At 48.2% G+C, this 57,671-nt stretch carries 53 protein-coding genes, 1 pseudogene, 1 riboswitch and 1 other annotated feature (2 of these 56 only partly in view); of the genes and pseudogenes, 29 read left to right on the top strand and 25 right to left on the bottom strand.

Going from position 1 to position 57,671, the window contains the following annotated elements; translation table 11 throughout:
- A protein-coding gene (locus SHEWANA3_RS15865) for an Mpo1-like protein (protein WP_011717868.1) crosses the window boundary here: on the top strand, positions 1-57 show its end. 480 nt of this gene lie to the left of the window's left edge; 57 of the gene's 537 nt are visible here — the last part of the coding sequence; the start codon falls outside the window, past its left edge; its stop codon occupies positions 55-57.
- A 65-nt stretch (positions 58-122) separates the two neighbouring features.
- Here SHEWANA3_RS15865 and SHEWANA3_RS15860 read toward each other — a convergent pair whose 3' ends face one another.
- Together SHEWANA3_RS15860 and ccsA are read right to left on the bottom strand one after the other, a co-directional pair.
- A complete protein-coding gene (locus tag SHEWANA3_RS15860; protein WP_011717867.1) occupies positions 123-1,394 on the bottom strand; it encodes a CNNM domain-containing protein in 1,272 nt (423 codons plus the stop codon).
- Between the two features lie 101 nt (positions 1,395-1,495).
- Positions 1,496-2,284 carry a cytochrome c biogenesis protein CcsA gene (gene ccsA / locus SHEWANA3_RS15855; RefSeq protein ID WP_011717866.1) on the bottom strand — a complete coding sequence of 263 codons (789 nt, stop codon included), beginning with the start codon at positions 2,282-2,284 and terminating at the stop codon, positions 1,496-1,498.
- A 288-nt stretch (positions 2,285-2,572) separates the two neighbouring features.
- Here ccsA and ffh point away from each other — a divergent pair, with 288 nt between their 5' ends.
- The 11 genes and pseudogenes from ffh (at position 2,573) to SHEWANA3_RS15800 (ending at position 13,630) form a co-directional block, all read left to right on the top strand.
- Positions 2,573-3,946 carry a signal recognition particle protein gene (gene ffh, locus SHEWANA3_RS15850; protein ID WP_011623589.1) on the top strand — a complete coding sequence of 458 codons (1,374 nt, stop codon included), beginning with the start codon at positions 2,573-2,575 and terminating at the stop codon, positions 3,944-3,946.
- A gap of 218 nt (positions 3,947-4,164) precedes the next feature.
- On the top strand, positions 4,165-4,413 hold the full coding sequence (gene rpsP, locus SHEWANA3_RS15845; protein ID WP_011071566.1) for a 30S ribosomal protein S16: 249 nt from the start codon (positions 4,165-4,167) through the stop codon (positions 4,411-4,413).
- Between the two features lie 20 nt (positions 4,414-4,433).
- Positions 4,434-4,964, top strand: coding sequence for a ribosome maturation factor RimM (gene rimM / locus SHEWANA3_RS15840; RefSeq protein ID WP_011717865.1), 531 nt, complete (start codon positions 4,434-4,436; stop codon positions 4,962-4,964).
- 15 nt (positions 4,965-4,979) lie between these two features.
- Entirely contained in the window at positions 4,980-5,726 is a 747-nt protein-coding gene (gene trmD, locus SHEWANA3_RS15835; protein WP_011623586.1) for a tRNA (guanosine(37)-N1)-methyltransferase TrmD, read from the top strand.
- Between the two features lie 34 nt (positions 5,727-5,760).
- Entirely contained in the window at positions 5,761-6,114 is a 354-nt protein-coding gene (gene rplS, locus SHEWANA3_RS15830; protein WP_006080791.1) for a 50S ribosomal protein L19, read from the top strand.
- Positions 6,115-6,411: 297 nt separating this feature from the next.
- Positions 6,412-7,503, top strand: a complete 1,092-nt coding sequence (locus tag SHEWANA3_RS15825; protein WP_011717864.1) for a 3-deoxy-7-phosphoheptulonate synthase — start codon at positions 6,412-6,414, stop codon at positions 7,501-7,503.
- 62 nt (positions 7,504-7,565) lie between these two features.
- Complete coding sequence (tyrA, locus tag SHEWANA3_RS15820; protein WP_011717863.1) at positions 7,566-8,705, top strand: bifunctional chorismate mutase/prephenate dehydrogenase; 1,140 nt, start codon at positions 7,566-7,568, stop codon at positions 8,703-8,705.
- A gap of 216 nt (positions 8,706-8,921) precedes the next feature.
- Positions 8,922-10,586 (top strand): hydroxylamine reductase, encoded by a 1,665-nt coding sequence (gene hcp, locus SHEWANA3_RS15815; RefSeq protein WP_011717862.1) that lies wholly within the window; start codon positions 8,922-8,924, stop codon positions 10,584-10,586.
- Between the two features lie 66 nt (positions 10,587-10,652).
- Positions 10,653-11,780: a hybrid-cluster NAD(P)-dependent oxidoreductase gene (locus tag SHEWANA3_RS15810; RefSeq protein WP_041412720.1), complete on the top strand. Its 1,128-nt coding sequence runs from the start codon at positions 10,653-10,655 to the stop codon at positions 11,778-11,780.
- A gap of 163 nt (positions 11,781-11,943) precedes the next feature.
- Positions 11,944-12,279 (top strand): hypothetical protein, encoded by a 336-nt coding sequence (locus SHEWANA3_RS15805; RefSeq protein WP_011623581.1) that lies wholly within the window; start codon positions 11,944-11,946, stop codon positions 12,277-12,279.
- 45 nt (positions 12,280-12,324) lie between these two features.
- Positions 12,325-13,630 (top strand): annotated as a pseudogene (locus tag SHEWANA3_RS15800) (sodium:proton antiporter).
- A gap of 148 nt (positions 13,631-13,778) precedes the next feature.
- Here SHEWANA3_RS15800 and SHEWANA3_RS15795 read toward each other — a convergent pair.
- Both SHEWANA3_RS15795 and pepA read right to left on the bottom strand, forming a co-directional pair.
- Positions 13,779-15,782, bottom strand: coding sequence for a chorismate mutase (locus tag SHEWANA3_RS15795; protein ID WP_011717859.1), 2,004 nt, complete (start codon positions 15,780-15,782; stop codon positions 13,779-13,781).
- 37 nt (positions 15,783-15,819) lie between these two features.
- Positions 15,820-15,938: a sequence feature (Phe leader region), on the bottom strand.
- A gap of 176 nt (positions 15,939-16,114) precedes the next feature.
- Positions 16,115-17,623, bottom strand: coding sequence for a leucyl aminopeptidase (pepA, locus tag SHEWANA3_RS15790; protein WP_011717858.1), 1,509 nt, complete (start codon positions 17,621-17,623; stop codon positions 16,115-16,117).
- 255 nt (positions 17,624-17,878) lie between these two features.
- Between pepA and lptF the strand changes: the two genes are divergently transcribed.
- Positions 17,879-18,991, top strand: coding sequence for an LPS export ABC transporter permease LptF (gene lptF, locus SHEWANA3_RS15785; protein WP_011623577.1), 1,113 nt, complete (start codon positions 17,879-17,881; stop codon positions 18,989-18,991).
- Positions 18,988-20,046, top strand: coding sequence for an LPS export ABC transporter permease LptG (gene lptG, locus SHEWANA3_RS15780; protein WP_011717857.1), 1,059 nt, complete (start codon positions 18,988-18,990; stop codon positions 20,044-20,046). Before lptF ends, lptG begins: the two co-directional genes overlap by 4 nt.
- Before the next feature lie 106 nt (positions 20,047-20,152).
- Here lptG and SHEWANA3_RS15775 read toward each other — a convergent pair whose 3' ends face one another.
- The 5 genes from SHEWANA3_RS15775 to SHEWANA3_RS15755 all read right to left on the bottom strand — a co-directional run bounded on the left by SHEWANA3_RS15775 (position 20,153) and on the right by SHEWANA3_RS15755 (position 23,454).
- Positions 20,153-20,662, bottom strand: a complete 510-nt coding sequence (locus SHEWANA3_RS15775; protein WP_011717856.1) for an RDD family protein — start codon at positions 20,660-20,662, stop codon at positions 20,153-20,155.
- A gap of 39 nt (positions 20,663-20,701) precedes the next feature.
- Positions 20,702-20,959 carry a DUF2960 domain-containing protein gene (locus SHEWANA3_RS15770; RefSeq protein WP_011626864.1) on the bottom strand — a complete coding sequence of 86 codons (258 nt, stop codon included), beginning with the start codon at positions 20,957-20,959 and terminating at the stop codon, positions 20,702-20,704.
- A 37-nt stretch (positions 20,960-20,996) separates the two neighbouring features.
- Positions 20,997-21,347 carry a DMT family protein gene (locus SHEWANA3_RS15765; protein WP_037415674.1) on the bottom strand — a complete coding sequence of 117 codons (351 nt, stop codon included), beginning with the start codon at positions 21,345-21,347 and terminating at the stop codon, positions 20,997-20,999.
- A complete protein-coding gene (locus SHEWANA3_RS15760; protein ID WP_011717855.1) occupies positions 21,347-21,841 on the bottom strand; it encodes a GNAT family N-acetyltransferase in 495 nt (164 codons plus the stop codon). Before SHEWANA3_RS15760 ends, SHEWANA3_RS15765 begins: the two co-directional genes overlap by 1 nt.
- 119 nt (positions 21,842-21,960) lie before the next feature.
- The gene (locus SHEWANA3_RS15755; RefSeq protein WP_086017267.1) at positions 21,961-23,454 is read right to left on the bottom strand and encodes a carboxypeptidase M32; all 1,494 of its coding nucleotides are present in this window, start codon (positions 23,452-23,454) and stop codon (positions 21,961-21,963) included.
- 81 nt (positions 23,455-23,535) lie between these two features.
- On the opposite strand from SHEWANA3_RS15755, the gene SHEWANA3_RS15750 reads away from it, so the two are divergent.
- The 5 genes from SHEWANA3_RS15750 (at position 23,536) to SHEWANA3_RS15730 (ending at position 28,088) form a co-directional block, all read left to right on the top strand.
- The gene (locus SHEWANA3_RS15750; RefSeq protein ID WP_011717853.1) at positions 23,536-24,102 is read left to right on the top strand and encodes a DsrE family protein; all 567 of its coding nucleotides are present in this window, start codon (positions 23,536-23,538) and stop codon (positions 24,100-24,102) included.
- 122 nt (positions 24,103-24,224) lie between these two features.
- Positions 24,225-24,860, top strand: coding sequence for a YqiJ family protein (locus tag SHEWANA3_RS15745; protein ID WP_011717852.1), 636 nt, complete (start codon positions 24,225-24,227; stop codon positions 24,858-24,860).
- A gap of 33 nt (positions 24,861-24,893) precedes the next feature.
- On the top strand, positions 24,894-26,672 hold the full coding sequence (locus SHEWANA3_RS15740) for a flotillin domain-containing protein (protein ID WP_011717851.1): 1,779 nt from the start codon (positions 24,894-24,896) through the stop codon (positions 26,670-26,672).
- Between the two features lie 156 nt (positions 26,673-26,828).
- Positions 26,829-27,389 carry a DJ-1/PfpI family protein gene (locus tag SHEWANA3_RS15735; protein WP_011717850.1) on the top strand — a complete coding sequence of 187 codons (561 nt, stop codon included), beginning with the start codon at positions 26,829-26,831 and terminating at the stop codon, positions 27,387-27,389.
- A gap of 390 nt (positions 27,390-27,779) precedes the next feature.
- Complete coding sequence (locus SHEWANA3_RS15730) at positions 27,780-28,088, top strand: ribbon-helix-helix domain-containing protein (protein ID WP_011717849.1); 309 nt, start codon at positions 27,780-27,782, stop codon at positions 28,086-28,088.
- Positions 28,089-28,187: 99 nt separating this feature from the next.
- On the opposite strand, the gene SHEWANA3_RS15725 is transcribed toward SHEWANA3_RS15730, so the two are convergent.
- From SHEWANA3_RS15725 to SHEWANA3_RS15715, 3 genes are all read right to left on the bottom strand, one after another.
- Positions 28,188-28,937 carry a transporter substrate-binding domain-containing protein gene (locus SHEWANA3_RS15725; protein WP_011717848.1) on the bottom strand — a complete coding sequence of 250 codons (750 nt, stop codon included), beginning with the start codon at positions 28,935-28,937 and terminating at the stop codon, positions 28,188-28,190.
- 118 nt (positions 28,938-29,055) lie between these two features.
- The gene (locus SHEWANA3_RS15720; protein ID WP_011717847.1) at positions 29,056-29,691 is read right to left on the bottom strand and encodes a DUF2913 family protein; all 636 of its coding nucleotides are present in this window, start codon (positions 29,689-29,691) and stop codon (positions 29,056-29,058) included.
- Between the two features lie 128 nt (positions 29,692-29,819).
- Complete coding sequence (locus tag SHEWANA3_RS15715; RefSeq protein WP_011717846.1) at positions 29,820-30,467, bottom strand: peroxiredoxin-like family protein; 648 nt, start codon at positions 30,465-30,467, stop codon at positions 29,820-29,822.
- A gap of 289 nt (positions 30,468-30,756) precedes the next feature.
- Between SHEWANA3_RS15715 and SHEWANA3_RS15710 the strand changes: the two genes are divergently transcribed.
- Complete coding sequence (locus SHEWANA3_RS15710) at positions 30,757-31,644, top strand: hypothetical protein (RefSeq protein ID WP_011717845.1); 888 nt, start codon at positions 30,757-30,759, stop codon at positions 31,642-31,644.
- A gap of 312 nt (positions 31,645-31,956) precedes the next feature.
- Positions 31,957-33,252: a DUF1254 domain-containing protein gene (locus SHEWANA3_RS15705; RefSeq protein ID WP_011717844.1), complete on the top strand. Its 1,296-nt coding sequence runs from the start codon at positions 31,957-31,959 to the stop codon at positions 33,250-33,252.
- A gap of 80 nt (positions 33,253-33,332) precedes the next feature.
- Here SHEWANA3_RS15705 and SHEWANA3_RS15700 read toward each other — a convergent pair whose 3' ends face one another.
- From SHEWANA3_RS15700 to SHEWANA3_RS15690, 3 genes are all read right to left on the bottom strand, one after another.
- Complete coding sequence (locus SHEWANA3_RS15700) at positions 33,333-34,634, bottom strand: DEAD/DEAH box helicase (RefSeq protein ID WP_011717843.1); 1,302 nt, start codon at positions 34,632-34,634, stop codon at positions 33,333-33,335.
- A 348-nt stretch (positions 34,635-34,982) separates the two neighbouring features.
- Positions 34,983-36,551, bottom strand: coding sequence for a methyl-accepting chemotaxis protein (locus SHEWANA3_RS15695; RefSeq protein ID WP_011717842.1), 1,569 nt, complete (start codon positions 36,549-36,551; stop codon positions 34,983-34,985).
- A 473-nt stretch (positions 36,552-37,024) separates the two neighbouring features.
- Positions 37,025-38,839 carry an aminopeptidase P family protein gene (locus SHEWANA3_RS15690; RefSeq protein ID WP_011717841.1) on the bottom strand — a complete coding sequence of 605 codons (1,815 nt, stop codon included), beginning with the start codon at positions 38,837-38,839 and terminating at the stop codon, positions 37,025-37,027.
- A 361-nt stretch (positions 38,840-39,200) separates the two neighbouring features.
- Between SHEWANA3_RS15690 and SHEWANA3_RS15685 the strand changes: the two genes are divergently transcribed.
- On the top strand, positions 39,201-39,992 hold the full coding sequence (locus tag SHEWANA3_RS15685; protein WP_011717840.1) for an ROK family protein: 792 nt from the start codon (positions 39,201-39,203) through the stop codon (positions 39,990-39,992).
- Between the two features lie 491 nt (positions 39,993-40,483).
- A riboswitch (cyclic di-GMP riboswitch) is annotated at positions 40,484-40,572 on the top strand.
- 108 nt (positions 40,573-40,680) lie between these two features.
- Positions 40,681-43,287: a glycosyl hydrolase family 18 protein gene (locus SHEWANA3_RS15680; RefSeq protein ID WP_011717839.1), complete on the top strand. Its 2,607-nt coding sequence runs from the start codon at positions 40,681-40,683 to the stop codon at positions 43,285-43,287.
- Between the two features lie 70 nt (positions 43,288-43,357).
- Here the strand turns inward: SHEWANA3_RS15680 and SHEWANA3_RS15675 are convergent, their stop codons facing one another.
- Entirely contained in the window at positions 43,358-43,828 is a 471-nt protein-coding gene (locus SHEWANA3_RS15675) for an FKBP-type peptidyl-prolyl cis-trans isomerase (RefSeq protein ID WP_011717838.1), read from the bottom strand.
- A 220-nt stretch (positions 43,829-44,048) separates the two neighbouring features.
- Here SHEWANA3_RS15675 and SHEWANA3_RS15670 point away from each other — a divergent pair, with 220 nt between their 5' ends.
- The gene (locus SHEWANA3_RS15670) at positions 44,049-45,377 is read left to right on the top strand and encodes a short-chain fatty acid transporter (RefSeq protein WP_011717837.1); all 1,329 of its coding nucleotides are present in this window, start codon (positions 44,049-44,051) and stop codon (positions 45,375-45,377) included.
- 130 nt (positions 45,378-45,507) lie between these two features.
- Here the strand turns inward: SHEWANA3_RS15670 and SHEWANA3_RS15665 are convergent, their stop codons facing one another.
- Complete coding sequence (locus SHEWANA3_RS15665) at positions 45,508-45,987, bottom strand: HPP family protein (RefSeq protein WP_011717836.1); 480 nt, start codon at positions 45,985-45,987, stop codon at positions 45,508-45,510.
- 251 nt (positions 45,988-46,238) lie between these two features.
- On the opposite strand from SHEWANA3_RS15665, the gene SHEWANA3_RS15660 reads away from it, so the two are divergent.
- Positions 46,239-46,847, top strand: a complete 609-nt coding sequence (locus tag SHEWANA3_RS15660; protein ID WP_011717835.1) for a TetR family transcriptional regulator — start codon at positions 46,239-46,241, stop codon at positions 46,845-46,847.
- Between the two features lie 8 nt (positions 46,848-46,855).
- Here SHEWANA3_RS15660 and SHEWANA3_RS15655 read toward each other — a convergent pair whose 3' ends face one another.
- The 5 genes from SHEWANA3_RS15655 to SHEWANA3_RS15635 form a co-directional block, all read right to left on the bottom strand.
- Complete coding sequence (locus SHEWANA3_RS15655) at positions 46,856-47,245, bottom strand: DUF1294 domain-containing protein (protein ID WP_244096572.1); 390 nt, start codon at positions 47,243-47,245, stop codon at positions 46,856-46,858.
- Between the two features lie 106 nt (positions 47,246-47,351).
- Entirely contained in the window at positions 47,352-48,596 is a 1,245-nt protein-coding gene (locus SHEWANA3_RS15650; RefSeq protein WP_011717833.1) for a DUF418 domain-containing protein, read from the bottom strand.
- A 150-nt stretch (positions 48,597-48,746) separates the two neighbouring features.
- A complete protein-coding gene (locus SHEWANA3_RS15645; protein ID WP_041412716.1) occupies positions 48,747-49,049 on the bottom strand; it encodes a hypothetical protein in 303 nt (100 codons plus the stop codon).
- A 38-nt stretch (positions 49,050-49,087) separates the two neighbouring features.
- Positions 49,088-49,525, bottom strand: coding sequence for a nucleoside deaminase (locus SHEWANA3_RS15640; protein WP_011717832.1), 438 nt, complete (start codon positions 49,523-49,525; stop codon positions 49,088-49,090).
- 114 nt (positions 49,526-49,639) lie between these two features.
- On the bottom strand, positions 49,640-50,134 hold the full coding sequence (locus tag SHEWANA3_RS15635) for a hotdog fold domain-containing protein (RefSeq protein ID WP_011717831.1): 495 nt from the start codon (positions 50,132-50,134) through the stop codon (positions 49,640-49,642).
- A 237-nt stretch (positions 50,135-50,371) separates the two neighbouring features.
- Between SHEWANA3_RS15635 and SHEWANA3_RS15630 the strand changes: the two genes are divergently transcribed.
- Together SHEWANA3_RS15630 and SHEWANA3_RS15625 are read left to right on the top strand one after the other, a co-directional pair.
- Complete coding sequence (locus tag SHEWANA3_RS15630) at positions 50,372-51,286, top strand: DUF368 domain-containing protein (protein ID WP_011717830.1); 915 nt, start codon at positions 50,372-50,374, stop codon at positions 51,284-51,286.
- A 200-nt stretch (positions 51,287-51,486) separates the two neighbouring features.
- On the top strand, positions 51,487-53,085 hold the full coding sequence (locus tag SHEWANA3_RS15625; RefSeq protein ID WP_041412714.1) for a hypothetical protein: 1,599 nt from the start codon (positions 51,487-51,489) through the stop codon (positions 53,083-53,085).
- A 77-nt stretch (positions 53,086-53,162) separates the two neighbouring features.
- On the opposite strand, the gene SHEWANA3_RS15620 is transcribed toward SHEWANA3_RS15625, so the two are convergent.
- The 3 genes from SHEWANA3_RS15620 to SHEWANA3_RS15610 are packed head-to-tail and all read right to left on the bottom strand — an operon-like array spanning position 53,163 to position 55,563.
- Positions 53,163-53,843, bottom strand: coding sequence for a PAS domain-containing protein (locus SHEWANA3_RS15620; protein WP_011717828.1), 681 nt, complete (start codon positions 53,841-53,843; stop codon positions 53,163-53,165).
- Positions 53,844-53,884: 41 nt separating this feature from the next.
- On the bottom strand, positions 53,885-55,159 hold the full coding sequence (locus tag SHEWANA3_RS15615; RefSeq protein ID WP_011717827.1) for an L-serine ammonia-lyase, iron-sulfur-dependent, subunit alpha: 1,275 nt from the start codon (positions 55,157-55,159) through the stop codon (positions 53,885-53,887).
- A gap of 20 nt (positions 55,160-55,179) precedes the next feature.
- Positions 55,180-55,563, bottom strand: a complete 384-nt coding sequence (locus SHEWANA3_RS15610; RefSeq protein ID WP_011717826.1) for a RidA family protein — start codon at positions 55,561-55,563, stop codon at positions 55,180-55,182.
- A gap of 255 nt (positions 55,564-55,818) precedes the next feature.
- On the opposite strand from SHEWANA3_RS15610, the gene SHEWANA3_RS15605 reads away from it, so the two are divergent.
- On the top strand, positions 55,819-57,090 hold the full coding sequence (locus SHEWANA3_RS15605; protein WP_011717825.1) for an amino acid permease: 1,272 nt from the start codon (positions 55,819-55,821) through the stop codon (positions 57,088-57,090).
- 246 nt (positions 57,091-57,336) lie between these two features.
- Positions 57,337-57,671, top strand: partial view of a transglutaminase domain-containing protein gene (locus SHEWANA3_RS15600; RefSeq protein ID WP_011717824.1) — the beginning only. 805 nt of this gene lie beyond the right edge of the window; the window shows 335 of its 1,140 coding nt (coding positions 1-335); the start codon lies at positions 57,337-57,339; its stop codon lies off the right edge, out of view.

The following is a 57,671-nucleotide window of genomic DNA, read 5'->3' as shown; positions in this document are numbered from 1 at the left end:
GCTATCGAAAAGCGCCGAGTACTCGAAGCACGTCTAAAGACGCAAAGCGTTAAATAATTTCTTGGGGGAGAAGGAAATCGGCTGATTCCATTTGGAACCAGCCGATTTTTTATCTACAAAAATTAGCGTGGCGACTGATAATGCTGCGGAATGATGCGTACTGTTTTGACCATATTATCCGCGACTTCAATCACTTCTAATGGGTAACCCGCTAGGCGAAGGCTAGTGTTCTCGGCGGGGATATCCTCTAAATACTCTAAGATCAAGCCATTGAGGGTTTTAGGGCCATCGGTTGGGAAATCCCATTTCATTTCTTTATTCAAATCACGGATAGTGATACTGGCATCGACTAAGTAGCTTCCATCCTGCTGGGCAGTAATATCTTCACTCGGTGTGGCCAACATAGAGGTAGTGAAGTCGCCGACAATTTCTTCGAGAATATCTTCGAGTGTCACCAATCCTTGAATATCACCATATTCATCGACCACTAGGCCGATGCGCTCTTTATTGTGCTGAAAGTTGGCTAATTGCACATTGAGCGGTGTTCCTTCGGGAATAAAGTAGAGTTCTTTTACCGCACGTAGCAATGAGGATTTACTGAACTGCTCCTTTGATTGCAGGCGCAGTGCGTCACGCAGATGAATAAAGCCGACGGCATCGTCAATGGTATCGCGGTATACCAACACTCGAGTATGTGGGCTTTGGATCACTTGGCGATTGATAAATTTAAAGTCATCGTTGACGTTAATCGCGTAGATATCCGAGCGCGGCACCATGATGTCTTCAACGGTCACTTTTTCTAAATCGAGAATCGATAACAGCATTTCCTGGTGGCGTTGGGGGATCAAGGCGCCAGCCTCATGTACAACCGTCCTTAACTCTTCTTGGCTCAGTGCATCGCTACTGCTGATGGTCTTGATGCCAAAGAGGCGCAGTATGCCTGTGGTTATCCAGTTCACGCTGGTGACGACATAGGCAAAAATCGTTGATAGACCAATGAGTAAAATACTCGATGGGAAGGCAATGCGTTCAGGGTTCAAGGCGGCGATAGTTTTGGGGGTGACTTCGGCAAAGACTAATACGACTAAGGTCAGCACACCTGTGGCGACCGCGACGCCTAAATCGCCCCAAAGGCGCATTCCAATAATGGTCGCTATGGCGGAGGCGAGAATATTAACGAGGTTATTACCTATCAGAATCAAGCCAATTAAGCGGTCAGGACGTTCGAGTAACTTGAGGGCGCGTATCGCACCTTTATGGCCGTTTGAGGCGAGATGCCTTAACCGATAGCGGTTAAGGGTCATCATGGCGGTTTCAGAACCTGAAAAGTAGGCAGAACAAAGGATAAGCACTAGTAAGAAAATGAGGAGTGCGCTTGTCGATATAGCGTCCAAAAATAGGCTCCAATCAGGCCGATAAGGTTAAGTTGATACCGAGAAATAAACAGGGTGTCAAGTCAGCTCAGGGAATTAGCGCCTAAGCTGACTTGAAATTATTAACTAAGAATTAACTCTTTGACAATCCGAGCGCCAAAATAGGCTAAGGATAACAAGGTCGCGCCGGTTAAGGTGTAAATGACCGCGGTGCGAATTTTACAGCCAACCCAATACTGCTGCCATAACATGGCGATGTACACAAACCACGCGATGATAGACAGAATCGCCTTATGGCCTTTGCCATCGGCAAACATATCATCGAGGAAGATAAAGCCAGTGGCGAGGGATAAACTCAGTAAAATCACCCCAATAATCACAAGATGATAGAGCTGTTTTTCTACCGTCATCAGCGGCGGAATGCCTGGGCTTAGCATTAATTGTTTCTTCTTGAGTTTATTTTGGATCATCGCTAGCTGAATCGCGTACAGGGCGGCGATCATCAGGGCGCTGTATGCCATAAGAGAGAGCACTACGTGGGCTAAGACCTCAGGGTACAGCTCAAAGTGAGTAATAAACTTAGGCGGCAATAACCAGAGTAGGGCTACAGAGAGCACAGAACAGGCGTAAACCACGGGCACAACCACAATCACTTTTAGCCTAAACATCATCACGGTAAAGGTGAAGGCGATGATCCAGTTCACTAAGGAGATCACATTAGTGAGGCTGAAGTTTTGTCCATCGGTCGTAAAAATCGCTTGAGAAAGGGCGGCAGCGTGCAAAATCACGGCGATGGCGGCGACACCGGCAACGGCCTTACGATTAGGACCTTCAGGATGGAACAGTCGACTTGTCACTAATACCAATGCGATGCAATAAAAAAACATGGCTGAGGCAGAAAAAATGACCATGGGTAATTAACCTATTCGTGTTGTTAATGGTGCCTTGAAAACGGGGCATACAGATCAATATTTTGTCTAGAATAACATGAGCCGTCGGCAAATGGGCAGTGACATAAGTTGCAAAATTTAGCAGATTCTTATTGTTAGACGTAAATAGTCGTAGGCGAATCGCAAAATATGACCTAAAGCAGGTTAGTTGCCGAAGTTTACGCAAGTAGGGCATAGCAGTAGCATAATGCGCCCGCATCGTTATAATACAGCCCATTAATCAAGATCCTAAAGGTATAGAGCAGGACGATGTTTGAGAATCTAACCGACAGACTGTCACGCACGCTGAAAAATATCAGTGGCCGTGGTCGCTTAACCGAAGAAAACGTTAAGGAAACCCTGCGCGAAGTGCGTATGGCGCTGCTGGAGGCCGATGTTGCCCTGCCTGTGGTGCGTGAATTCGTTAACAATGTAAAAGAACGTGCCGTTGGTCAGGAAGTGGCGAAGAGCTTAAGTCCTGGTCAAGCCTTTATTAAGATTGTTCAAAGTGAACTTGAAAAATCCATGGGTGAGGCCAACCAAGCTCTGGATTTAGCCACTCAGCCGCCAGCCGTGGTGATGATGGCGGGTCTTCAAGGTGCGGGTAAAACGACCAGCGTTGCCAAATTAGGTAAGCTCCTGCGTACGCGCCATAAGAAATCGGTTCTGGTCGTCAGTGCCGACGTTTACCGCCCTGCAGCGATTAAGCAGCTAGAAACCTTAGCGACCGAAGTCGATGTGGAGTTTTTCCCATCGGATGTGAGCCAAAAGCCAATCGATATCGCCAAGGCGGCCATTGCCCACGCTAAGCTTAAATTTATCGATGTGGTGATCCTCGACACTGCGGGCCGTCTGCACGTCGATGAAGCCATGATGGATGAAATCAAGGCGTTGCACGCGGCGGTTAAGCCGATTGAGACACTGTTCGTGGTCGATGCCATGACGGGTCAAGACGCGGCAAACACGGCTAAAGCCTTTAACGAAGCGCTGCCGCTCACCGGTGTGATTTTAACTAAGGTCGACGGTGATGCGCGCGGCGGTGCGGCATTATCGATTCGTCATATTACCGGCAAGCCGATTAAATTCCTCGGTGTTGGCGAGAAGACCGATGCCCTAGAGCCTTTCCATCCAGACCGTATCGCTTCACGTATTCTCGGCATGGGCGATGTATTATCGCTTATCGAAGAAGTTGAGCGCGGTGTCGATAAAGACAAAGCGATGAAGCTGGCTTCCAAAGTGAAGCAGGGCGGAAGTTTTGATCTCGAAGATTTCCGCGAGCAGCTACAGCAGATGAAAAACATGGGCGGCATGATGAGCATGATTGAAAAGCTGCCCGGTGTGGGTCAATTGCCACCCGATGCCTTAGCGCAAATCCAAGACGGTAAAATGACCCGTCAAATGGAAGCCATCATTAACTCAATGACGGCCAAAGAGCGCAAAAACCCCGATTTAATCAAGGGCTCACGTAAGCGCCGTATCGCTGCGGGTTCTGGCACACAAATTCAAGACGTGAACCGTTTATTGAAACAGTTTACCCAAATGCAAAAGATGATGAAAAAGATGTCGGCCAAGGGCGGCATCCAGAAGATGATGCGCGGAATGCGTGGCATGATGCCTGGCGGCATGAAATTTCCTGGCCGTTAATGCCAGCGATTTTCATCAAAGTTGATGCTTTATCAGTTGGTTGATTCTATTTGAAATGAGGCGGGCAATCCTAAGGCAGGTTTAATAATCGCCAGATTTGGTTGCATTCGTTGAAAAGTCAGGTAAAATCTTCCGGCTTTCTATCTGGGACTCTTCGCGAACACGGGGTTCCAGTTTTTATTTTTGCTTCAAGCAAATCATTAGAGGATTGAAAACGCATGGTTACCATTCGTTTAGCTCGTGGTGGCGCTAAAAAGCGTCCATTTTACAACATCGTTGTTGCTGACAGCCGTAACGCTCGTGACGGTCGTTTCATTGAGCGTGTTGGTTTCTTCAACCCATTGGCTCGTGGCCAAGAAGAAACTTTACGTTTAGACCTAGCTCGCGTTGAGCACTGGGTTGCGAACGGCGCTGCGACAACTGATCGCGTAGCAAAATTGATCAAAGACGCTAAAGCAGCTGCTTAATAGCGTTAAGGTATAGATTGATGAGCAGTAACCAACAGCCAGTCGTACTGGGGAAATTAGGCTCCTGTCATGGCATTAAAGGTTGGCTGAAAATCACCGCCTATACCGATTCTGTTGAAGGTATCTTTGACTATTCACCTTGGCTTATTAAAGAAAATGGTGAATGGCGCGAAGTAAAAGTCATTCAGTGGCGTTACCAAGGTAAGGCGGTTGTCGCCGAGCTTGAAGGTGTCACCACGCGGGAGCGAGCACAAATGCTCACCAATTGCGAAATTGGGATCCTGCCAGAGCAGATGAACGATTTGCCAGAAGACGAGTTCTATTGGCGTGACCTCATCGGTTGTGAAGTGATTAATACCAATGGCTATAACATGGGTGTTGTCGATCAAATCGTGGAAACCGGTTCGAACGATGTGCTCTTAGTGAAAGCCAACGCGAAAGATAGCTTCGGCAAAGTGGAACGTATGCTTCCCTTTGTCCCAGGGCAATTCATCTTAAAGGTGGATGTCCAAGGTAAACAGATTTTAGTGGATTGGGATCCTGACTTTTAAGTCGAGGTACAACATATGTGGTTAGGGGTAATTACCCTGTTCCCAGAAATGTTTCGTGCCGTAACAGACTTTGGGGTTACGGGTCGTGCCGTGAAGAACGGTCTGCTTGAGTTGCACACGTGGAATCCTCGCGATTTCACCCATGATAGACACAGTACGGTAGATGACAGGCCTTACGGCGGTGGTCCCGGAATGTTGATGATGGTGCAACCCTTACGCGATGCCATCCATGCTGCGAAAGCGGCGGCAGGCGAAGAGGCAAAGGTGATTTACTTGTCACCTCAAGGACGCAAGCTGGATCAGCAAGGCGTTACTGAGTTGGCTGAATCATCCCGGTTGATTCTGGTGTGTGGTCGATACGAAGGTATTGATGAACGCATCATTCAAACGGAAGTGGATGAAGAATGGTCGGTTGGGGATTACGTGCTTTCGGGCGGTGAATTACCCGCAATGACCTTGATAGATGCAGTATCGAGATTGGTTCCTGGCGTGCTAGGAAAACAAGCTTCGGCGGAGCAAGATTCTTTCTCCGACGGTTTACTGGACTGTCCTCATTACACGCGCCCTGAAAGTCTGGATGGACTCGATGTACCCGCAGTACTGCTAAGTGGCAACCACGAACAAATTAGACTCTGGCGTTTGCAGCAAAGCCTTGGTAGGACTTTTCTAAGACGGCCAGAATTATTTGAAAATCTAGCTCTGACTGACGAACAATCGACTCTTTTAGCGCAGTTCGTTGAAGCAATGGACAAGAATGCTTAGTCGTAGCTCAGTTAATTCTAGAACGGAGTAAGTTATGAACAACATCATTAAAATGCTCAACGATGAGCAAATGAAACAAGACGTACCTGCGTTTGGTGCTGGTGATACAGTAGTAGTTCAGGTTCGTGTTAAAGAAGGTGATAAAGAGCGTTTACAGGCTTTCGAAGGCGTTGTAATTGCTAAACGTAACCGTGGTCTGCACTCTGCATTCACAGTACGTAAAATCTCTAATGGCGAAGGTGTTGAGCGTGCATTCCAAACGCACAGCCCTCTGATCGCTAGCATTGAAGTTAAGCGTCGTGGCCGCGTTCGTCGCGCCAAACTGTACTACTTACGTGATCGTTCAGGTAAATCTGCACGTATCCGTGAAAAGCTGGCTACTAAGTAATAGTACCCGCTACAGAAAACAAGACGTAGTGTTCGCACAGAAAACCGCCCTCGTGGCGGTTTTTTGTTGCCTGCAGTTTGTCTTTTTAGCCATTTCGAGTGCGTTTCGGGTTAAGTGCCGATTTTATTAAATTCTTCCTTGATCTTCTGCCAATTAATAGGCATATTGGTCGCTCATTGTAATGGTGTATCATTACAATGTTACGTGGTGGCCTCGGCTATTTATTCTTCCCCGCAGCGGTTTGAGATCCAGACTCCTGAGCAAATGGGGATATGACTTCAGTTTTCGGTGGTAAGCATGCAACAGGATACGATCAATAACGTACACATCAGTTCAGAGAAAGTTCTTATTACACCGCAGGAGCTAAAAGCGACTCTGCCACTCTCTGAGCACGCGTATCGTTATATCCTCAATGCACGCAAAACCGTGGCGGATATTGTCCATAAGCGTGATAACCGCGTGCTTATTGTCACCGGACCTTGCTCTATCCATGATATCGATGCCGCCAAGGAATACGCCTTAAAGCTTAAACAACTCCACGATGAACTCAGCGATGAGTTTTACATCTTGATGCGAGTCTACTTTGAGAAGCCACGTACCACAGTGGGTTGGAAGGGGATGATTAACGATCCTGATATGGATGAATCCTTCGATGTCGAGAAGGGCTTGAAGATGGCCCGTGAGCTGATGATTTGGTTGGCCGAACTCGAACTGCCTGTGGCAACCGAAGCGCTCGACCCTATCAGCCCGCAGTACATCTCAGAATTAGTGACTTGGTCAGCCATTGGTGCCCGCACGACTGAGTCGCAAACCCACAGGGAAATGGCGTCGGGTTTATCTATGCCCGTCGGTTTTAAAAATGGTACAGACGGAAAGCTCGATGTAGCCATTAACGCGCTGAAATCGGCGGCTAGTAGCCACAGATTTATGGGGATTAACCAACAGGGCCAAGTCGCGTTATTGCAAACTGCGGGTAACCCAGATGGGCATGTGATCCTCCGCGGTGGCGCAACGCCAAACTACGATGCTCAGAGCGTCGCCGAATGTGAGGCGCAGTTACATAAGGCCAAACTCAATGCGCGCCTTATCATCGATTGCAGCCACGGTAATTCCTCTAAGGATTACACCAGGCAAATTCCGGTGTGTGAAGATGTATTTAACCAAATCTACAACGGCAATAAGTCCATCATTGGCGTGATGTTAGAAAGCCATTTAAATGAAGGTAATCAAAGTTGTGATAAACCATTGAGCGAACTGGCCTATGGGGTTTCTGTGACAGACTCCTGTATTAATTGGGAAAAAACCGAAAGCGTTTTACGTGCGGGCGCATCGAAGTTATCTTCGGTATTAGCAACCCGTTTCGATATGCTCAAAGTGGCCAATGCTTAAGAGTTAATCTTAAGAGCCGAATGTTTAAACACCTGACTTTAGGTGTGTAGTGGACTGATAAGATGAACGAAAAAACCACAACTGAATTAGAACACCTTCGCGGACTCATCGATGGTGTCGACCAGCAATTGCTGCATTTACTGCGTAAACGCTTAGATTTAGTCGCGCAGGTGGGCACGGTTAAACACGCCGCAGGCCTGCCGATTTATGCGCCGCAACGTGAAGCGGCAATGTTGGCAAAACGCCGCGAAGAAGCCAAAACCATGGGCATTGCGCCGCAACTGATTGAAGATATTTTGCGCCGTTTGATGCGTGAGTCCTACCTCAATGAGAAGGATGTTGGCTTTAAGCAAGTGAAAAACGATCTCGGTTCGGTCGTGATTGTTGGTGGTAAGGGCCAGCTTGGTGGATTGTTTCAACAAATGCTGTCGCTCTCGGGTTACCAGGTCAAAGTGCTGGATAAAGACGACTGGCAGCAAGCTGAAACCTTATTTGCCGACGCCGGATTGGTATTGGTGACTGTGCCTATCGCCATCACCTGCGACATTATCCGTGAGAAACTGACCCAATTACCGCAGGAATGTATCTTAGCCGACTTAACCTCGATCAAGACTGAACCCATGAATGCCATGTTGGCCGCTCACAAAGGGCCCGTTGTCGGGTTTCATCCCATGTTTGGCCCAGATGTCGGCAGTTTGGCTAAGCAGGTTGTAGTGGTGTGCCATGGGCGTGGAGCCGATAAATACCAATGGCTGCTGGAACAAATTGGGATTTGGGGCGCGCGGATTGTCGAAGCAGAACCTGAACGTCACGACAATGCGATGCAGCTGGTACAGGCGATGCGTCACTTCTCGACCTTTGTGTATGGCTTGAATCTTTGCAAAGAAGAAGCGGATATTGAAACCCTGCTGCAATTTAGCTCACCTATCTATCGCTTAGAGCTCGCCATGGTAGGGCGTTTGTTTGCCCAAAGCCCCGAACTCTATGCCGATATTATTTTTGCCCAGCAGGATAGCCAGCATGCAATTGGCGATTATTTGGATAACTACCGTGAGGCATTAGAGCTATTAAAGCGGGGCGATAGGGACGCGTTTATCAGCCAGTTCCAAACGGTTGCAAAATGGTTTGGTGATTTTGCACCGCAGTTTCAGCGTGAAAGTCGCATGATGCTGCAATCGGTCAGTGATATGAAAACAAACTGATAATGAATGAGTTAGCCAAAAAAATGCCCATCTTTGATGGGCTTTTTTTTAGGTTTTTTAGGCTGATTTTACCGTGTTAATTAGCAATTACTGAAGGTGATCTCTCTCTAAGATTTCGCATTCGAACCAAGAAAAGGCTATCGCTTATTCATGGTTTCGGTAGACTTATTTTAAACATGCAAAAATAAAGCATGAATTTAAATTAGGAGTCTATCCATGTTTTGTATTCAGTGTGAGCAAACTATTCGTACCCCAGCTGGCAACGGTTGTAGCTATGCCCAAGGCATGTGTGGCAAATTGGCCGCGACCTCGGATCTGCAAGATTTGTTAATCTATATGCTGCAGGGTGTTTCAGTGTATGCGACTAAGGCGCGTGAACTGGGCGTCATTAACCCTGAGGTGGATACCTTTGTTCCTAAAGCTTTTTTCTCAACCTTAACCAACGTTAACTTCGATGATGAACGCATCATCGCCTATGCCAAGCAGGCCGCTGAATACCGTGAAAGTTTAAAAAATGCCTATGAAGCGGCGTGTGAAGCTGCGGGTAAACGGGCTGAATCACTCCCTCCTGTGGCGCAATTTGTACTGGGTACCAGCAAGCCCGAAATGTTGTCTCAAGCACCAGTCGCCTTACTCAATAAAGATAAAAATGAGATCCACGAAGATATCCTTGGGCTGAGACTACTGTGCTTATATGGCCTTAAAGGGGCTGCGGCTTACATGGAGCACGCCCGTGTTTTAGGTAAAACCGATGCTGAGATTGCTGGTCGCTTCCATGAAATCATGGCGTTTCTTGGTGAGCCGAGTGTCGATGCCGATAAACTGTTCACTACAGCCATGGATATTGGTCAGCTGAACTACCGTATCATGGCCATGCTCGATGCGGGCGAGACCGAAGCCTTTGGTCATCCTGAACCGACTGTCGTCAACACTAAACCGGTAAAAGGCAAAGCGATTCTGGTTTCTGGCCATGATATGAAGGACTTAGAGCTTATCCTCGAGCAAACGGCGGGCAAAGGCATTAATGTTTATACCCATGGTGAAATGCTGCCTGCGCTTGCGTATCCCGCCTTTAAAAAATATGCCCATTTAGTAGGTAACTACGGCAGTGCATGGCAGAACCAGCAAAAAGAATTCGCTAATTTCCCCGGCGCTGTAGTGATGACCTCAAACTGTATTATCGACCCGAATGTGGGCCAATATAGTGACCGTATCTTTACCCGCAGTATCGTGGGTTGGCCTGGTGTGACCCATGTAATTGGGGATGATTTTTCAGTTGTGATCGACAAGGCTCTTTCACTTGATGGCTTCCAATACGATGAAATTCCACACAATATCACCATCGGTTTTGCCCGTAATGCCTTAATGGCCGCAGCACCGACTGTGGTGGAAAACGTCAAAAACGGTTCTATCAAACACTTCTTCTTAGTCGGAGGTTGTGATGGTGATAAGTCGGAGCGGAGTTATTTCACCGATTTAGCGAAATCGGCGCCAAAGGATTCCGTCATCCTGACCTTAGGTTGTGGTAAGTACAAATTCAACAAGCTGGAATTTGGCGATATCAACGGTATTCCGCGCTTACTCGACATTGGCCAATGTAACGATGCCTATTCGGCTATTCAGTTAGCTATTGCACTATCACAAATCTTTGAATGCGATATCAATGAATTACCATTGAACCTCGTGCTTTCATGGTTTGAGCAAAAAGCCATTGTCGTGCTACTGACGCTGTTGTCGCTCGGGGTGAAAAACATCCGCACCGGCCCAACGCCGCCAGCGTTTTTAACGGCTAATCTTGCCAAAATTTTGGAAGAAAAATTTGGTCTGCGTAACACCACCACAGTTGAAGCCGATCTGAAGACCATGCTGAACGTGGCCTAGGCCGATTTATGCATGGAGTCACTGCGGCTTTCGCGTTAAAGCCGCAGTGTTATGGATACAAAGACGATGAATATCAGTACTATGCAAAATATCATGCCAAGTCCCGCTTTATCTTCTGCGCCTGCAAGTGTTGTGGGTTTTAGCCAGTTAGTGTGTGTGGAGCGCTGGAACGAAACCGCCGATGTGGTGAGTTTTCGTTTTCAAGCCGGTGAGCCGATGAAGTTTGATTATAAGCCGGGGCAATTTATGACCTTAGTGCTAGAGATCAATGGTGAGCAGGCTTGCCGCAGTTACACCTTGTCCTCAACCCCTTCGAGACCTTATTCCTTAATGTTAACCATTAAGCGAGTCGATGGCGGACTGGTGTCGAATTACTTGATTGATCATTTACAGCCGGGGCAAACGGTACGCGTCTTACCGCCAACCGGGCAGTTTAATCTGTTTGATATTCCTGCCAAAAAATACCTATTTTTGAGTGCAGGCTGTGGGATCACGCCCATGTATTCGATGTCGCGTTATTTAACCGACAGCCAAATGAATGCTGACATTGCCTTTGTGCACAGCGCTCGTACCCAGGCCGATATTATTTTTAAAACCTCATTAGAGACCATGGCTACGCGCCATCGAGATTTTAAGCTGCGTTATATTGTTGAGGATGTCACCGCTGACACGGCTTGGCATCCCGAGGCGGTATTGCATAATGTCGGCCGTTTAAGACCTGATAATCTACGAGATTTAGTCCCCGACTTTGCCGAGCGAACCGTGTTTTTGTGCGGACCAGAGCCTTATATGCAGGCGGTCAAAACGATTCTAGCTGAGCTTAACTTCGATATGACTCAGTTGTATCACGAGAGTTTTGCTACTGCGGTGAAAGAGGCGCAATCCCGCGTAAAACAGGCCGAAATGCAGACTGAAGCTCCTGAGAGTGGTAGCAACAGTTTTATGTTATCTATTGGCGATAAAAAGCGGGCTTTAACGGCCGAGCAAACCTTGCTTGAGGGGATTGAAGCCGAAGGTTTGCCGATAATTGCGGCCTGTCGCTCGGGCGTATGCGGTGCGTGCAAATGCCAAGTGCTCGAAGGGGAGACCGAGTCCACAAGTAGCATGACCTTAACACCTAGCGAAATCGAAGCCGGATATGTGTTAGCTTGCTCGACTAAACTCAAATCGGATGTAACGCTGTCTTTGACCTGACATTAGCCTTTGAAGGGCATAGGTTGATTCAAAAAATCGGTGGTTTAAAAGATCTTGCGCAGAAATATTTTTGCGCCTTAGTTGCGATTATGTCTGCGAGAACGTAAGGTTAAAGACGAGGGCGGAGTAACGCCCTGTCCCATCGTCTGGCTGGAGTCTCTCAATGACAACGACAACCACATATGCCGCAAAAATTGAAGATCGCAGCTTAGGCCATTTGCTTTACGCCTTAATGTCAGGCTTTCCGCTGTTACTGCTGCCGGTATTGTTGAGCCTATTTATCAACTTGTCTCAACGACATACGCAAGGTAATGCCTTGCTAGCATCACATCTACGCTGGCAACGTCACTCCAATGTGATATTTCTTGGTCTGTTAGTATTGGGCTATTGTCTGCCCATCACTTGGCTCAGTCTTTCGATTTATCTCTTTGGTATCATTTGGTTTTGCCATCGGATAATTAAAGGCTGGTTAAGTCTGTTGGATGGTTTAGAAGTCTAAAACTTGTGCTAGAGTTTCTTCATCTTAGGGTGATTAGAGACTCTTATGACTAGTTATCAAATTCTCTGTATTCTCTGTGCGTTAGCTTTAGTCACGTCTGTGGCATCCTCGCGTTTGCATAAGCTGCAAGAAACCGTCGCCATTACTGCATTAGCCTTAGGAATGAGTCTGTTGCTATTACTGGGCGGTAAAGCGCTTGGCGGCCATGTTTATGGTTACTTTGTGGCGGGGCTGGAGAAACTCGACTTTCAGGCGCTATTGCTCAATGGCATGTTAGGTTTTCTCTTATTTGCCGGGGCATTGCAGATCCGCTTAAAAATCTTAAGGCATCAGAAATGGGAAATTCTCATTCTTGCCTTTGTCAGTACCTTACTCTCGACTTTTATCGTCGGTGGTTTGCTTTATTACATCGCGCCCATGCTGGGATTACCCTTGGCCTTAAGCCATTGTTTGCTCTTTGGTGCCTTGATTTCCCCCACAGATCCGATTGCCGTGTTAGCCATTCTGAAGAAGATGGGCGCGCCCGAAGATATTGCGATTCAGGTAGAAGGGGAATCGCTCTTTAACGATGGTATAGGGCTGGTGATTTTTGTGGCCATCTCCCATCTGGCTTTTTCAACTGAGCCGCTAACCTTTTCGCAAATTTCGCTATTGTTTGTTCAAGAGGCGCTCGGGGGCGTCGTTTATGGCGCCGTGCTAGGCGTATTGCTGCACCATTTCTTTCGCTACTGTGAGGAAGAAACCCAGTTGATGCTAGTCACTTTGCTGATCCCGACGGCGGGTTATGTCATAGCCGAAGTGTTAGGGGTATCGGGGCCTCTGGCGATGGTCAGTGCTGGGATGATTATCGGTAACTACAGCGTGCCTAAGTATTTTGTGCGCCATGAGCGGGTGAAACTCTACACTTTTTGGTCGCTGATTGAATCCTTCTTTAATGCGCTGCTGTTCCTCCTGCTGGGATTATTACTCTTGCTCGTCACCTTTAAGGCGCCATTATGGTGGTTTATGTTAGTGGCTATTCCTCTGGTGTTAACGGCGCGGGCGGTGAGTGTATTTTTGCCCTATATCGGATTTAGGATGGTGAAGTCTTACAATCCCTATGCCGAGTCGATACTCATTTGGGGTGGGCTCAGGGGGGGGGCTGGCCTTGGCCATGGCGATGAGTTTACCCGAGGGCGTGATTGTCGATTCACAAAGCGGTGTCGAGCTGCGTGAGCTACTGCTCGTGATGACCTATGCTGTGGTGGTGTTTTCAATCTTAGTGCAGGGCTCGAGTATGACGGGGTTAATTCGTCGCAGTAATGCGGTGGCAACAGAGGCTTATCATCAGATTGCACCTGAGCGGACCTAGGTTAGCTGGGTTTAACCTTGAGGGGTAAAACCCAAACCCTAAGCTCTAAATCTACAGTCCTAAATCCACAGCTATGAAGCCTAAGTTCTAAACAAGACAGCCACGATATTCGTGGCTGTATGTTCCTTAGTATCCTTATATGCTCAAATTAGCGATATAACTCCCTCACGACCTCGGCCATCAGCGCTAATGCGTCATGTGCTTTATCTTCTTCGAGGGAGCAATTCAGCACTAGGCCATCGGCTTTCAGCTGTTTAATTCCTTGAGTTTGCAGTGGCAGCGTATCTTCGCTGATGGCATAACAAGGGTTAATTACTATGGGGAGATGACTATTGGCCTTAATTTGGATAAGGCTTGCTAAATCCAAGGTGGGTAAGTTGGCATTGTTATAGGTACGAATGCCTGAGTCACATAGGATAAGCTGTTGGTTACCTTGACTTAAAATCGCCTCCGTTGCCGCCATAAACTCCTCATAACTTGCCATATCGTTGCGTTCGAGGAATAGCGGGATCGGCAAGGTGCCTGCCTGAGCCAGCAGAGCCTGATTAAACATTTGTTTGCCCGTTAAGAACAACATGTCGGCATGACCAGTCGCCAATGGCATATCCGTCGCCTGTTCGATGGCGATAACACAAAGCAAATCATACTGATGCAGGGTTTGGCGCAGCTTAGGGATGATAGCTTCGGCCGAGACGAGTGAGTGGCATCCGTCTAAAATTACCGCTTGAAAACCCGCCTCTTTTAGCTGTTTTACTCTGCGCTCAAAGGCGGATAAGGCGGCCTGTGACGACTCTAGCTGCAGCAGGCTTTTGCTCAGCGTGATCTTGGCAATGGCTCCAATATGGCCTGCACCAATGGTAAAGGGGCCGCAGTGAATTTCACTCGCCTGCGCCTTGTACGCCTTACTGAAGCGATAGGGCGATGGGTCAAGGCTCACCGTACTTATCACCTGCGCTTTTGAGGTGCTCGGCTCGATAAGTAATTGGCTATTACTGAGTTGTGTCGGTTTGACGGTTTCACAGGGGTAACATCCTAATACTTTGATAAAACGCGTGATCCTCTCGAGCTGCTTGAGCCCTTGCTGCATGGCTTCGCTGGAGATATTGGCATCGATATCCAGATAGAACATTTCTTCCCACGGCGTGCCAGGAATAGGGCGAGACTCGAGTTTACTCATATTCAGCTGATGCGCCTTGAGCACCAATAGGGCTTCAACCAAGGCGCCAGCCTTTTGGCCAGTGGCCATGATCAGGGTGGTTTTGGCAGGCAGTTGCTCGGGTACGGCTACGGCTTTTCGAGCCACCACGATAAAGCGACTCTGGTTAATTTTTTGGTTCGCAAGACCCGACTCAATCGACTCGAGTTGGTACAGCGCGCCACCTTCAGTGCTACCAATTGCTGCGGCGCTATTGTCGGCAGATTGATTGACCTTCTCCATTGCTTCGGCGCTGCTTGAGCAATATTCCAGTCTTAAGTCTTTGTGCTGGCTCAGATAACGGCTGCACTGACTGATAGGCTGCGGATGGGCGTAGACGGTTTTGATATCACTCAGTTTGCTGCCCGGTTTGCCCAACAAACAATGGCTGACTTCGATAGTTGTCTCGCCAACGATGGAGAGGCTGGTGTGTTGCAGCACATCATATACTTCGTTGATCGAGCCGGACGAAGTGTTTTCAATCGGCAAAAAGCCATAGTCGGCGTGGCCTGACTCAACGGCTTGGACAATCTCATCGAAACTTTGGCAGCCTAAATCGAGCATCTCAACCTGACGACGTTGGCAATAGCGAGAGGCGGCCAGGTAAGAGTAGGAGCCGCGGGCGCCAAGGTAGGCGATACAGTATTGTTGTTTTTGCGTTTCTGGATTGGCGCGGCCGTGGAGATAAGCCTGCTGGTTGAGGACTGAGTCTTCGATAATGCTTTGATACAGTGATATTACATAATGGGCATCTAAACCTTTTTCTCGGCCAGCGGTGACTAATCTTGCCAGCAGTTCTTTTTCCCTTTGGGTGTCGCGAATGGGTCTCACATCAACTTCTTTACTGCGGGCCACTTCAAGGCTTAGGCGTCGACGTTCGGCGAGTAACGAGAGAAGCTCATTGTCGAGGTGAGTAATTTGTTCTCGCGTTTGATTTAAAGGCTGTGGTTTTTGCATTCTGACCTCATTTGCCACCGTATTATCGAGCGTTTAAGACGAAAAAGCCTCCCAGTGGGAGGCTTTGGATTTTTACTTTCGTTTTTACACAGTAAATCCGCCTCCTAGAGTGGGGGTGTAAAAAAGAAAGTAAAAAAAGCTGCGGTATTTGTTTTCATAGGGAGTAAAACTAAAGGGCGAGGGCGTGGCTGTCAATCAAAAATTATTCAATCGCGATTTTCTTTCCTCTTCTCGTTGCTAGGCTGCAATTATTCCTGAGCCAATCGTCATTTCGCCTTCGAGCCCAATAAAAAAGGCGAAGAAATTCTTCGCCTTTTCAGTGCTATTAGCGATTACTCGCCTAATTCTACGCCAGCTCGATTGATCAGGAACTGAGTCAAAATTGGCACAGGGCGACCGGTTGAACCTTTATTCGCGCCGCTGTTCCAGGCAGTACCCGCCACGTCTAAGTGAGCCCAGTTGTACTTTTTGGCGAAACGAGACAGGAAACAAGCCGCGGTAATCGCGCCCGCTGGACGACCACCTAAGTTGGTCATGTCGGCAAATGGGCTATCGAGCATATCTTGGTACTCATCCCACAGTGGCATGCGCCATGCGCGGTCACCACTTTGCTCACCTGCATTCAGCAACTCGTGAGCCAGAGGATTGTGTGATGAGAACAGGCCTGAGGCATGTTTGCCTAAGGCAATCACACAGGCGCCCGTCAGTGTTGCCGTGTCGATAACCAGCTCTGGGTCGAAACGCTCAACATAGGTCAATACGTCACACAGTACCAGACGGCCTTCGGCGTCGGTGTTGAGTACTTCAACGGTCTGACCCGACATTGTGGTTAAAATGTCACCTGGGCGGTAAGCATTGCCCGATGGCATGTTTTCACAGCCCGCGAGAATACCGACGACGTTGATGGGCAGCTTCATATCACAGATGGCTTTCATGGTGCCGATAACACCAGCAGCGCCGCCCATGTCGTATTTCATTTCATCCATGGCTTCGCCTGGTTTTAATGAAATACCGCCTGAGTCGAAGGTTAAGCCTTTACCAATCAACACGATAGGTTTCTCTGTGCTGTCAACGGCACCCTTGTATTCCATCACTGTCATAATGGATTCATTGGCACTGGCGCGGCCAACGGCAAGGTAAGAGTTCATGCCGAGTTTCGCCATTTGCTCTTCGCCCACAGTCGTGACATGCAGGTTTTCGTGAACTTCGGCCAATTGGCGAGCTTGAGAGGCTAAATAGGCTGGATTACAGATATTTGGCGGCATGTTAGCCACATCGCGGCATAAATGCATACCGGCAGATACGGCCATGCCGTGCTCAATCGCACGCTCACCTAAGGTCAGTTCGCGGCGAGTCGGGACATTAAACACTAACTTGCGCAGTGGACGACGGGTCTCACCTTTACGGGTTTTGAGCGCATCGAAGCTGTATAAACTGCTATTGGTCGTTTCGACGGCTTGGCGAACTTTCCAATAGGTATCACGACCTTTCACGTGTAACTCGGTCAAGAAGCACACGGCCTCCATTGAACCCGTTTCATTTAAGGTGTTGATGGTTTTAGTGATGATCTGCTTGTACTGGCGCTCGTCTAGTTCTCGTTCTTTGCCGCAACCGACTAACAGCACTCGTTCACTCAATACGTTAGGAACGTGGTGCAGTAATAACATTTGGCCAGGCTTACCTTCTAAATCGCCGCGACGCAGTAGATTACTGATATAACCTTCGCTAATCTTGTCTAATTGCTCGGCGATGCCGGATAGACGGCGGGGTTCATAAACACCGACAACGATGCAGGCTGAGCGTTGTTTTTCGGGGCTACCGCTCTTTACGCTAAACTCCATGAGCACTCCTAGATTCTTAAAGACAAATTTTTATATTTATTGGATAATGTCTGCTTGTCCCGAAAAGGGCCTAAGTTATTACTCCAAAGGTGATTTATTCTCGGCACTTGAGTCACGTTTTTGTGAAATATCCGTGACATTTATCGTTTGCCAGGAACCCCTGAAGCTGGTCAGAAAACTACCAAAAGTAAACAGTTTACATGAAAGTTAGTCTGTTACCAGCAAAAAGATAAGTTTAGAGACCGGATCCTACCTGTGATTGTATTTAGATACCTTATTCGAGAAGTTTTAAAGGCGCAAATTGCAGTACTTTTCGTACTGTTAACTATTTTTATTAGCCAGCATTTCGTGCGCATATTGGCCGACGCCTCAGACGGTGAATTTCCAGCTTCTCTTATCGCTACCTTGATAGGCCTCAACTTACCCTATCTTGTTGTTCTCGTTTTACCTTTAAGTTTGTTCCTTGGGATCCTCATGGCCCACGGCCGCATGTATGCCGAGAATGAAATGGTCATTCTCCACGGTGTTGGCGTAAGTGAATGGTATGTTACCCGAGTAACTTTGATCCTTGCCGTTATCAACATGTTGTTTACTGGCTATTTATCCCTCTATGTCGCGCCTTGGGCCGAGGAGCAACAAAACCAAGTGCTCGAGAAAGCTCAATCCGAGGCGGGCCTTGCCGCATTAGTGCAAGGGCGTTTTCAGGCGAGTCCTAACGGCCGTGCTGTGCTGTTTGTCGAACGTATCGGCAAGGATAACGATCTGGATAAGGTGTTTGTGGCCCAGTTGCCCGACCCAAATGACGAAATTGGTTTAACCAACGTGGTCGTGGCGAAGGGCGGGCGGGTACTGGAAGATCAGAACGGCTCGCAGCAGTTACAGCTCAATGATGGGGTGCGCTATCAGGGCAGCCCACAACAGAAAGACTACCAAATGATTGAATTTGGTGGCTATAAGATGCAAATCAAAGAGCAACAGGTCGATGAGCGTCGCCGTAAACTCTCTGCCTTACCGCTGACTGAATTGATGAAAGTCGAAGGACCAGAAGCCGTGGCTGAGTTCCATTGGCGTTTAGCGATTCCGCTGGCGATTCCTATCATGACACTTATTGCCGTGCCGCTGGCGCGAGTCAATGTGCGCCAAGGTAAATTTGCCAAAATGCTCCCGGCAGTACTGTTATATCTTGGCTACTTTGGCCTGATGGTCGCGGGACGTAAAGCCTTGCAGGATGGGGTGATCCCACAATATTTAGGCATGTGGTGGATCCATTTGTCGGCACTCATTATGGGGATTTTACTCCTAGGTAAAGACAGACCCTTATTTGCTCGTTTATCGACGGCAATGGCGCGTAAAAAGGTGGCCGCATGAAGATTTTAGACCTTTATATCGCCAGAGTTTTATTAAGTACTTCGGCGCTGTGTTTGCTGGTGCTGACGGGCTTGTCGGGCATCATTAAGTGGGTTGACCAGCTGCGTTTAGTGGGGCGTGGTTCCTACACTATGATGGATGCAGGCATTTATGTGTTATTCCTCGTGCCTCGCGATATTGAAATGTTTTTCCCGATGGCGGTGCTGTTAGGCGCCTTGATCGGTATGGGGATGCTGGCCTCGAACTCTGAGCTAGTGGTGATGCAAGCCTCAGGGATGTCGCGGTTGCAAATCACCTTATCTGCGATGAAAACCGCTGTGCCATTGATGTTGATGGTGATGGCATTGGGTGAGTGGGGCGCGCCAGTGGCCGAGCAAAAGGCCAATGAACTCCAAGCTATTAAACTCTCCGGCGGCAGTTTGATTAAATCCCACCGAGGCATTTGGGCGAAGGATGGTGATTTGTTCGTGAATATTGGCGAAGTCGCCGATATTGATAAGCTGAATAATATTACTTTGTATAAGTTTAACAGTGAGTTAAAGCTTACAAATGTGGTGCATGCCAAGAGCGCTTTGTTCAGTAAGGACAGCTGGCATCTTATGGATGTAAAGCGTACTGACTTAAGCTATGACGAAGTGAAGCTCGAACACTTAGACGAAGATATTTGGCGCTCAAGTCTTACGCCCGACAAACTCAGCGTAGTATCGGTCAAGCCAGAGGCCTTATCGATTCGCGGTTTAATGGGGTACTTAGATTACCTTAAAAATAATAGCCAAGATCCAAGCCGTTATGAATTAGCCCTCTGGCGCAAGGTGATGCAGCCTGTGACGGTTGGGGTGATGATGCTGGTGGCCTTATCTTTTGTGTTTGGACCGCTGCGGACAGTGACTATGGGGGCGCGGGTGTTGCTTGGTGTGGTTGCCGGGTTTAGCTTCTATATCAGTAACGAGATCTTTGGTCCCATGAGTATGGTATATGAGTTGCCAGCCTACGTGGGGGCCATCGCGCCGAGTCTGCTATTTACCGGTATTGCCTTTTACTTTATCCGGCGGTGATACACACGGGTAATAAAAAAACGACGCCATGGCGTCGTTTTTTATTGGGGCAATGTTAGCTTAATCACGGTTGTAAGGCTTAGATGCCAGATTTAAACGCTACGCTTTATGCACCATGCCAATTGCGCATTTGGTTGGCTTCCTTAGAAAGAACAACCACTTCAGAGCGGGTCATCATATCCTGTAGTGCGAGTTTATCGTCGTTGATCAGCACCCACAGATTACCAATGCCGAGTAAAGACCAGACGATGCGAGCGTAAGCGGTGATAAGGCTTAGGTTTTGGCCATTAGGATGTTGGATCTTAAGGCGCCAGGCGCGCATCCCGAGGGTTTGACCGCCCTTACTCCAAAAAAGCGCATAGAAAGTGCCTACGCATAGCACTAACCAAAGTTGATAAATCCCATGGTAAATCGGCGTGCCATTGAGGGCGTCGGACACATGTTCAAAGCCATTCATGCTAATCAGGCCCGAGGCCGTGAGTCCGAAGAAAATACCAAAACCGATGGCGCCAGCAAACATATACACGGCTACTGCGAGCAGCAGGTCATAGATCATTGCCCCTAAGCGGCGGAAGAATCCTGCACGGGGAAAGTTAGCATGTTCAGCATTTAACATCTGCAATCCTAATTCTAAATGGATAAATGACGATAAGGCTTAGGCCTCGGGTTCTTCATCACGTACAAAGTGGATATTGCTAAACCCAAAGCGCGCAAATTCGACCTTACGATAGTCTTTTTCAGCCTTGGCACCTTTGCGTGAGGTCATGGCAATTTGTTGTTCCATCGCGAGAAACTTGGTTAAGTCAATGCCTTCGGCTTCGGCCACGGCTTCGTATAAATCGCGGTGTTTATCATAACTAAAGGCGATGGTTTTCGTCTCACCTTTGAAGGTGTAAGTCACTTGACGCGCCATGGTTTTCTCCTGAAAAAGTCCTGAAATAAGTCTGGAATTAGTTAAATTCGCTTCTAAAAATAAAATACACCGCACCGAGAATACACAGGCCAGCCCAGAGATAGTCGAGTTTGAGTGGCTCCTTCATATAGAAATAGGCGAAGGGCACAAACAAGCTTAAGGTGATGACTTCCTGCAGGATTTTTAATTGGCCGACATTCATCACTGTGTAGCCGATGCGGTTAGCGGGCACTTGCAGTAGGTATTCAAATAGGGCGATGCCCCAACTGACTAAGGCGGCAATAATCCAAGGCTTTGAACCTAAAGACTTTAAATGCCCATACCATGCAAAGGTCATAAAAATATTGCTAAGACAGAGTAAACCAATAGTCGTTAGGGTGGGGTTCATCATTCTTCTCGATGATTAAGCTTATAAATCATATACATTGCATCGTCGGTATAGCTGCCAAGGCATTTCTCAATGGCCTTAGGTTTAAAGCCCATTTTACGCCAGTAGCTATCGGCGCCTTGTACCGCGACCAAAGAGAGGGAGCTCAAGTTAAAACGATCCGCGAGCTGCTTTAAGCGCATTAAGGCCTTGGAGCCAGCGCCTAAACCCTGAGCCTTTACCGAGATGGCAATATCGTGCAGATACAAGGTATCGGCCTTAGGTAACTGAGTGATGGGCTCATACAGTGCGGGAGGCATATTGGTGGTCCAAGGGTGGGCGAGGCAATAGCCCACCACCGACTCATTCACCTCAAACACAAAGCAGGATTGAGGTGAGACGTGCCACTTGCTTTGCAATACATGCAGGGGTTCAGGATCCAGTTGGGAGTAACATTCTTCCTGGATCTGTAAAATAGCATCCCAATCCTCTGGGGTGATTGCACGCAGTAACATGGTCGACCTTTTTCCGTCACAAAACAGTGTGAATAAATAAGTTGGGGATTATATACCCAAATCGCAGCAAAAGCTTTGAAACTCGCCAGTGCTGCGATTGTCTAGGCGGTTTACCGCGCTTAACCCAAATAACGTTGCTTCAAGTGTTTAGCAAGATATTGGCTATTGAGCGGCTCGCCTGTGGCTTGAATGATGAGCTCATCCGTTGTCAGTAATGAACCTTTGGACCAAATATGGCTGCCAAGCCAGTCAAATACTTGGGATAACTGGCCGTTATCGATGAGATTTTCAATCGGGCCTAAGCTTCGCTCCAGCGCAAAACGGCATTGGGCGGCATACATGGCGCCTAAGGTATAACTTGGGAAATATCCCAATTCACCCACGGCCCAATGGATATCCTGCATACAACCATCGCGATAGTTACCATCGGTATTGATCCCAAGCAGTTGTTGCATCTGGCTTGACCAAAAATCGGGGAGGTCATCCACGCTCAGACTGCCGTCGATAAAGGCTTTTTCGGCCTCAAAGCGCAATAGAATGTGACAAGGGTAAGTGACTTCATCGGCATCGACACGGATAAGCCCCGGATTGACGCGGGTATAGTGTCTTGCCAAGTCTTGGGCGCTGAACTCGCAGCCCAAATGCTGTTTAATCAGTGGTTGCAGTTGGCGTAAAAACGCGGGATTGGCCCCGAGCTGCATTTCACAAAATAAGCTTTGGCTCTCATGGACGCCCATGGAGCGAGCCAATCCTGCGGGCTGACCGCGCCATGATTTCGGTAAGCCCTGTTCATAACGGGCATGACCAGTTTCATGCACTATGCCCATGATAGCGCTGCTAAAATCGGCTTCATTATAACGCGTCGTGATGCGCACATCGCTGGGCACTCCACCACAAAATGGGTGGCTGCTGATATCGAGCCTGCCATGGTTAAAATCAAACCCTAAATAGGCCATCACCGCTTGGCCGAGGGCTTGCTGTGCCTTGATTTCGAAGGGGCCGTTAAGGGGAAGCTTGGGTTCACTGGCTTGTTTTGCCTGCACATCTTGAATAAGAGAGGGTAACCAAGTCTTCAAGTCGCCAAAGGTTTGTTCGAGCTTTGCCGTGGTCATGCCGGGCTCAAATTTATCGAGCAGGGCATCGTAGGGGGAGATGTTAAGCGCCTGCGCGCGAATTAAGGCTTCTTCCCTCGCGAGGGAGATCACTGCTTTTAGATTTGGTTTAAAACCTTGCCAATCATTGTTTTTGCGTTGTTCACGCCAGGCATTTTCACACTGGTAGGCCATTTTGGTTTTGGCCTGTACCAACTCTCCCGGCACTAAGGTCGCCTGTTGATACTGATATTGCATTTCCCTCAGATTGGCCTGTTGTTCTGGGCTCAGCGCCTCTTGCGAGGCTTGTGCGAGGTTATCGCCAAGCTCTGGCGCCGTTTTAAGGCTATGGATATGTAACGCCAGCTCTGCCATGGCATCGCCCCGTTCACTGCCGCCACCGAGGGGCATCATGGCGGCCTGATCCCAATCACCTAGCGCACTAAAATGTTCAAAATGTGAAATTCTCTGGAAATGGGCCGTGAGTTTATCGTAACTTGGCGTAGGTTCTTTGGCGTTCATAGCGGTATCCATAGACTCAATCTTAAGGTGCTGTCGTTATCTATTAGCACGAAAAAATAACAATAACAGGATGATAATATCATGCAGCCAAAATCACATCACACTAAAACCCTTAAAGCCATGACCATGGCGCTGTTGGTCGGTTTATCCAGTGCCGCCCATGCCGGAGCCGAGAGCTTTGCGCCTGGAACCGCCATCCCCGAATTTGGTGAAGTGGCTAAGGTCGAAAGCACCCTTGCGATCCCTGCGGGGATGAAGTTTAAGGTGGCATTCGATATGAGTAAGGCGGCCGATGTCGGCCAAGTGAATCGTCAGCTCGACAGCCTTGCCCGTTTTATCAATATGCACGTGGCTGCTGGCGTTAAAGAAAGCGATATTGAGCTAGCGATGGTGGTGCATGGCAGTGCCGTTGGCGATTTAGCCGATGATAGCTTTTATGCCAAGCAACACAACGGTGCGCAAAACCCCAATAAAGCCTTAGTGAAAACCTTAGTGGCCCACGGGGTGAAGTTTTATATCTGTGGTCAGAGCGCCGCTTATTTTGACTTACACAACGCCTCTTTGTTACCGGGTGTCGATATGGCCCTGTCTGCGATGACGGCCCATGCGATTCTAGCGCAGCAAGGATTTAGTCAAAATCCGTTTTAGGGTAAATTTTTTGTTTGGAAACTTTTTTGTTTGGAAACTAGGCTCGCCTTGCTATTCTGTCGCTCGTAAGTTGATAATTACAGTGAAGTAAATGGAATGCTGTATCGTTCAAGGAGATGACTATGTGGGCGTTTTTAGTTGAACAGCCTAACCTACCTTACACTATTGCCTTCGCCTGCGTGCTTGTCCTTGGTGTGTTTGAAGCCTTAGCCCTAGTGATAGGGTTAAGCATGATGAGTGCGCTCGACCAATGGGTGCCCGCCGATGTGGATTATGATGCCGAGATTGGCGGTACTGGCCTGACGGGGATTGCAGGCTGGCTATGTCTGAATCGATTACCCTTACTTATCTGGTTTGTGCTGGCACTGACCAGCTTTGCGATTGTCGGTTATATTGCAAATTACCTGAGCCTGCTCTTCACGGGCGTCTTGTTACCCCAACTATTTACCTTACCGATTGCCGTGGTTGGTAGTGCGTTTGCCTGTCGCTATCTCGGGCGGATATTGGCCGATCTGCTCCCTAAGAATGAGTCAACCGCCATATCCCTTGATGATTTAAGCGGTTATGTCGGCACTATCACCTTAGGCTGCGCCATGAAGGGTATGCCATCGGAAGCCGTGGTGCGCGATAAACATCAACAAAAACATTATGTATTAGTCGAACCCGAAACCTCGGGTATCGAGTTTGCCAGCGGCACGCAAGTGGTGCTGCTAAAACGAGAAGGAAGAGTCTGGTCTGCGACTCGCTTTGATAATTAATTTTCCAAAGCCATTAACGAAAAAGGAAAGCAAATGGATGTGTTAAATGATGTAACCAGTTCGAGCAACTTCGTGTTGTTAGTTGCCGGAATGGTATTGGTTGGCCTGATTGTGATTGGTCTGATTTTCGCCAAATTATATAAACGTGCGACGAAGGAAATGGCCTTTGTTCGTACGGGTTTTGGCGGTGAAAAAATTATTAAGGACGGCGGCGCAATCGTCTTACCCGTGCTGCATGAAACCATAGCCGTAAATATGAATACCCTGCGTATCGAAGTGGAGAAAACTCAAAAAGATGCGCTGATCACTAAGGATAGAATGCGCGTCGATGTGAAGGCCGACTTCTATCTGCGTGTGGCGCCCAATGCTGAAGGCATTTCAATGGCGGCACAAACCTTAGGTACCCGTACCACGCGCGTGGAAGAGCTGAAAAAGCTGATGGAATCTAAGTTTGTTGACGTGTTACGTGCGGTCGCGGCGGAAATGACCATGACCGAAATGCATGAGCAGCGCGCCGATTTTGTCCAGCGGGTGCAGAATAACGTCGCTAACGATCTCGAGAAAAACGGGCTAGAGCTCGAATCCGTTTCTTTGACGGGTTTTGACCAGACTGATCTGCAATTCTTTAATGAAAATAACGCATTCGACGCTGAAGGTCGTGCACGTTTAGCCAAGATTATCGAAGAAAAACGTAAAGAAACCAACGATATCCAGCAGGAAAACCGCATCAAGATCGAGCAGCGTAACCTAGAGGCTGAAAAAGAATCGCTAGAGATTGAAAAGGCCGAAGAAGAAGCGCGTCTGGTGCAGCAACAGTCGCTCGAATTTAAGCGTGCCGAGCAAAAAGCGGAAATTATTAAGCAAAAAGAAAACAAGTCCCGTGAAGAACGCGAAGCTGAAATTGCCAAAGAGCGTGCAATCGAAACAGCGGAAATCGAAAAGACCAAAGACATCGAAACCCGCGAGATTGAAAAGCGCAAATCCATCGAACAGGCACGTATTCAACAGCAACGTGATATCGAAGTCGCAGAGCAGGAAAAACACATCGCGGTAGCCGCGAAGTCGGAAGAAGAGTCTGCCGCCCGTGCCCGCGCCGCCGAAGCGGAAAAAACCAAGGTAGAGAAAGAAGAAGCGGTTATTACGGTGCGCCAAGTGGCTGAGGCGAATCGTCGTAAAGAGATTGAAGTGATCGATGCGCGCAAAGAAGCGGAGCGCGATGCAGTGGGCGTGACAGTGCAAGCCGAGGCGGAAAAACGTGCCGCCGAAGACAGATCGAGCGCGATTCTGATTGAAGCCCGTGCCAGTGCCGATGCCAAAAAACTGCAAGCCGAGGCCGACGAGAAGGTCTATGCGGTAGAAGCGGCGGGTAAACAAGCTCTGTACGAAGCCGAAAACGTGCTGCGTGATGAGCAGATTGCGCTGCAAAAATCCCTCGCTATCTTAAAAGCACTGCCAGAGATTGTCGCGCAGGCGGTTAAACCGCTGGAAAACATTGAAGGTATTAAAATTCTTCAAGGTTATGGCGCCGGTAATCAACTGGCATCGGGAGCAGATGGCGCTGTCGCGCATCAAGGCGGTATCGCCGAGCAAGTGACCAGCGCCGCGTTAAACTACCGCGCTAATGCGCCAGTGGTGGATGCCATGCTGCGGGAGTTGGGCTTAGTGCAATCTGAGTCTGGCACCTTAAACGACCTGCTCAATGGCAATAATGCTTTAACTACCGAAGCCTTAAATGTTGTGAAGTCGGCGAATAGCGGATTAAATGGTTATAGCCAGCAACATACAGTGATAGAGCCAAAGATAAGTAATTGATATTAATGGTTTAGATTAAAGCGCCTGCGGGCGCTTTTTTTATGCCTGAAACCGCAGCGCCAATTTGTAGTATTCCACTATTACCCTAAATTTAATGGTCGGAGTAGAGTGAAATCCGATGTTGCGTTTTCCCTTATCGAATAAAAGGAGTTTCTCATGGCCAGTATTTTGATCATCGCCGGTGATTTTGTTGAAGATTATGAGCTAATGGTACCGTTCCAAGCCCTACAAATGGTGGGGCACAGCGTAACGGTTGTCTGCCCTGATAAAGTGGCGGGACAAACCATTAAAACGGCTATCCATGACTTTGAAGGCGATCAAACCTATACCGAAAAACCAGGACACTTATTTGCCCTAAATGGCAACTTTGCCGGTACCAACGCCAGTGATTTTGATGCGCTGCTGCTTCCCGGTGGCCGTGCGCCTGAGTATTTACGCCTAAATCCTGCGGTGATCGCCTTGGTGATGGACTTTGCTGCCCAAGATAAACCCATAGCGGCGATTTGCCATGGCGCGCAGTTACTGACGGCGGCCGATGTGGTACGCGGTAAGAAAGTGTCTGCCTATCCAGCTTGTGCGCCTGAGGTGAAACAAGCGGGCGCCGAGTATTGCGAGATTGAGGTGACGGCGGCAATCACCGATGGCAAGTTAGTCACGGCGCCCGCCTGGCCAGCGCATCCTGCATGGTTGGCGCAGTTTAACAAGTTATTGAATTAACGATATTCATCTAACGTTATTTATGGCATAACAGTTCGGGTAGGGCTTAATACCAATCGTATTAAATATCTGTTCATTCAGCGGGAGTAAAACGGGCTTTAGACAAGGCGAAGGCTTGAAGGCATAGTGGTGCTCTGTCGAAAGCCTTAAACGCAGTATAAAGTGCGTTGAAACCCGCCCTTCGGGAGCCTCACAGGCATCTCACTCCCGTGTTACATTGACTTAAAAGGGAATAACCATTTCTTCGTCAATGCGCCTTGGATTGAGATGCCTGTGAGGCTCTGAACTGATTAGATATTTAATGTGATTGGTTAAGTTAAGTATTCGCTGGGGACTTAAGCTAAACGCAATGCTAGAGCTTAGCGCAATCGCCGCTTGGGGAGTGATATTGTGTGTGAAATCTATTCCGGTGCCGAACCCGAACTGTTTGAACTCAAAACCCGCTCCATTCGAATAGATGGGGTCGTGACGAGCGTGCGGCTCGAGGCTATTTTTTGGCAGATTATTGAAGAGATTGCCGAAGATGCCGAGCTGAGTGTGGCGGTGTTTTTAACCCGTATTTACCGTGAAGTGTTAACTTGCCACGGAGAGGTGGCTAACTTTGCTTCCTTATTGCGGGTCGCCTGTACCACCCATCTTAATCAGGGGCAGCGTTTGGTGTTAAAACCTAAGGTTGCGCTAAACGCAAAATCCTCTTAAATACCCATCTCATCTTTATGATTTACAAAAGACCAAGCTTGCTAGGTTAGTGCAGAGCTGGTTTCTTGTGAGCACTTAAAAACATGAGCTTTTATTGATTTAACTGGCAAAGGCTTGGGTGTATTTCTGGATAATCTGCTCCACTTTTCCATCGGCTTTTAGCTGTGCTATCGCATGATTGAGTGCGGGCAGTAGATCGGCATGCTCCTTACGTAGCCTTAGCACCAATACGCCATCGGAATGCACGGCGGCCAATCCTACGGGGATCTTAAGTTTGTTCGACCAATATAGGGCGGGATAGTTACCCGAGATAATGGCCGTGATGCGGTGTTTATCCAATGCCTTAATCAGCTCTTGCTCCGAGGTAAAATCGACACGGATAAACTCCTTGTCATCGTGGTACAAATATCCCCTGACGGTACCGATTTGCTTACCTTTAATTTCAGTGACTTCCTTAAAGGATTCGACATTCTCGGGTCTGGTCACCACGTATTCTGTGATGGGCATAATGGGATCGGATTTAACAAATAAGGGGCCAAAGTCTTGATCCGTAAACCAACTTGGGCTGACCACATCAAAGTCTAACTGGCCGGTTTCAAGGGCGTTGTTCGTCCGTTTTGGCGGCAAGGACAGGTTTTCGCCCTTGATATTGGCTAAGGATAAAATCAGTGGAATTAACTCAGACACCATGCCGGGAGCTTCGGGCTGATTCGCAATAAAATAGGGATACCAAGAATAGGAGCCGGTGATGTTGTACTTGAGTAGTTGGGCAAAGGAAGGCGGTGTAAACAACAGAAGTAATAAAACGGCGTGCGCTCGCCAACGATAGAGAATACGTCCTTTACCCATCTTATCCTTCACTCCTTGGTTAAACGAGCTTCGCGGTGACTGCGCTATATCTTACCTAGTCATTGTGAAAAAATTGTTATCCATAGCGCAGTTTCCCTATTCAAGCAGCTTTTTGGGCTTAAGCCAAGAGTAGGCACAAGGCGGGCAGCTGATTGTGCGGGTAAATTTGATAGGTCTTATGGTGTTTAATCAGGCTGGTCTTTTTATTACCTTGGCTTATCAGCAAACCATGGGAGAGGGCGATTTGAGTCAGCAGCTGCTCATCGGTACGAACATATAAGTTGATAGGCTTGATAAGCTGATTATCTTGGATGTGTTGAGTAAACTCTTTTACATCAATAACTAAGCTCGATTGGCCATCGGCGTCTAGCTTAAGCTTGGTGTTAATTTCGGTGTCAGTAAACACTAGCCATTCGAGCTGGGTTAACTCGGCAATCATAGCGTTTAACGCTGTACCTAACTCCACGTGCGAGTTTTCAACACTCTGATATTGATGAACAATTCTTTCCAATAACCGCTTAAGCTCGGCGCCAGCACCTTGGCTGCGCGCCATACGGATCCATGCCGTGAGATCGTCGGCCACCAGTTTCGAGAAACGCTTCTCTTTGAGCGCTTCAACCATCCAGTTACACAGAAAATGACTCTCCTGCGCGGCAGTTCGTTGGGCTTTTTTAGCTTGGGCTGAGGCGGTTAAATCGGCAAGACCCGCGCGGGCGAGTTCGAGTACGGCTTGGTTATAGGTTTGAGAATTCATTGTGGCTCCGCCGCGGGCTAAAGGATTGATCTAATGGAACGTGTCGTATCGATTGCGGCCAAGCTAGTTTAGCAAAGCAGCCGCTAAATCGATAACGATTCTTAGCGGCTGTTTGGACGGTGGATGGATTATTCTGGTGCTCCGACGAGGCTGGCGGCGGTCAGAATCAACTTAGGTGCGGGTCTCACCTTATAGTTGGGATTTACATATTGGAAATGGATTAATCCTTGAGTGTCAGCGATATAAATTGCCGGAACAGGCAGAACTAAGCGTTTATCGCCTTCGGGCGTTGTCCACAGTGGGTTATCCAGATTTAAGCGACTCAGGTAAGTATCAGTCACTTGTTTACTGGTGTAAAAGGCAAGACCAAAGGCTTGCGCTGCCTGCATTTTTTCATCGGAAAGCAGTTGATATTTGAGCTCGTTTTTAGCCGCTGATGCCTTTAGCTGTGCAGGTGTATCGGGTGAAATCCCCACCAATTGAAAGCCCATGTCGATAAGTTTAGGTTCGATGGCTTTGAGCTGGCCCATTTGGTTGTTGCAAAACGGACACCAGCCGCCACGGTAAAAGAAGAAAATGGTTGGCTTTTGTGCTGTTAATTTCGCTAAATCAACGCTTTGACCATTCATGTCTTGCAAAGTGATTGCGGGGATTTGCTCGCCATTGAGCAATGGACTCACCGAATATTCATCCTTGGCGATAGGTTGAGCTAACGTACTAAAACTGCCGAGCAATAGGCTGGTGGTCAGTAAAAAGCGCTGTAGTAGGGACTGCATCAGTCATCTCTCCGTATTATTGGGTTATTCTTTTTAATCAAGCGATTGAGCTAGGCTTGTGTCTTTGAGCCGGTCTAGGTTGTGGTGATACAAATAAGAACGGCTAACGGGCCAATTTATTGCAGTTTTAGTGGCATCTTTATCAAGGAGTATGAATTAATCGTTAGCGTGGTGGAGTTTCGTTGTGCTGTGACTCAAGGGTGTGGTGGAGAAGCATGTAGTGATACTATTGCTTGGATGTTCATAGGTTACAGAGCAATTCACTCAATTTTTCAATAGGAAGCAGTAAATGGATAAGGGATTATTTAACGCATTAAAGAAAGTCTATTATAAAAAGTCCTATCGCAAAGATGAGCATGGCTATCAGCAAAGAATCGATAATGGCGATGTGTTTGATGTTGATACGGGAACCTCTATCTACTCCTATCAAGGCCTATCTGATACCGAAATCGCATTGATTGAACAGAGTGGCTATCCGGTCAACGACAGGGTTAAGCTGAGTCATGATGATGTGGTGCTCGGCTATAAAGCGATACTAAAGCAGCCTAATCTTTCCCTCGAAAATTTACTGGCGGCCTATTTATGTGGTTTTTCGAGTTTCCCCCGCGGTCGACAGCCCATACTCAGCTATCTGTTTGCGAAGGCGCTGCCAGAACATACGATGCCAACCGATAGTGACATTTGTCCTGTATGTTCAATCAAAGCTGTTAATTGGATTGAGCAGGGGCAAGAAATCTTTTCCTGTTACGCTGGCAGTGTGTGGAACGAGCGCTGGGCGCACAAACTCATAGAATTACAAGAATTTTGTACGCTATTGCCTTGTAAACCTAGTGCCGAGGACGTGGCCATCTTTAGTGCTTTAATTGAGGCAATTCGTCAGGCTCCTGTTGATGAAACACCCGGAAAACTCGAGCAAAGGGTGAAGAAAGCCAAGATTATCCCTAAATTTAATAAGTACAGTTTCCGTGGCCAGCTAATGGTATTGGCAGAGCTTGGCATCATGCCAAATTCCTATGTTACGCCGCTCTATGAGACTTTTACGCCATTTGAGGATATCTGCAATATCAAATACCCCGGCAGTATTCGCTCTGACATCACCTTACCGCTTGCGGACTGGCGCGGCGAAAATCCCATTGATGAGGCTCGACTTAAGCAATTGTTTGCAAAGTATCTCTAAGTTTATTGTCTCTTCGGCGTTAGGGGCACTGTTTACCGTTAATCGGCGCAGTTTGAGGGCAAGTAGGCTTGAGTACTTGTACTCAATGGATAAAACGTGAGTTAGAACCGACGGGGTTAATGCGGGAACTCATGTTGAATTTGATAGTGGATTGAACAACTTATATAGGCTTGTGATTGAACTTAAACGGGTCTAGGATAAATTTCGAGTAGCGTGACTCGCATTTGTTGGCATCTGGATAGATAAGCTATTGGCTGTTGATAGATGAGCTTGGATTTTTACATTATTTCAAGTCTATACAAGGAGTTGTTGATGAAGAAAGTACTGTTTCCCCTCGCTGCAATCATGGCGAGCCAAGTCGTTTTTGCACAATCTATTTCGGATAAAAATGCTCAGGATGCATTTATCTATGGTTACTCGATAGATGAAGCCTATAAATTTTTCTACGAAACCGCAGTTAAAACCGATACTCCACTGAACCGCTTCCAAAATATTCGTCACATTGCCGACGATACCTACACAGCGCACCCCACCATTAACAACGATACCCTGCACTTAATGGGGTGGTTGGACGTGGCCGCTGAGCCTGTGATCGTGAGCGTGCCCGATATGGATAAAGGACGTTATTGGATCCTCCATACTATGGATATGGGCCATTACACCACCTCCATGGTTGGCTCTCGTTTAAGGGGCAATGAGGGCGGCCACTTTATGTTTGCCGCCCGTTCATGGAAAGGCGATGTGCCAGCCAGTGTGGACGAAGTGATTTATGTGGATTCGAATCTGATCAAGCTGATGGGCCGCATTATGGCCGTTGGCAAGGAAGATGAGAAAGTCGCGTTAAATTATATGGATGATTGGAATATCCGCACTTTGTCTGCCTATCTTGGTGTGGCTGGCCCGAAACCTAAGGAGCGCACTTACCCCGATCCCGAGAAGAGCAATTGGCTGCAACGGGTCAACTATATGCTCTGCGATGGCGACATGGGCACGGCCGATAAGCAATGGTTAGATCTGTTTAAGGATATTGGTCTGGTGCCTTGTAAGGAAGACTTAACGGCCGCTCAAATCGCTGCCGCTAAGGTTGGCGAAACGTTAGGGATGAAACACATTATCGAGTTAGCGCCAAAAATGACCAATGCGGGTAAGTTATTAGGTACCCGTGAGCAGTTGAGTGATGGTGCGCGCGATCTTTTCGCCGAAGGCACTTACCTTGGTCAGTGGGGATTGCCGCCCGATGAGTCCGTTTATCTGAAGGAGGAAAAGGGCGATGACGGTAAAAATCTCAATGGCTCAAATGGCAAAAAATACCTGATGCACTTTAAGGCGCCCGAGGTGAGTCAATTCTGGTCGTTTACTGTGTATGGATCGGATAATCGTTTAATGGCGCACAATGAGATTAACCGCCACAGCCGCGGCGATCGTACTCTTAAACCCGGCGCCGATGGCATGTATACCATCGAATTGAGCGCTAAAGGGGATGAGAGCAACAGCAATTGGCTGCCGATTCCTGAAAAGGATGCCTACATTATTATGCGCATGTACGGCCCTAATAAGGAAATCCAAGAGGGCAAGTATCCTTTCCCTAAAATTCAAGTGGTTAAGTGATACAAAACCAGTCGTTTAGACTCAATAAAAAAGCGTCCACTAGGACGCTTTTTTATTGGATAGGTGATAGTTCACTCTATTTACTTAAGTTTTTTCGCCTTACTTGGGGCTTGGCCAACCTTCATCTTCACGCGGCGGCCCTGCATGCTTTTCTCGGCGATGATCTGCTCGCTAACGTTGTCGAGTCGCTGTTGTTTCTTGGCAAAACTACGACGGGTTTGTAGCTGCTTTAACAGCAAGTCGCGGCTACCGACTTCGTATCCTGGCACGGTAATACGACGAATTTTTTGGCCGATTAGCTTTTCAATATCAGCGAGTGTGCGCTCTTCTTCACGGCTCACAAATGAAATCGCAACCCCTGACTTACCCGCGCGACCGGTACGACCAATACGGTGCACATAGTCTTCGGCAAGGAAAGGTAAGTCGAAGTTGACTACATACTCAAGGCTTGGAATGTCTAAGCCGCGGGCGGCGACTTCAGTGGCGACTAATACGCGCACTTTGCCTGAGACAAACTCACGCAGCGCGCGGCGACGGCTACCTTGTGCCTTTTCACCGTGGACGACTTCAGAGGGAATTCCATCTAAATTCAATTCTTTCACTAAGGTGTCGGCCGCATCGCGCGTCGCGGTAAAGACCAACACTTGTTGCCAGTTCTTCTTACCAATCAGTTCGGATAAGAGTTCGCGCTTACGGCGCTGCTCCACCGGATACACCACTTGGCTCACGGTATCGGCGGTGGTGTTTTGCTTATCGGCGCTGATCACCTGAGGTTTGACCATCATGTCGTTGGCCAGTTTTTTCACCGCACTTGAGAAGGTAGCTGAGAATAATAGGTTTTGACGCTTCTTATTCACCGCTTGAAGGATTTTTTGAATATCCGCATTAAAGCCCATGTCTAACATACGGTCGGCTTCATCGAGCACTAAAAAATCGATGCTAGAGAGGCTTAAATTACAGGCGGTCAGGTGTTCGAGTAAGCGCCCCGGCGTCGCGACAATAATATCGGCACCGCGCTTAAGCTTTTGCGCCTGAGTCTCAACCTTTACACCACCGTAAATGGTTAATACACTGAAATTTAAATACTTGCTGTAGGCTTCAACGTTGTCGGCGACTTGAGCTGCGAGCTCACGAGTCGGCGTGAGGATTAATACCCGCGCGTTCGATTTTAGGGTCTCGCTAGGGTTTTCTACCATCTTTTGCAGTATCGGCAGGGCGAAGGCCGCCGTTTTGCCCGTACCTGTTTGCGCGCTAGCCAGCACATCTTGCCCGCGGCGGATAGCGGGGATCGCTTGCTGCTGAATAGGTGTCATTTTTTGATAACCGCAATCTGAGATAGCGCGTAAAATCTCGGGGCAAAAACTAAAAGATTCAAATCTCATTTTGGATTCCTGTCAGTCACTTATTCAATCATTCAAGCGCATCATTCTATTGTTGAAAGCGCACTCTGCCGCACTTTATTCATTACAACAGCGCTTCACTACAAGAGTGCTTCAAACCTATGCACTTGCTTACGCATTTCCGCCACACTGTATTTTGCACTTTGTGTAGCAGAAAAATGGCGGGCGCGGAGTATAGCAAAATTTTCGGTTAAAACCTGTACTTTTTAACCCTTTGGGATTTTATAACAATCTGTAAGCGGTTTTAGATGTGGTTGAAACTGTAGAGGGGAAAACATAGAGGGAGAGTATCGCGCCATCATCTTAGTTGATAATGGCGCGACGGGAGTACTAGCCAAAGGCGCGGCGTAGACCTAGGGCCTTTTCGGCATTGTGTTTTAAATGATTCGCGGCATCACCAATTTGATGGGTGGCGGCGAGGTTTTCGCTGCTGGTTTGGGTGATGGAGTGAATGTTGTTAGTGATTTCATGCACCACTTGGCGCTGCTGATCTGCGGCCACCGCGTTTTGCTGGGCAAAGGTGTGGATCTCGCTCACCTCTTGGTAAATGGTGTTCACGTTCTCAGCAGAAGTTTGAATATCGTTAGCACATAGCTCTGCATGCTGACGGCTCTGCTCCATCTCCTTCGCCCAGGCATTTAGCATGCTGAACATCTTGTCGACGCTCTGGGAAATACTGTTAGTCGACAATTGGGTACGGCTCGACAGCGCGCGTACTTCGTCGGCGACAACCGCAAACCCGCGGCCTTGCTCGCCTGCGCGAGCCGCCTCAATCGCAGCGTTGAGCGCGAGCAAGTTAGTCTGCTCGGCAATCGAGTCAATCTCGCCCATGGCGCTGGCCACCCGTTCGGCTTCCTTATTGAGTTGATGGGCATTATTGGCGGCATCGGCCACGGATTTGGCTAATTGCTCAACCTTTTGGGTGTTGGCTTTCATATTGGCGCTGCTTTTGAGGCAGAGATCGTAGGCAGTGTTGATACTGGTCGAGGTCAGTTGGGTATTTTGTGCAACCTCGGCAATGGTTGAGCTCATTTCTTCCATTGCACTGGCGAGTTGCTCTAGCTGGTTTTTCTCTTGGTCTAGGCTGACATAGGTTTGTTCTGTCGTCACCACCAGCTGATCGGCAATCGCATGTAAGTGGTGGGCCTGATCTTGGGTGCGGCCAAGCACGCCGTTCATCTTGGCTTGCAATAGGATCAATTGGAAATCGAGAATCGATGAGGTATCGGCGCCTGAGTAGATATAGCGGCTGATGGAATCATATTTTTCTTGCATTTCAACCAGTTTGGCTGGAATGCGAAAGGCCTCATCGTAGAAGATCGCCAGATTGAGGCTCATCAGAATCGCCCCTGCGAAAATCACTCCCCAACCCCAAAAGTAACCCGCAATCAGTAACCCTGTGGTAGCAACGACGGCGGAGACAAATCGTTTTTGCATTAAACTCAGCGGTTTAGGGATGGGTTTGTTTTGTACTAGCCTGCGGTAGATATCCGTGGCTTTACTGACATAGGCCGCCTGCGGCTGAATACGCACCGACTGATAACCTATGATAGTCCCATTCTCAAACAGGGGAGAAACAAAGGCATCGACCCAATAGAAACCGCCATTCTTACAGCGGTTTTTGACTATGCCTCGCCAGGATTGGCCGGATTTCAGCTTTTCCCACATTTCTTTAAAGGCGGCACTGGGCATATCAGGGTGGCGCACTTTGTTATGAGGCTGGCCGATCAATTCCTCGGCCTTATAACCCGAAACTTCGGCAAAGCGTTGATTAACGTAGGTAATAATCCCACGGGTATCTGTGGTTGAAATCAATTCGTCTTGCGGTGTGAGGCGGACTTCCTGTGCGTTACTGTGGAGTTGGCTGGTTTTACTGCGGCTAGGGTTACTCTGGCTCATTTAGTGTGTCCATTCAGGGCCGATACGACTTTTTGGGTAAATGTAACTGGTAAAACGGGTGCCAGCTCTCATTGGAGTCGGCTTATTATGTGATAATGGTATCATTTTTGTGTGGGTATTGGAGAGCGGTTTTTAGCTTTACCCGCAACAAAAGTAATGATTTTTAAATTTTGTAAGTTTCTGCAAATATTGCATTTTTAATTCGCTTTCAAACGAGTGTTTATCCTGTTTAAAAGCAAATTTTAGAGTTTTGTATAAGGTCTGTTTTTAGCTTATGCCTGGCTAAAGCGGTTATAAGTTCATTTGCCTAAATAGTGGTAGGAGCTTAGGTGAAAAACATCAGCCTGACTATTGGACTAATGTCGTGATTTAGCTTGTCAGAACAGTAACATCATAGGTGGAACGGGTCTTGAAGCGACTCTAAATAAAAAGCCCAAGCATTGGCTTGGGCTTTAGTTTTGTGCCACTTAACGTTAGATGGCTTTTGTGACCTTTGTCAGCCACTCAAGCTCACTGCCCGACATTAATGGCGATAAGGTGTTAAACACTTTCTGATGGTAAGCATTAAACCAGTCGATTTCGCCTTGGGTTAACAGGCTCTTATCGATAAGGCGAGCATCCATTGGGATCAGCGTTAAGGCATCAAATTCATACATTTCACGCTCGGCGCCCTTTAAGGCTTCGCAGTGTTGCACTACCACTAGGTTTTCTAAGCGGATCCCAAAACTGTCGGCGCGGTAATAACCTGGCTCGTTGGATAACACCATGCCAGGCATTAGGGCGATGGCATTGAGATTTTTACCGATGCGCTGCGGGCCTTCGTGCACGCTGAGGAAATGACCAACTCCGTGGCCTGTGCCGTGGTCGTAATCAAACCCATGTTGCCACAGATATTGGCGGGCGAAGGCATCGAGTTGTTGCCCCGTTGTGCCTTTCGGATAGCGAGCCTGATCTAAGGCGATATGGCCTTTCAATACCAAGGTGACCATTTTCTTCTGTTCATCGGTCACTTTACCAATGGCGATGGTGCGAGTGACATCCGTGGTGCCGTCCAGATACTGAGCGCCAGAATCCACAAGATAGATGCTGTCCATCGTCATCATGGCAGGCGTGCCATTGTTATGGTTGTAGTGGCACATGGCCGCATTGGCGCCTGCGGCGGAAATGGTATCGAAACTTGGCTCGCGATATTGTGGATCTTCTAGGCGGAAGCTTTCTAACTTATCGGCGAGGGTTGCTTCATCGTGCAGACGATTGGCGGCGACTTCGGCATCGAGCCAAGCGAGGAAACGGCTCACGGCGACACCATCACGGATATGGCTGGCGCGCATGCCTGCTAATTCGGCGGCATTCTTCTGTGCCTTAGGCAGTGATACGGGGTCGATACCGGCGATTAACTTAGCGCCAGCATCGCGGGCGATATTTTGTGCCCAAGCGTTGGCAGAGTTCGGATCGGCGAGCAGTTTCACGCCCTGTAAGCTTGCCAAGGTATCGGCAAGTGCAGCTTCGCTCTTAAAGCTCACACCCGCTCCAACGTGTTCCTCAATGCCTTCAGGGAGTTTGCTCAAATCGGTAAATAGCTGCATATCGCCATTGGCGTGAAGTAGCGCGCAGCCGAGTACGACCGGCAGACGCGGCACGTCATTACCACGGATATTGAGTAGCCAGCAGAAGGAGTCCAAAGCGGCGATCAGCGCGACATCGGCGCCGGCTTTTTTGACTAATGCGCCAATCTCTGTGCGTTTTTGCAGGCTGGTTTTACCCGCACTCTCATTACTAAATAACGTGATTGCTGCACTCGATGGTGCAGGTCGGTTTTGCCAGTGTTTATCAATCGGATTCTGTTCGACGGCAACCAGTTCAATTTGAGCCTTCGCTAACATCGCTTTGGCGTTTTCAAACCACGCTAATGTGTGTAAACGGGCATCGAAGCCCACACGTGAACCTGCGGCAAGCGTATCGCATAGCCATTCGATTTGTGGTGTGTCGGTCAGGCTTTCATAACTAAACAGATTTGCATCCACCTGTAAGCGAACTTGTACCGTATAACGACCATCGGTGAAGATGGCGGCTTTGTCTTTTAAGACAATGGCCATGCCTGCTGAGCCAGTAAAATCGGTTGCCCAGTACAGACGCTCGTTATGCTCAGGCACATATTCGCCCAAGTATTCATCCGCGCGCGGGATGATAAAGGCATCTAAATTGGCACTGGCGAGTTCACTACGAATGGCGGCGAGACGGTTAGCAATCTTATTAGGTTGTTGGGATGATGACGATTCTAACGACATAGGGGCTCCAAATATTGGCATTGGCGGCTGACGTAGGCGACCAAATTATAATGCGTAATGCTGGCGAAAAGGATGCGAATTGGCGGCGATTATCGCAAGCTCAATGGCTAAGATGCAAGGGGATGGAATAAAGGATTTTGTATACAATTTTGTTTTTTAGGTATCACTTTGCGGTAACATGGGCTGTGATCTTAGGCGAATTCTCAAATTGAAATGTTATCTTTATCACTCAGTCCTCCCGACTAATTCTTACAAATTAGCTACTTAAGTTTTATTCAATCGCTAATATTGGCCCATTATGCTAACATTCGCCATCTCCGCTCGGGGTCAGAGGGGAGCACATGTATCAGTGGAGTTGGCGATGCAAACATTAACAATAGACGTGGGCGGTAGCAAAGCCCTGTTCGAACTTCAACTCAAGGGGCATACAGAACAATATAAAATCCCCACGGGTGAAGGCTTTAAAATTGAAGATTTAAATGATCAAATCGCGGCGCTGGAACGGGATTATGATTTACAGAATTACCATTTAGCGATCGCTGTACCTGGACTCGTACAACAGAATCGTTTGGTGTCCTGTAAATCTTTGCCCGGTCTCAATGGGCTAAGCTTTGAAACCTTGAAAACCCAAGGCGAACTTAAGTTTATCTGCAATGATATCGACGCCGGTATGCAGGCAACCTGTGATGAAAAATATGCCTGTGAGTTGTTAGTCATGTGTGGCACTGGGATTGGCATGTCGATCGCCTTGAGCGGCAAGGCTTTTACGGGGGCAACGGGAGTAGCCGGGGAGCTTGGGCATTGCCGGGTGATGACGGAGGCGGGGGAGTTTAGTCTTGAGCAGCTCGCCAGCGGCGATTCTATCCGCAGCCGTAAGATTGCTACTGCAGATGATTTATATCTCGCCGGTACTTATCTGGGGATGGGGTTAGCGTGGGCGGTCAATCTGTTTAATCCTAATCGGATCTGGTTAGCGGGCGGCATGATGAATAGCGCGCCATACTACAAGGGTTGTCTCGATAGTTTAAGACGCATGGCCCTCAGTGCACCGTTAGCCGAAATGAAGATTAATCGTGTCGATGATATGGAGACCTTAGTCTGCCGTGGCTTATCGGTGATCTTGGCAAGGGATTACTCGAAGGACGCCGCCTAACGGCTTCGATTGAGGTGCGAATAGGCCAAGATTGAGGCGTGATAAGCTCGTTCCGGCTATTAATCTTGGCTTGCTTACGCTGATATTGATTCAGATATTGATTCAGATATTGATTTCGTTTGGGTCGAGAACAACAGCATGCGGCCATCGGATTTGTGTGTTTGCAGTGCACTCTGCATATCACCTTGTTCGATGACCGCATTTTTGTTTGCACGAGTTATCGAACGGCGCCCTGCATAACCTCTTTCTTAAGACTTTCGATTTATTTTTATTGTCTCTCCTATTGGCTACGCGAGTCGATGATACGACTCTATGGTTTAAGCAATCCTTTTAAATACAATTTATTGCTCATTTTTTGAACTCAATAGCTCTACTTTTCTTTAAAGCTAATCCTGCGTTGATAATCGGTACAATGGCCTGTTTGTTAATATTTAGTTGCAATTTAACGCTATCGCGGCATATGCTAATTAACGTAATGACAACGTTGTCATTAGTGTAAAAGGCAAACCAATCGAAAGATTGGGACGCAAAGCCTCCGGTCTAAGGGTTCGTTTGTACCTATGATAGCGGGGATACCACAGGTTGTTTCTTCATGCTGCCGTTGTACGCACATGGTTTTAAGAGTGTTGTTTCCTGTCTACGCTTTGTTTGCCTTATTGATGCATAACTTACTCAATAGGGAAATCTCATGTTTAAGACTCAAATCTCCACCTCGGCGATGCTGGTGGCCTCGGTGCTGGCCTCCGCTGCCAGTTTTCAAGCCTTTGCAGCGCTCCCCGGTAAACCGACGTTAGGTTGGGGGGAAACCAAGTTTGCCATTATCGAGGTAAATCAAGCTGCCTCAGCCTATAACCAATTAGTGACGGTTAAAGATGCTGCCGATGTGTCCGTGACTTGGAACTTATATAACGGCGACATCGGTAATAAGGCGCAGGTGTTACTCGATGGAAATGTGGCATGGGAAGGCCCATCGAGTGCGGCGGGGACGGCCAATTTCAAGGTCAATAAGGGCGGGCGCTATCAAATGCGCGTGCAGCTTTGTAATAACGAAGGTTGCAGTGCCAGTGATGCGAGGGAAATTTTAGTCGCCGATACGGATGGCAGCCATTTACTGCCACTCAATGCGCCTTTGAAGGAAAACAATCGTCCCTATGCGAATAAATCCGGCAAAGTGGTGGGAAGTTACTTTGTGGAGTGGGGTGTTTATGGACGTAAATTCCCCGTCGATAAGATCCCTGCACAAAACTTAACCCATATTTTATATGGCTTTACCCCGATTTGTGGTGGCAATGGTATCAACGACAGCTTAAAGGAAATCGAAGGTAGCTTTGAGGCATTGCAGCGCGCCTGTGCTGGCCGTGCCGATTTTAAAGTGGCGATTCACGACCCTTGGGCGGCGGTGCAAATGCCGCAGGCGGGGGTGAGTGAGTATTCCGATCCCTACAAAGGCAACTTTGGTCAATTGATGGCGTTAAAACAAGCCTATCCCGATCTGAAGATCCTCCCCTCCGTTGGTGGCTGGACGCTCTCGGATCCCTTCTACTTTTTGGGGGATAAAACCAAGCGCGACACCTTTGTCGCCTCAGTGAAGGAGTTTTTACAAACTTGGAAGTTCTTCGATGGTGTCGATATCGACTGGGAATTCCCCGGCGGCAGTGGCGCTAACCCAAGCTTAGGGAATGCCAACGACGGACAAACCTATGTCACCCTGATGCGTGAACTGCGGGCGATGCTCGATGAGCTCAGCGCTGAAACCGGACGCAGCTATGAGTTGACCTCGGCCATCAGTGCGGGCGGTGATAAGATTGCTAAGGTCGATTATCAGGCGGCGCAGCAATATATGGATTACATCTTCCTGATGAGTTACGACTTTAATGGTGGCTGGACCAATACTGAGCTTGGACATCAAACCAATCTCTATGAGGCGAGCTGGGATCCTAATACCCGCTATACCATGGACAAAGGCGTAAAAGCGTTGCTCTCTCAAGGGGTGACGCCGGGTAAGATTGTGGTCGGCGCCGCTATGTACGGCCGCGGCTGGACTGGGGTGAATGGTTATAGCGGTAACAATCCTTTCACGGGCACAGCAACGGGCAAAGTCAAGGGCACTTGGGAAGCGGGCGTGGTGGATTATCGCCAGATCGCTAAGGATTATATGGGCGCAGGTTGGAGCTATGCCTATGATGAAACCGCCGAAGCGCCATCGGTCTTTAATGCATCTACAGGCGATTTAATTACCTTCGACGATGCGCGCTCTGTTAAAGCCAAGGGCCAATACGTGCTGACCAATCAGCTCGGTGGTCTGTTCGCCTGGGAAATTGATGCCGATAATGGCGACATACTCAATGCTATGCACGAAGGTCTAGGCCATGGCGAGGGTACAATGCCACCTGCGAATAAAGCGCCGATTGCCAATGCGGGAGCAGATATCACGGTAACGGGCACTGCGGATGTGACACTAAATGGCAGTGCGTCGCGGGATCCTGAAAACGGCGCCTTGAGTTATCAATGGAGCCAAGTCTCGGGCCCAAGCTTAAGTATCAGTAATGCGGATATGGCTAATGCTGTGGTGCAACTGAGTGAGGCGGCCTCGGATGTGGTGTATGTGTTTAGCCTGCAAGTCACAGATCCCGAAGGATTATCTTCAACCGATACTGTGACTTTAACCCATAAGGCCGAGACGGCAAACCAAGCGCCTGTGGTGACTGTGCCAGCGAGTGTAACGGTTGAAGCGGGGCAATCGGTGAGCATTAATGCGACGGCGACCGACGCCGATGGCGACAGCCTCACCTACGCATGGACAGTGCCCAGCGGTGTGGCTGCGAGTGGACAAAACACTGCCACACTGGTGGTGACGGCGCCGACGGTTACTCAATCGACCCAATACAGTTTGAGCGTATTGGTTTCAGATGGCGCCTTAGATGCCAGTGCAGCCTTAACCTTAAGCGTGACGCCTAAGGCGACGGGTGGTCAATGTGACGCAACTGACCCCAATGCGGCCAACTATCCCGCCTGGAATGCGACAAGCATTTACAACACAGATGATACCGTGAGTTATAACCAACTGGTTTGGAAGGCGAAATACTGGACTCAAGGTAACACACCTTCAAGAACCGCCGATCAATGGCAATTGTTGAGTCAGGTCGAGTTAGGTTGGGATGCGGGCGTCGCCTACAACGGCGGAGCAACCACCAGCTATAACGGTCGTCAGTGGCAAGCCAAATACTGGACTAAGGGAGATGTCCCCGGTGTCGCTGCGGTATGGACGGATATCGGCGCGGCGTCTTGCCCTTAGTCGATAGGGATTAAATACATTAAAAAAGCCCTGCAATGCAGGGCTTTTTATTAAGGATTACAGCGTCAGATTAATTAATCTTTAGCAGCTCAACATCAAAAATCAGTACCGAACCGCCGCCAATTTTGCCAGTGCTGCGGTTGCCATATGCCAGTTCGCTTGGAATAAAGAAGCGGTACTTATCGCCTTCGACCATCAGTTGCACGCCTTCAGTCCAGCCTTTAATCACGCGATTGAGTGGGAAAGCAATGGGTTCACCGCGCTCGACCGAGCTATCGAACACAGTGCCATCAATTAAGGTGCCGTGGTAATGCACAGTCACTGTATCACTCGCCTTAGGATGAACAGTGCCAGTGCCTTGCTGTAACACTTGATATTGCAATCCCGAGGCGGTGGTTTTCACCCCTTCTTGGTTTTTGTTTTGCGCTAAAAACTCATTACCTAAACGGATATTTTCTTGGGCCGCTTTTTGGTTATTCATCGAGGTAAAGAAGTAAAAAATCACCCCAGCAATCACAACAACGGCAAGTAACATTTTCATTTTAAGGAGCACCTCAGTCAATTTTGGCCATGTTATCAGTTTTTTAGCCGAAGTGGCTAGCGCCTCGGTTTGGCGCGGTACTGGATGATCCGCGTTACATTTTCTCACTTTTTAAAACGGCTAAAGGCTTTATCCCGTTTTAGAGATCGCTTAACCTGTGGCATTAGACTCTACAAAAACTCAATAAAAACAGATAAGAAGAATAAACAAGGACAGTCTTATGTTAACCAAAGCGGCAAAACCTCTGGTCAAACTCGTCGACCGTTATTTACCCGACCCTTATATCTTTGTCTTGCTCTTAACCTTAGTGGTGTTGATTTCGGCCGTGGTGGCTGAGCAGAAAACCCCACTCGAAGTCATCAATTACTGGGGCGATGGCTTTTGGGCACTGCTGAGTTTTTCGATGCAGATGCTATTAGTGCTGGTGGCGGGATTTATGCTCGCCAGCTCGCCACCGATTAAGAAATTACTCGATGGCATCGCTGGATTCGCTAAGTCGGCGCCACAGGCGATTATCTTAGTAACACTGGTTTCACTCGCCGCCAGTTGGATTAACTGGGGATTTGGTTTAGTGGTCGGCGCCTTATTCGCGAAGGCCTTAGCGCGTAAAGTGCGTGTGGATTACCGTTTATTGGTCGCCAGTGCTTACTCGGGATTTGTGGTTTGGCATGGCGGCTTAGCGGGCTCGATTCCGCTAACCATTGCCACGGCGGGGCATTTCTCTGAATCACAAATCGGCATCATCCCCACCAGCGAGACCATCTTCGCGAGCTTTAACCTGCTGTTAGTGCTGATTTTGTTTGTGGTGATGCCTCTGGTAAACCGCTTTATGCTGCCCGAAGAGAAAGACGGTATCTATGTCGATCCTAAGGCTCTTGAGGATGGGGCCGCAGACGATAACGCGGCGCAGTTAACGGCCAATACGACTCGCCCTGCGGATAAATTAGAAAACAGTCGCTTGCTCGGTTGGAGCGTGGGCGGCGCGGGACTCGTTTACTTAGGCTACTACTTTGCTGTGCAGGGCGGCAGCTTAAACCTTAACCTAGTCAACTTCTTATTTTTATTCCTCGCCATCGTGCTGCATCAAACGCCACGCAGTCTATTGCTGAGTCTCAACGAAGCCATTAAAGGCGGCGCGGGTATCGTTATCCAGTTTCCTTTTTACGCAGGGATTATGGCGGTGATGGTGCAATCGGGATTAGCCCAGAGTATTTCCGAAGGTTTTGTGGCCATCGCCAGTGCCGAAAGTCTGCCATTTTGGAGCTTTATCAGTGCCGGGATTGTGAATATTTTCGTGCCTTCTGGGGGCGGACAATGGGCGGTGCAGGCGCCGATTATGTTGCCTGCGGCCGAAGCCTTGGGCGCCGATGTGGCACGTGTTGCTATGGCCGTAGCTTGGGGAGATGCGTGGACCAATCTTATCCAGCCTTTCTGGGCGCTGCCTGTGCTGGCCATCGCCGGGTTAAAGGCGCGGGATATCATGGGGTTTTGTTTAATGCAGCTGCTGATAACCGGGGTGATTATCAGTATCGCCCTAAGCTGGTTTTAAACGAAAGCTTACGGTTTTTGATAAAGGGCAATCTCACTTGCCCTTTATTTTTATGCACTTTTTATTCTCTTCTTTATCCAGTTCATGCCCAAATATGTAAAACGCTTAGGTTTTAATGTTTAGACGCAGCTTAAAACCATTTCTGCGGATAGGGGCGTCGACACAGCAGATTATGATACAGCCAGCCAAAGGACAGGATCAGCACTAGACCACTGGCGACTGGCGAATATAAAAAATCCCACCCTTGTGCGGTCAGCATAATAACCAGTGGGTTTGCTCCCGCTGGAGGATGCACTGTGTGGGTGAGCATCATCAATGCGATTCCCGCCCCCACTGCCAACCCTAATGTTAGCGGCGAGACGCCTACACTGTGGAGAATGATAAGCCCCATCAAACTGGTCAGTAGGTGGCCGCAGACAATATTTCTTGGCTGTGCCAATGGGCTATCGGGAAGGGCAAATAAAATCACCATAGTGGCGCCAAAGGGGGCCATCAGCCACAACAGTTGTGAACTCATTTGCTCCAAGCTTGCTAGGGCACTGATACATAACATGGCGCCTATGCCGGCGAGCAGTGCGGGTTTTAATTGTTGTTGGCTTATCACTTTCATTGTGTGTCCTTTGAGCCCAACTTGGCTATCGCGCAAGGGCTGTGGTTTATATGGTGAATATCAATGGCTGTGGCTTGGGGAGGGCAGTGTTGAGTTGCCCGTTGACTCGATCCCTGTGGCCGCGTAGCGCTTCATTGTGTTGAACTTTTAACAGGTAGACCAATCTGTCTGCTTGGTATCATTGCATGGGTAGACTGAGTTGTCTACCTGTGAGAAGATACGCTTAAATCCTAATTGCAGAGGAAGGCGATATGCCGCAACCCGAAGTCTTGTCAGATATGCCCTTAGATAAACGTCAACAGCTCATCAGCACGGCGTTTAAACTGTTTTATTTTCAGAGCGTACATGGGGTGGGTATTAACCAGATTTTGCAGGAGTCGGCGATTGCCAAAAAAACCTTGTACCATCATTTTGCCAGTAAGGATGAGTTGGTCGAAGCCGTGGTTCTGTACCGCGACCGAGTGTTTTATCAATGGTTAAGCGAGCGAGTGCTAGCAGTCGAGATGGGCACGGCGGGGATCCGCGTGTTATTTATGGCGCTCGATGATTGGTTTAATCAAAGAGTGCCGCAGCTGTGTGAGTTTCGGGGCTGTTTTTTTATCAATGTGAGTGCCGAATTTACCGATGCTAGCCATCCAGTGCATCGTTTATGTGCCGAGCATAAACAGCGGGTGGCAGATTTAATTGGTCAGCAAGTGGTGGCCTTGGGCTTGTCCGAGGCAAAAGCGGCTTATCTTGTCGATACCCTATGCCTATTGAAGGAAGGTGCCATAGTATCGGCGCAGCTACGCGGCGACACAGGTGCTGCCATGCAGGCGTTAAAAGTTGTCGAGCAATTGATCGAAATAGAAACGCATTAGCGTGACGGTTAAATCAATCTATCCATGATACCCGTTTGGATCCCATAACCCAGCAGGGCTAAGTTGGTCACGACAGTGAGCCAAAACAGTTGACGAAAGGCGGCTTTGACCGATTTATGCCGCAGTAACTGCTGGGCAAACAGTGCGCCGGGCCAACCCCCGAGGAGAGACATCAGGTGCAGGGTGCTTTTCTTGGTGCGCCAGCGACCTTTTCGTGCTGCCGATTTGTCGAAGGCGTAGGCGATAAAGGTACATAAACTCAGCAGCAGGTATAAACCCACAATCGCAAGCGGCAGCATATGCCACCAAGCGGCGCCGATTAGCATCGCCAGAAAAACGAGTGCTAATACCAAAGGCATTGAACTCTGATGCGAGCGCGCGGCTCTGGGTTTTGCCACTTTTGATTTCGCGACTCTTGGTTCTGTAGCTCTAGATTTATTCGCTTTTCGCTGATTCACTCTTTGTTGAGTCGCTCTTCGTTCATGTACTGGAGCGGAAGGTGTTTTACTGGCTCTTTTGTTGTTCATTGTTCGAGTTCAAATGGCTACTAGCGTTGATGGACTTAAAGGCGAGCTGGCGCCAGAGTTTTTCGAGTGGCCCTTGGTTAAAGTAGCGTAAATACAGACCTGCGAGTAGCAATTGCAGCAGAGAGTAACCCAGCGCTATCGCCATATAACCGCCCCTATCGAGGGTTAATATTAACTCGGGGGCAAGGTGGCGAAAGATAAACACACCGACAATGGATTGCAATATATACAGGCTAAAGGCGAGTTTGCCGACATTTTGCAAAGGCCTTAACACTGCCGAGCGATTTTGGCAGATTTTAACCAATATATGGATGTAAATCAGTGCGGTAGGGATAGCACTTAGCATGACTATGATATCCGAAAACATCACCAGTATCGGGTTTTGAGTTAAGCTCAGCAGGGTATCTAGGGCAGAGAGAACTAAGCTGGCTAATACCAGCTTGATTAAGGTGTTTCGCTCAAACCCCTGCTCGAAGCTACCTTGGCGATAGAGCGCCATTCCGAGCAGCATCAGTCCGCCCGTGAACCACATTAAGGTGAAGGGAATGACCAGCGCCATGTAACCGACCTGCATGACATGCAGGAACAGTTGATTGGCATAACCCGATGTCCAAGCGCTGTATTGCTCGGCAAATAAGGGCGATTCGCGGGTAAAGAGTTCGTCACTGCCCATGATGCTGATTAAGCAGATAACCACTAACGAACTGAAAATAAAAATATTGGCCTTACGTTTTAACTCGGCGATGCTGGCATCTCGGTAGCAGAGTGCTAAAAAGCCGCTGATCCCATAGGTCAGTAAAATATCACCGGGCCAGATAATGATGCCGTGGATCAGGCCAAAGACAATCAACCATTTCAAGCGTGAGAGCAGCAGCGAATAGGCCGCTAAACCTTTATCGCTAAACCGTTGGTACTGAATATAAAGCCCGACACCAAATAAGATGGAAAACAGGCTGATAAAGCGCCCTTCAATAAAGAAATTGCTAAAGGCTTCGAGCACTTGGTCTGAGAGCAATGGGATTTGATGGGGCGCATAGCCATAAAAGCTTATCCCCATAAAATAGATATTCATAAAAAATATCCCTAATACCGCTAACCCACGTATGGCATCGAGGTTGGCGTTACGTCCAATTGGGATAGGCCGATGGAGCGTGTGAGTCGCATCGATGGGATTTCCCCAAGGATCCTTGGCAGCTTGAGTGATAGGTTTGATAGCAGGCATCCTTTTGCTATTGGGAAAATGAACCGAGTCTGCTCGGCGAGATTGAGTTGATAATACAAGTGTTAGCCTAACAGTCGACCATTCGAAAGAATACTTAGGGTGAGCGTTGTATACGTGTTCTATCCAACTTTTAGGGCAAACTTCACAAACTTATTCGTAGTACTTAATAATGAGTCCATATTTTTTTAGGAAAATTTCAACTAGCAAATTTAACTCTACGTTTCTGGGCTCAGGATTTGTTACCACAATACTCTGCAACTTTTTTTCGTCTATATATTGCAATGTCAAAGAATATTCACCATTACACCAGAAAGAGCTATCAGACATGAAATTGTGATAATCCCAAGAGCCGCCGATATCAGTAACTTTTAAAGTGCCCCAAATTAGTCTTTCTATTTGTTTGGTATGTTTAAAGTCTGACCATTGGTATTTAGGGTGCAAGGTAATTTTCAAGTGCGCTCCGTATTGATAATAGGCTTAAAAAATATTGGCTATTCACCAATATCTTCGTTCCACAGTTGTGGCTTGGCGGCGATAAAATCGTGCATCAACTGTTTGCACTCGTGATTGTCCACCACTGTTACCTCTACTCCGCGGGACTGCACATAGGCTTCCGGCCCTTGAAAGGTGACATTTTCACCGACCACCACCTTAGGGATGCCATAGAGTAAAATCGCGCCGCTACACATATCGCAGGGGGAAAGGGTTGAATAGAGCGTGGCCTTTTGGTAATCGGCGGCGGTCAATCTGCCGGCATTTTCGAGGCAATCCATTTCGGCATGCAGCACGGCGCTGCCTTGCTGCACGCGTTTGTTATGGCCGCGGGCGACAATTTCCCCGTCGATCACTAATACTGAACCAATGGGGATACCGCCTTCGGCGAGTCCTTGTTTGGCCTCATCAATCGCGGCCTGTAAAAATTCATCCATTTCGATCCCCTGTCTTAGGCTGTTTGGCTCAGCATAGCAGCCTGCAAGCGTTGAGCAAGACAACCTAAGTGGTGATTTCGATTGATGATTAAGCTTGGGTTGATGTGCCTTGGCTTACTTCTGCGGCTTTTCTGAAATCCATAACTTGATATGTCCCTTCACGACTACCACACCTTGGGTGTCGTAGGCGGTAACAGGCACCAACATATCGCCGGGAGTCCACTGCTCTGGCGTGACTTCGGCAACACATAAAATATCACTGCCCGCCTTGGCGGTGTAATCCAGGCTCATGCCCTTAGGGATCCAACGCAGGTGAGCCGGAATCGATGCTTCGGCCATCACGCCCATCGCCATTTCTAAGCCGTTACAGATGGCGATAACATGCACGGTTTTTATATGGTTATGAACGGCATGACGTTTTTTAATCAGGCAAGCACAGTGGTTAAGGCGCAATTCAGTGATCAGTGGTTTGATGGTGCCAAAATAAGGCGCCATGCGTGATACCATGATGGAGAAGATTTTTTGGCCAAAGGGCCAGCCTTGGGTTTTATGGTAAAGCGCGAGAACCTTATTGGGCTTAGCGTTTGGGGTTTGTGCGTTAGGGCTCATGGTTATCCTTCATCGGAGTGCAAACTTAAGGTGTTAGTCTTGGGCCGCTGATATTTTTAATGCTTAGCGGCGTGCCTGTTTCTTTCTGGTCGGATGAGTGTAACATTGGGATAACATTAAATGCCAGTCGGCCGAATTAAGTAAACTTCATTTCGCGGTTTTTACGCTAACACCGTATAATCACGACAAATTTGTCATCAATGACACGTCATAATGATTTAACTACAAGGACTCACAGTGAAATATTTGCTGACCTATTTTAAGGGAATGGCCATGGGGGCCGCCGATGTGGTGCCTGGGGTTTCGGGTGGCACTATCGCCTTTATCACCGGTATTCTCGATACCCTGCTTGAAAGCGTTAAACGTATTAATCCGTCCCTTTGGGGCGTGATTAAGTCGCAGGGGATTAAAGGTGCGTTTGAACATATCAATGGCGGATTTTTACTGAGCCTATTAGCGGGCATCCTAACCAGTATTTTTACCTTCGCTAAACTGATTTCTTGGTTGCTGGTGGCCCATCCCATTCCGATTTGGTCATTCTTCTTTGGCCTCATCATCATCTCTGTGGTGCACATGCTTAAACAGGTGAGTGGTTTTACGCTGGCGCGTTTGGGATTATTCGCCTTAGGGGTTTTGGCTGCTTGGGTGATCACTGTACTGAACCCTGTGTCGGTCGAGGCCAGCTATTTAAATATTTTCTTCGGCGGTGCGATTGCCATTTGTGCCATGGTATTACCGGGGATTTCGGGCAGTTTTATCTTATTATTGCTCGGCTTATATCCAGTGGTACTCGCGGCGGCAAAAAATATCCAAATCGATATTTTGGCCTGTTTTGCCGTAGGCGCTTTGCTGGGGATTTTAAGCTTTAGCCATTTACTCTCGGCCTTGCTGCGTAAATACCATGATGCGACCGTAGTGTTTCTCACGGGCTTGATGCTCGGCACCTTAGGTAAAATTTGGCCTTGGAAACAAACCTTAACGTGGCGTACTAACTCCCACGGTGAACAAGTGCCGCTATTGGAGCAAAATATTTCGCCGCTAAATTTTGAACAAGTGACGGGCCAACCTTCACAGCTGATGTTAGCTATCGTGTGTATGTTGGCGGCCATTGCCTTAGTTTGGGGTTTAGAGAAGGTCGGCAAACGGGATTAAGTCAATCCTGTGGATGATGTGAATAAAAGCAGCGATATTCGCTGCTTTTATGTTTTAAGGCCAATGGAATGTCCTCGACTTTTGGGCAATGTTATTTTGCTGGTCCGTTAAGTTACAATCGCGCCTCAGAGTGCACGCAGTCGATGTTGTGCATCCGTTTAAACTCAGTGAGAGTTTGCAGTTACGATAAGGATATAGTTGTGGAAAAAAAACAGGTTCCCTGGGTTGGCGTGGCGCTAGCCATTTTTGCCTTAGGTCATGTGGTTAACTTAATCATAGATAAACAAGATTCTGAAATATCCCCAGAGTTAAAGCAGCAAATTTCTGACACTATTCAGGCTCACAGAACACCCGCTTCAGCGAATAATGTCTTGATTCATGAGCCAAACAACCGTGAGATTGCCGAGACTTCGTCCAAAATCCCTATGCCTGCAGAATTAGCCGATGTGAGTCAAATCTACAGCAATCTCAATGCATTTGCGGCGCTCAAACGAGACGGTACTGTCGTCACATGGGGGGATGGCGAGTGTGGTGGCGATAGCAATAACGCCGCCGAGCCTCTACTTAATGTAAAACAACTGTATGCGGCAGAGGATACCTGCGGCTTTGCAGCATTAACCCATGACCACAAACTGATCCCTTGGGGAATGGGGGATGAAACTATGCCTTGGACTCGAGGAGTGAGACCTGTACTGCATGATGTGCGCGAATTTGTTGTGGCTAAGGGGCTCTATGCTGCCATTAAGCAAGATGGAAGTGTCGTCAGTTGGTCTTTTGAAGATGCATCAACTGCCGAGCTAGGCTCTGGTCAATACGCCGCGCCAGCGATGACTGACGTCGTGTCTGTCTCTGTTAACTATGGCGCTTTTGCCGCCTTAAAACGGGATGGAACAGTCGTGACATGGGGGCAGGCGGATTATGGTGGCGACAGTCACGAAGTCGCCTCAGCGCTTAACAATGTGAAACTCCTCTATGCTAACGATAATGCTTTTACCGCTATGACAGCGACGGGCAGATTGGTGTCGTGGGGTAAGGTCAGAGCGGAGCAAAAAGGTCGTGAGCAAGTGGCAAAGCTTAACCAGCTTGCGCCTGCCGTGAAAGTTGTTGCTTCCAAAAATGGTTTTGCAGCGCTGCTGGCTGACGGTAGTGTTTATGCGTGGGGGGAAGGGGAGTTAACTGAGTATCATGTGCCATTCCCAGCTCGTTTATCTCGCCCAAGTCGTGCCAATAAAGTGATTGATATTTTTGCCAATAATGACGCGTTTGCCGCCTTAACCATCAGTCGTCAACTTATCGTTTGGGGCAGTAAATATCATGGTGCTGATACGACGGTCCTTAAAGATAAATTACAAAGCGTGCTTAAGGTTTATCCCTTTGATGAAGGATTTGTCGCGCTACGTAGGGATAATACGGCTATCGCTTGGGAAGGATGGGAATTGGCAGAAAACCAGCCGCGTTATCAAGAGGTCACTCAGGTCAGTAAAGTGGTGACCTATGAACGTGAGTTTGCCTTTTTAAAGCAAGATGGCACTGTGGTTGATGGCCACTCAGGCCCCAAAACTGACATAACTCAAGCAACGGATATTTTCCCTACGGGGTTAGGCTTTACGGTTAAACGCCAAGATGGCTCGATTGCAGTATGGATGCGGGAAGATCCCGCGGTGACGCTAGATAAGCAAGCCGTTGATTTGAGTCACATGCGGGATATTCGCAGTAATTTGCTGGATGTGATTGCCCTAATGGACGATGGCACGGTACAGGCTTGGGATGTCACAGGTAGAACGAGCAATGTGCTCTAAGCCAATGAGCAATCCCATTTGAAGCTATCAAGCTAATAAAAACAAAGGGCTAAGATGTTCATCTTAGCCCTTTATCTTTAAGCGAGGCTTTTGTCGCTTTCCGCCTGATTGGCTTTAATTTCACGCAAATAGCGGTAAATGGAATGCACTGAAATCCCTAATCGAGTGGCGGCCACTTGGGCGCTATCCTTGAGTTCGAAAATCCCTAACTCATGGAGTTGATTGACAATTTCGCGGCTCTTTTGTGAAGGGGAAATCGCAGGATTGGCACGCACCTCGTGGTTAACACTATCGATAGTGCTGTGCAGCGCCTCATCAATATTGCGCGCAAACACCTCGGGCGAACTGGTCAATTCACTGCCAAGGAGCTGCTCCGGCATCATAGTGCGCAGCACAGATTGCAGCGGCGCATCCATATCGGTATTGATGCACAGTAACCCAATCGGCAGGTTTTTAGGATTACGGATAACTGTGGTTATCGAACGTAAGGTCTTACCGTTGGCGCACTTGGTAAGATAAGAGTTAGAAATATCTTGACCCGTTTTGAGCTTAAGCAAGGCCAAGTTAGTGATGGGCGCACCGACCTCACGGCCAGTGACATGACCATTGGCAATTTTGATCACCGAAGGGTGCTTAGCATCTAAGCTGTGCAGCACGACCTCTGTATGTTGGCCGTACATGGCGGCAATCCCATCGACGATATTTTCGATGGACTTGAGTATATCCAGATCGCTTTGGGTTAAGTCTTGCAATTTCACAATATTCTTACCTTTTCAGCTGCTTATCAGGAATAACCGTCTTATTCAGACATGATGTTAATGATAGTGACATCCGTAGATGACATGCCATTGAGTACCATCTTGCCTATGTTCTTAATGGTTTTCTCAACATCTTTGGCGATGATACCTTGGCCTGAAACGTTTTGGCTGTTGAGCGCCATTAAGAAGGAGCGCACCGCCGCACTCGATGAGGTACTGACCTTCATCGCGCAGGAGGCTTTGGCACCATCACAGACCATGCCCGAGCTGTCGCTGATGACGTTTTGAATCGCAAAGCAGGATTGCTCGAAACTGCCGCCCGCTAAATACACCATGGCCATAGAGGCGGCAGCGCTAGTGACCGTATTGCCACAGAATGCCGATAACGGTGGATAGTGGGATTTGATATAAATCGCCCCGAGGTGGCTCATGATCAGCGCGCGAGCCAGTTTCTCTTCGCTGACTTTATAACACTGGGCGGTGATGACTACTGGAATCGTCGCCGCAATTCCTTGGTTACCACTGCCTAAATTGCTCATGGCGGGCAGATTGGCACCGCCCATACGCGCATCCGAAGCCGCCGCGGTGAGCATCACAATCTTGTTGAGTAAGTCCTCACCGATGATCCCCGCAGCAATGCCGTTCTTCATGGTGCGGCCGACTTCCAAGCCATAGGGTTTGGACATGCCTTCATCGGATAATTTACTGTTTAATTCCGAGGCTTTAAGAATAAATTGGATTTCTTCGAAGGGCACTTCTTGGGCGAAGCGGTAAATCGATTCAATATTGATATCGACGCCGTCGCAGATTGAGCCTGTAGCCTTGGCTTGGGCGCTATCGGCGGTAAATACTAACTCACCATTTAAGCGCTTCTCGGCAATCAAGGTATGGCCGCCACAGATTTTCACCATGGCCTCTTGCTCGCCAGCGGTTAAGCTGACGCAGCAATAGATAAATTCGTCGGTCTCGGTACGCTCAACCTTCACTTTACCCGCATCGATAAGGGTTTGTGCCTGTGCCACTTGTTCAGGCGTCACGTTGGCCAAGACTTCTAATCCCGCATCGGCATTACCTGCAAGCGCGCCTGCGGCTGCGGCGATAGCGAGACCGATTTTACCTGTACCGGGCACATAAACACCCATCGAGTTTTTATACAAGTTATCAGAAACTTGCACCGCAATTGACTCGGGTGCTACCGGTAATAAGGTGCGTGCTACGGCTGCCGCATAGGCCGCGGCGATCGGCTCGGTACAGCCTAAGGCGGGTTTAACCACTTGGTTAATGATCTGAATGTATTGCTGCCATAGAGGTTTCATCGGGCTACAACCTTACCAATTTATGCGTGAACGTGGGCGATGGCTTCAACTTCCACTTTGACACCCAGTGGAAGATCTTTTACCGCAAAACAGCTGCGGGCAGGGCAGTCGGTTTTGAAATAGGTTTTATAGACTTCATTAAAGGCGGCAAAGTCACTGATCTCACTCAAGTAACAGGTGGTTTTAAGCACGGTTTCTAGGCTGCCACCACCAGCTTCAATCACGTATTTCAGATTCTCAAGGCATTGCACAGATTGTTCGCTGATCCCACCCTCGACAACGCCACCTTTCTCTTTACATACAGGCAGTTGTCCAGAGGTAAAAATCAGGTTGCCATAACTCGTGCCGTGGGAATAAGGGCCAATCGCTGCTGGGGCACGTTCTGCATGAATGATGCTTTTCATTATCTCTCCAATCTGCAAATAAAATTGAATGCTGTCGAATTTCTATGTGCAATATTATTTGCATATTTTGGTTTGGTTGCAATTATTTTTTAATGTTTCATGCCGTAAAGACGAGTTTATGCGTCTTTTGGCGGGTTTTGGACCGAATTGTGAGCGACGGCACTTTGTTCAACAAAAGTTGAGTATTTTGTTTGCTGAGTTTGTTTTGTTCAAATATATTTGCAAAAAATAACATCAACTCGGTTAGGATGAGATATGGATGCAAGGCTAACGGCGGCACAATGGAAAGAGGATACCCGCTTCGACAGTACGGATTGGGGCTGGATCATTATGAGTATTGGCATGGCGATTGGCGCTGGGATCGTATTTTTGCCAGTGCAGGTGGGCTTGATGGGCTTGTGGGTGTTCTTGCTCTCCAGTGTGATTGGTTATCCCGCTATGTATTTGTTTCAGCGTTTGTTTATCAATACCTTGGCAGAGTCGCCCGAATGTAAGGATTACCCGAGTGTGATTTCGGGGTATCTGGGCAAAAACTGGGGCATCTTACTCGGCGGCTTGTACTTCATTATGTTGGTGATTTGGGTGTTTGTGTATTCCACGGCCATCACTAACGATAGCGCCTCCTTTTTACAAAGCTTTGGCGCAACTACGTCATTATTGTCTGAAAATCCCTTTTATGGCCTAGCGCTGATCTGCGGTTTAGTCGCATTGGCTTCCCGGGGTGAAAACCTATTATTTAAGATCTCCACCTTTATGGTGCTCACTAAGCTTGGGGTGGTGGCGGTACTCGGGCTGATGATGGTCGATAAGTGGGATATCAATAATATCGGTAGCGTACCCAGCACGGGCGATTGGCTAAAGGATGCGATTGTGATGTTGCCCTTTACGCTGACATCGATTCTATTTATCCAAAGTTTAAGCCCTATGGTGATTTCCTATCGTTCGCGGGAGAAATCCCTTGCTGTTGCCCGCTTTAAGGCGATGCGTGCGATGAACATTGCCTTTGGGGTGCTGTTTGTGGTGGTGTTTTTCTACGCTGTGTCTTTTACCCTCGCCATGGGACATGAGCAGGCGGTGCGCGCCTCCCATGAAAATATCTCCGCTTTAGCCATGGTGGCCCAGGGGATGCCAGGGCAAACCTTAAAACTGCTTAGCCTGACCTTAAATATCTTTGCGGTGATGACAGCGTATTTTGGTGTGTATTTAGGGTTTAGGGAGGCGTGTCAGGGATTGACCATGAATATGCTGCGCCGAGTGATGCCCGAGGAGCGGATCAATAAGTCGTTAGTGGGTTACGGCATCATGATCTTTACCATTTTGCTGTCCTGGGGCGCGATTGTATTAAATGCCCCAGTGCTGAGTTTTACCTCTATTTGCAGTCCTATCTTCGGTTTAGTGGGTTGTTTGATCCCGGCCTATTTGGTTTATCAAGTGCCTGCGCTGCATAAATATAAAGGGGTGTCGCTGTACATCATTATTGTCACTGGCTTATTGTTATGTATCTCGCCTTTGCTTGCCTTTAGTTAATGCTTTACCTCCTTTACAAACAGGTATAGCAGTCGTGCTGTACCTGTTTTTTGGCTTCTATTGAGACAAATTGTCTTAATTTCCCCGCTATTTACTAGGCTCATTGTGCGCTAGTAGTGGTTTTTGTCATGCTGTTCGCGCTGGATGAAATTTGGTGATTGTGCCGGATCGATAACTTCCTATAATTCTGTTAAGTACTTTAGTGGTCTCTTTTTTTCTAATGCTTATCAAACTAAGGAATGCCTAATGCAAAGACGTGATTTTTTGAAGGGTGCAGCCATTCTGTCGGCGGCGGGAACCGTGATGCCAGTGTTAGCGGCGTCGACGCAAGCCCATGCTATGACCGATAAAAGCTGTGGTCGTCGCCGATTTACCTTAACCAATACCTATCAGCTCGTCGCGCCAGAAGGCTCTGCGGGCGTGGTAAAGTTATGGGTGCCACTTCCCGAAAACACGGCTTTCCAGCAGGTTGAAAAACTTAACTTTAGCGGGACTTATCAAGACGCCTATATCAGTGCCAATAACCACTATGGCGCTAAAACCCTGTTTGCCACTTGGCCCGATGCCAAAGGCAAGATGAC

The organism is Shewanella sp. ANA-3 (assembly GCF_000203935.1).
Classification (GTDB): domain Bacteria; phylum Pseudomonadota; class Gammaproteobacteria; order Enterobacterales; family Shewanellaceae; genus Shewanella.
This window is presented reverse-complemented; position numbering and strand designations above follow the sequence as displayed.

Bases quoted from the DNA above. Each gene is read 5' to 3' on its own strand.
- ccsA (WP_011717866.1), bottom strand. From the start codon at position 2,284: ATGGTCATTTTTTCTGCCTCAGCCATGTTTTTTTATTGCATCGCATTG.
- ffh (WP_011623589.1), top strand. From the start codon at position 2,573: ATGTTTGAGAATCTAACCGACAGACTGTCACGCACGCTGAAAAATATC.
- rpsP (WP_011071566.1), top strand. From the start codon at position 4,165: ATGGTTACCATTCGTTTAGCTCGTGGTGGCGCTAAAAAGCGTCCATTT.
- rimM (WP_011717865.1), top strand. From the start codon at position 4,434: ATGAGCAGTAACCAACAGCCAGTCGTACTGGGGAAATTAGGCTCCTGT.
- trmD (WP_011623586.1), top strand. From the start codon at position 4,980: ATGTGGTTAGGGGTAATTACCCTGTTCCCAGAAATGTTTCGTGCCGTA.
- rplS (WP_006080791.1), top strand. From the start codon at position 5,761: ATGAACAACATCATTAAAATGCTCAACGATGAGCAAATGAAACAAGAC.
- SHEWANA3_RS15825 (WP_011717864.1), top strand. From the start codon at position 6,412: ATGCAACAGGATACGATCAATAACGTACACATCAGTTCAGAGAAAGTT.
- tyrA (WP_011717863.1), top strand. From the start codon at position 7,566: ATGAACGAAAAAACCACAACTGAATTAGAACACCTTCGCGGACTCATC.
- hcp (WP_011717862.1), top strand. From the start codon at position 8,922: ATGTTTTGTATTCAGTGTGAGCAAACTATTCGTACCCCAGCTGGCAAC.
- SHEWANA3_RS15810 (WP_041412720.1), top strand. From the start codon at position 10,653: ATGAATATCAGTACTATGCAAAATATCATGCCAAGTCCCGCTTTATCT.
- SHEWANA3_RS15805 (WP_011623581.1), top strand. From the start codon at position 11,944: ATGACAACGACAACCACATATGCCGCAAAAATTGAAGATCGCAGCTTA.
- SHEWANA3_RS15795 (WP_011717859.1), bottom strand. From the start codon at position 15,782: ATGCAAAAACCACAGCCTTTAAATCAAACGCGAGAACAAATTACTCAC.
- pepA (WP_011717858.1), bottom strand. From the start codon at position 17,623: ATGGAGTTTAGCGTAAAGAGCGGTAGCCCCGAAAAACAACGCTCAGCC.
- lptG (WP_011717857.1), top strand. From the start codon at position 18,988: ATGAAGATTTTAGACCTTTATATCGCCAGAGTTTTATTAAGTACTTCG.
- SHEWANA3_RS15775 (WP_011717856.1), bottom strand. From the start codon at position 20,662: ATGTTAAATGCTGAACATGCTAACTTTCCCCGTGCAGGATTCTTCCGC.
- SHEWANA3_RS15770 (WP_011626864.1), bottom strand. From the start codon at position 20,959: ATGGCGCGTCAAGTGACTTACACCTTCAAAGGTGAGACGAAAACCATC.
- SHEWANA3_RS15765 (WP_037415674.1), bottom strand. From the start codon at position 21,347: ATGAACCCCACCCTAACGACTATTGGTTTACTCTGTCTTAGCAATATT.
- SHEWANA3_RS15760 (WP_011717855.1), bottom strand. From the start codon at position 21,841: ATGTTACTGCGTGCAATCACCCCAGAGGATTGGGATGCTATTTTACAG.
- SHEWANA3_RS15755 (WP_086017267.1), bottom strand. From the start codon at position 23,454: ATGAACGCCAAAGAACCTACGCCAAGTTACGATAAACTCACGGCCCAT.
- SHEWANA3_RS15750 (WP_011717853.1), top strand. From the start codon at position 23,536: ATGCAGCCAAAATCACATCACACTAAAACCCTTAAAGCCATGACCATG.
- SHEWANA3_RS15745 (WP_011717852.1), top strand. From the start codon at position 24,225: ATGTGGGCGTTTTTAGTTGAACAGCCTAACCTACCTTACACTATTGCC.
- SHEWANA3_RS15740 (WP_011717851.1), top strand. From the start codon at position 24,894: ATGGATGTGTTAAATGATGTAACCAGTTCGAGCAACTTCGTGTTGTTA.
- SHEWANA3_RS15735 (WP_011717850.1), top strand. From the start codon at position 26,829: ATGGCCAGTATTTTGATCATCGCCGGTGATTTTGTTGAAGATTATGAG.
- SHEWANA3_RS15725 (WP_011717848.1), bottom strand. From the start codon at position 28,937: ATGGGTAAAGGACGTATTCTCTATCGTTGGCGAGCGCACGCCGTTTTA.
- SHEWANA3_RS15720 (WP_011717847.1), bottom strand. From the start codon at position 29,691: ATGAATTCTCAAACCTATAACCAAGCCGTACTCGAACTCGCCCGCGCG.
- SHEWANA3_RS15715 (WP_011717846.1), bottom strand. From the start codon at position 30,467: ATGCAGTCCCTACTACAGCGCTTTTTACTGACCACCAGCCTATTGCTC.
- SHEWANA3_RS15710 (WP_011717845.1), top strand. From the start codon at position 30,757: ATGGATAAGGGATTATTTAACGCATTAAAGAAAGTCTATTATAAAAAG.
- SHEWANA3_RS15705 (WP_011717844.1), top strand. From the start codon at position 31,957: ATGAAGAAAGTACTGTTTCCCCTCGCTGCAATCATGGCGAGCCAAGTC.
- SHEWANA3_RS15700 (WP_011717843.1), bottom strand. From the start codon at position 34,634: ATGAGATTTGAATCTTTTAGTTTTTGCCCCGAGATTTTACGCGCTATC.
- SHEWANA3_RS15695 (WP_011717842.1), bottom strand. From the start codon at position 36,551: ATGAGCCAGAGTAACCCTAGCCGCAGTAAAACCAGCCAACTCCACAGT.
- SHEWANA3_RS15690 (WP_011717841.1), bottom strand. From the start codon at position 38,839: ATGTCGTTAGAATCGTCATCATCCCAACAACCTAATAAGATTGCTAAC.
- SHEWANA3_RS15685 (WP_011717840.1), top strand. From the start codon at position 39,201: ATGCAAACATTAACAATAGACGTGGGCGGTAGCAAAGCCCTGTTCGAA.
- SHEWANA3_RS15680 (WP_011717839.1), top strand. From the start codon at position 40,681: ATGTTTAAGACTCAAATCTCCACCTCGGCGATGCTGGTGGCCTCGGTG.
- SHEWANA3_RS15675 (WP_011717838.1), bottom strand. From the start codon at position 43,828: ATGAAAATGTTACTTGCCGTTGTTGTGATTGCTGGGGTGATTTTTTAC.
- SHEWANA3_RS15670 (WP_011717837.1), top strand. From the start codon at position 44,049: ATGTTAACCAAAGCGGCAAAACCTCTGGTCAAACTCGTCGACCGTTAT.
- SHEWANA3_RS15665 (WP_011717836.1), bottom strand. From the start codon at position 45,987: ATGAAAGTGATAAGCCAACAACAATTAAAACCCGCACTGCTCGCCGGC.
- SHEWANA3_RS15660 (WP_011717835.1), top strand. From the start codon at position 46,239: ATGCCGCAACCCGAAGTCTTGTCAGATATGCCCTTAGATAAACGTCAA.
- SHEWANA3_RS15650 (WP_011717833.1), bottom strand. From the start codon at position 48,596: ATGCCTGCTATCAAACCTATCACTCAAGCTGCCAAGGATCCTTGGGGA.
- SHEWANA3_RS15640 (WP_011717832.1), bottom strand. From the start codon at position 49,525: ATGGATGAATTTTTACAGGCCGCGATTGATGAGGCCAAACAAGGACTC.
- SHEWANA3_RS15635 (WP_011717831.1), bottom strand. From the start codon at position 50,134: ATGAGCCCTAACGCACAAACCCCAAACGCTAAGCCCAATAAGGTTCTC.
- SHEWANA3_RS15615 (WP_011717827.1), bottom strand. From the start codon at position 55,159: ATGAAACCTCTATGGCAGCAATACATTCAGATCATTAACCAAGTGGTT.
- SHEWANA3_RS15610 (WP_011717826.1), bottom strand. From the start codon at position 55,563: ATGAAAAGCATCATTCATGCAGAACGTGCCCCAGCAGCGATTGGCCCT.
- SHEWANA3_RS15605 (WP_011717825.1), top strand. From the start codon at position 55,819: ATGGATGCAAGGCTAACGGCGGCACAATGGAAAGAGGATACCCGCTTC.